This window comes from Myxococcus sp. CA033, assembly GCF_013336625.1.
GTDB classification, from domain to species: Bacteria; Myxococcota; Myxococcia; order Myxococcales; family Myxococcaceae; genus Myxococcus; species Myxococcus llanfairpwllgwyngyllgogerychwyrndrobwllllantysiliogogogochensis.
This window is the reverse complement of record NZ_JABUMU010000025.1, coordinates 56,316-113,755: the sequence shown is the minus strand read 5'-3', so window position 1 is coordinate 113,755 and position 57,440 is coordinate 56,316. Positions and strand designations below refer to the sequence as shown.

The window sequence follows — 57,440 nt, the reverse complement described above, 5'->3', positions numbered from 1 at the left end:
ATGCCGCTCCTGCTCGACCTGGGGCGCAAGGACCGCTTCCTCCATGACAGCTCCGTGGTGGGGCTGTCGTCGCTGTTGGACCCGGCACGCGGAGACAAGGCGCCCCACGCCGTCTACGTCCCGGACGCGGCGCAGCGCGCGGAGCTGGTGGAGTTCCTGAAGAGCCTGTAGGCGCCAGGGAGCGGCCGGACGCCCCGCCACGTTTCTCCGACGGGGCCTCAGTCCTCTTCCATGTCCCGCTTCATCCTCGCCAGCAGGCTCACTGCCTCCATCGCATAGGGGGAGATCCACCGGTCGTGGATCTCCTTGAAGGGCGCGGCGTTGAGGTAGTTCCACCGCGTGCGGCCCTCCCGCACGGCGATGACCAGGCCCGCCCGCTCGAGCACTCCAAGGTGCTGCATCACCGTGCACCGGTCCAGGGACGCCGCGAAGTGCTCACACAGGTCACCCGTGGTCCGGGGCGCGGCCTTCAACAGGTCCAACATCGCCCGCCGCCGCGCGTCCGCCAGCGCCTTGAAAATTTGGTCGTCCCTGGCTTCGCTCGACATGTTATAGAAATATAACATGTATTGAAGTGGAACCCCAACGGGAGAATCCTCATGGAGCCGAAGTTCCAGGTGCAGTTGAAGATCCAGAAGCCGGTGGCCGAGGTCTTCGACGGTGTCGTCAACCCCAAGAAGTTGAGCGGGTACTTCGTGCAGGCGGCCAGTGCGCCCCTGGTGGAAGGCACGACGGTGAAGTGGCGGTTCGCGGAGGCCCCCGGCGAGAACGACGTCATCGTCCGCACGGTGGCCAGGGACGAGCGCATCGTCTTCGAATGGGAAGCGGCGGGCGGTGGCTACAACACCCGCGTGGAGATGCTCTTCAAGCCCATCGATGCGCGGAGCACGTTGGTGCAGATCCGCGAGTCAGGCTGGAAGGAGGACGCCCGGGGAGTCGACGCGTCCTACGACAACTGTGGCGGCTGGATGCACATGATGACGTGTCTCAAGGCGTACCTCGAGTTCGGCATCAACCTGCGCGCGGGTGGCGCCTACTGAGGGAGCCCCCCGAGCTGCCCTCGACCCGGGCTAAAGCGAGGGCAGCACCGGCGCGTCCTTGAGTCGGGGCGCGCGCAAGTCCTTGGGTGACAGCAACGGCTCGGGCACCGGCCAGGGGATGGCGAGGTCCGGGTCGTTCCAGGCGATGCAGCGCTCCGTCTCCGGCGCGTAGAGCGTGGTGCACTTGTAATGGAAGTCGGCGGTGGCGCTCGTCACGCAGAAGCCGTGGGCGAAGCCCGGCGGAATCCAGAGCTGGCGCCGGTTCTCCGCGGACAGCTCCACCGCCACCCACTGGCCGAACGTCGGCGAGCCGCGCCGGACGTCGACGGCGACGTCGTACACGCTGCCCGCGAACACCTGCACCAGCTTCCCCTGCCCTTGCGGCTCCTGGAAGTGCAGCCCGCGCAGCGTGCCCCGCGCCGAGCGCGAGTAGTTGTCCTGGACGAAGGGCCCGGGGATGCCGACGTCCGCGTAGCGCTTCTCGTGGAACAGCTCCATGAAGAAGCCCCGGTCGTCACCGAAGACCTTCGGCTCCACCAGCAACAGCTCCGGAATCTCCAGCGGCGTCACCTTCATGACACCGCGCCCCGGTTCTCCGCGACGGACATCAGATATTGCCCGTACTCGTTCTTGAGCATCGGCTCCGCCAGCGTCACCAATTGCTTCGCGTCGATGTAGCCCATCCGGTACGCAATCTCCTCCGGGCACGACACCTTGAGGCCCTGGCGCCGCTCGATAATCTCGATGAAGTTGGACGCCTCCATGAGCGAGCTGTGCGTCCCCGTGTCCAGCCATGCGTACCCGCGCCCCATCAGCTCCACGTCGAGCTGACCGCGACGCAGGTACTCCGCGTTCACGTCGGTGATCTCCAGCTCGCCTCGCTTGCTCGGTTTGAGCGCGGCGGCGATGTCGAGCACCTGGTTGTCGTAGAAGTAGAGCCCGGTGACGGCGTAGTTCGACTTCGGCTTGAGCGGCTTCTCTTCCAGGCTCACCGCGCGGTTGCTCGCGTCCAACTCCACCACGCCGTAGCGCTCCGGGTCCTTCACGTAATAGCCGAACACGGTGGCGCCCGCCGCGCGCCGCGCCGCTCCGCGCACCAGGCTGCTCAGCCCGTGCCCGTAGAAGATGTTGTCGCCCAGGATGAGTGACACGGGGTCCTTGCCCACGAAGTCACGGCCGATGATGAAGGCCTGCGCCAGGCCCTCCGGGCGGGGCTGCTCCGCGTACTCGAAACGCATCCCCCACTGCGTGCCGTCCGACAGCAGCTCCCGGAAGCGCGGCAGGTCCTGCGGCGTGGAGATGATGAGCACGTCGCGGATGCCCGCCAGCATCAGCGTGCTGAGCGGGTAGTAGATCATCGGCTTGTCGTGCACCGGCAACAGCTGCTTGCTGACCACCCGGGTCAGTGGGTACAGCCGCGTGCCCGAGCCGCCGGCGAGGATGATGCCCTTCATGTCCACCTCTCGAAGTCAGTGCCCGCGCGCGGCCTTCCACGTCGCGTGGAAGCGCGCCAGCGATTCGGCCAGTTCCAGGGGTTTCGCCGCCAGCTCGCCACGGACCTTGTCCGTCTTGAGCCCGCCCTTCAGCGGACGGGGACTGGGCAGCTTCAGCTCCGCCATGCGCGTGGGGACGATGAGCTTCGCGTCGAACCCGAACACCTCGCACAGCGCCCGGCCGTAGGCCACGCGGTCCACGACGGTGCCGCCGCAGGTGTTCCACACGCCACCGAGCTTGCGCTCGCCCAGCTCCACCAGCATCGCCGCCACGTTGTCCGCCAGGCTGGGCGAGACGACCTGGTCCTCGAACAGCCGCGCGGGCTGCCCCTTCTCCAGGGTCATCACCAGCCACGCGCCGAAGTTGAGCCGCCCCTCCACCGGAGGCCAGCCATACACCACCGCCGTCCGGGCAATGGCGCAGCCGGGCGCGAGCACCCGAGCCGCCTGTTCGCCCATGTGCTTCGTCACCGCGTAGACGCCGCGCGGGTTGGGGATGGAGGCTTCGTCGTAGGGGCCCGCGTCACCGTCGAAGACGTAGTCGGTGGACACGTGCACCAGGTGCGCCCCGGCCTTGCGTGCCCCGCGAGCCACCGCCGCCGTCGCGTTCACGTTGCCCGCGTAGGCCGCCTCCGGGTCCTTCTCGCAGGCGTCCACTTCCGTCATGGAGGCGCAGTGGATGACCACTTCGGGCGCGGCGGCTTCCATCGCCGCGGCGACCTCCGCCTCGCGCGTCAGGTCCACCGACACGTAGCCGTACTCGCCGCCCGTGCGCCGGGGGCCTCGGCCGAAGCCCACCACCGTGTGTCCCCGCTGCTCCAGCAGCACACAGGCGCGGCTTCCCACCAGTCCGTTGGAGCCCGTGACGAGCACGCGCATGTCACGCCCTCCCTTGGAGACGACCGCGGTACTGCGTCTCGAAGTACTGCCGATAGGCGCCGCTCATCACCCGCTCCCACCACGCGGGGTGGTCCACGTACCAGCGCACCGTCTCCGCCAGGCCCTGCTCGAAGGTGTGCGCGGGCGTCCAGCCCAGCTCCGCGCGAATCTTCGACGGGTCGATGGCGTAGCGCCGGTCATGCCCCGGCCGGTCCTTCACGTACTGGATGAGCGACTCCGGCTTGCCCACCAGCCCGAGGATGGCCTTCACGATGTCGATGTTGCGCCGCTCCGCCCCACCGCCGATGTTGTACACCTCGCCCGCGCGGCCCTGCTCCAGCGCGCGCAGCAAGGCCTGGCAGTGGTCCTCCACGTGCAGCCAGTCGCGCACGTTCGCGCCGTCGCCGTACACGGGCAGCGGCTTGTCGTGCAGCGCGTTGACCACCATGAGCGGAATCAACTTCTCCGGGAACTGGTAGCGCCCATAGTTGTTCGAGCACCGCGTCACGACGACGTCCATTCCGAACGTGTGGTGGTACGCGAGCGCCACCAGGTCCGAGCTCGTCTTGCTGGCCGAGTACGGGCTGGAGGGCTGGAGCGGCGAGGACTCGGTGAAGGCGCCCGTGGGCCCCAGCGAGCCGTAGACCTCGTCGGTGGAGACCATGAGGAAGCGCTTCACGCCCCGCGCGCGGCAGGCCTCCAGCAACCGCTGGGTGCCCAGCACGTTGGTGGTGATGAACACCTCCGGCCCCAGGATGGAGCGGTCCACGTGGCTCTCCGCGGCCAGGTGCAGCACGGCGTCGATGGCGTGCGTGGAGAGCAGCTCCTCCATCTGCGCGCGGTCGCCGATGTCGCCGCGGACGAAGACATGGCGGGGGTCGCCCTCGAGGTCCGACAGATTCTCCAGGTTGCCCGCGTACGTGAGCAGGTCGAGGTTGACCACCGTCCACTCGGGTCGCTCGCGTCGCAGGTACCTCACGAGGTTGGAGCCGATGAAGCCACACCCTCCTGTCACCAATACGTTCATGTGCCGCGGGCCTCGAGTGCTCAGAGAGGGTGCCTGCGTATCGGAGGGGTCGTCGACGGTCAAGGCGCCAGGGGCCTCGGGCTTGTGTGCTCCCCCTCGCGGCGCTAAGGGAGCCGGGCGTGAACGCATCCAGACGCAGCTCCCCCACGTCGGGTCCCCGGGAAGTCCACCAGCTCCTGCCACGACTCGCGTGGGGAGACGCGGTGGGCAACCAGGTGCGTTACCTCCAGGGCCTCTTGCGCAGCTGGGGCTTCGCCTCGGAAATCTACGCCGAGGACTGGGATGACGCCTGCAAGGACCAGGTCCGGCACGTCCGCGAGTACGCGAAGCACGCCCGCCCGGACTCCGTGCTGCTGGTGCATCACAGCTTCCAGTCGCGGCTCGTGCCGCTCATCGTCCGAGCGCCTGGTCGCAAGGTGCTCGTGTACCACAACGTGACGCCTGCCCGGCTGTTCGAGGGGTTCGAGCGCAAGGTGGCCGCCGCATGTGACGCGGCCCGGGACGAGCTGCTCGAGCTGCGCCCCCATATCGAGCGGGCGTTCGCCTACTCGCGCTTCAGCGCCGAGGAGCTGGTGGCGGCGGGTTACGCGTCGGTGTCGACGCTGCCGTTCGCCATCGACTGGAGTGCGTTCGACGCGGAGCCGGACCCCGCGCTGCTCGCGGAGCTGAGCGACGGTTTCGCCAACGTCCTCTTCGTCGGGCGGGCGGTGCCCAGCAAGAAGGTGGATGACGTGCTGCGCGTCTTCACCGCGTACCAGCGGCTGTACCAGCCGCGCAGCCGGCTCGTCGTCGCTGGGTATCTGCATCGGGATGGCGCCTATGGCGCGTACCTGCACGGGCTCAAGGAAGTGCTCGGCGCGGAGCGTGTCCTCTTCCTGGGCCGGGTGAGCGCGGCGCAGCTCTCCGCGTGTTTCGCCACCGCGTCGGCGTATCTCTCCATGAGCCGGCACGAGGGCTTCGGAGTGCCCTTGCTGGAGGCGATGTACCGGAACGTGCCCGTCGTCGCCTATGGCGCGGCGGCTGTCCCGGAGACCCTGGGGGGAGCGGGGCTCGCGACGCTGTCGGATGACCCGGCGGAGGTGGCGGAGCTGCTCGCGGTGCTGGACCGGAGCCCCGGGCTGCGAGCGCAGGTGCTCGAAGCGCAGCGAGCACGGCTCCAGGTCCTCTCGCAAGCGCGCGTGGCCGAGCAGGTGCGTGAGGCCTTCGATGCGATGCTGACGTCGAGCGTGACGGAGGCGCCCTCCTCCGTGGCGGTTCACGCGTCGGCGACCGTGGAGCTGGTGTGCCCTGGGTACACCGTGCGACCCGACGACGCAGCGTCGCGCGTGGCGCGTCACCTGGCGAAGAGGCTGCCCGGGGCGAGAGTCCTCGCGCTCCGACCTCGTGGTGCCGAGGCCTCGCTGGAGGTCGATTCCGAGCAGGTGGAGGGCGTGTCCGTGCGGTTCTTCACGCCGGACCAGCCCGTGGGACGAGGGCCTGGAGCGTTGCCCGGCTCGTCGTCGCTGGAGACCGCGGTGCGTGTGTCCTCGGAGGCGGTCATCTTGCTGGGAGTGGATTCGCTCTCGGCCCAGGCGCTCATGACTCATGTGGGAGCGAGGGCCCTGGGAACGTATACGGCCGAGCATCCGTCGACGGTGGTGGAGCTCGCGCGCCGCCACCTGGGTGACCGGCTGGTGATGCTGGAGCCATCGCGCCTCGAGGAGACAGTCATGACGCTGTTGGAAGGATTCAACTCCGTTCGAGGTGATACGCGTGCGCGCTGAGGACCTGTTGACCCGTATCCCCTCGCCCGAAGCCGTGGCGAAGGAGACCGAGAAGCTGCCGGAGCCCTCCGCCGAAGCGCGCGCGTCACTGCGCCAGACGCTGGAAGCATCCGCGCGTCCCGCCACTCCCACGCCCTGGCCCGCGCTGCTCCAGGAGGCACGCGGGAAGATGGACAGCCGCTATGCCGGTCCGGTGACGTCACACCGGGGTGGCCTGTCGGGCCCGGCGCTCGTGCTCGCGAAGAAAGCCTTCCGGCTCGTCTTCCAGCCATTCATCAACGAGGCGCTCCGCAAGCAGGTGGAGTTCAACGAGTCCATCCTCGATGCGCTCGCGACCATCCATGATGTCCAGCGTGAGCACGCGCGCACGCATGCGACCTGGCGGCAAGACGTGGAGCGGCGACTCGCGCGCATCGAGGATGTGGCACGGAGCCGCGCCTCCCATGAGGCCGCTGGCGGGGTGACTCCCGAGCCGTCGACCACGGAGCGCGCGGAGCAGCAGCCGTCCGCACCGACGACGGACGGCAAGGCCGCATCCCCTCTTCACGCCTCGCGGGAGACGGCGAGCGCAGAGACAAAATCGTCTCCGCCTAGGACGGACGGCGAGGCCGCATCCCCTCCTCGCGCCTCACGGGAGACGGCGAGCGCAGCAACAAAGTCGTCTCCACCTAAGACGGACGGCGAGGCCGCATCCCCTCCGCACGCCTCGCGGGAGACGGTGAGCGCAGAGACCAGGTCGTCCTCGCCGACGACGTATGGCGAGGCCGCATCCCCTCCTCGCGCCTCACGGGAGACGGACAGCACGGACTCATCGTCACGGGCCCCGCGACGACAAGGCGCCAGCAACGAGTCTCCCGAGTCCCCCCCTCGGCCGTCGGGTGGTTCCTCTCGTCGCCGCTCTGGTCGGCGCTAGCCTTTCCCCTCGAGGTCTTCGTGCGCATCTGCCTGGTCTCCAGAGAACTCTCTCCCTTTCTCGGGGGCGATATCGGCACGTATGCGTCGCTGATGAGCCGCGCGTTTGTCGAGGCGGGCCATGAGGTGCACGTCCTCACCGCGCCTCATGCGGGCCTCGAACGCGCCGACACGCTGTTGCCCGGCGTCCACGTGCACGCCGTTCGCTCGGAGATGGACTCGGCCTTCGCGGGCGCATTCCCCTTCGCTCCGATGCGCCACGCCATGGATGTCTATTCATCCCTGCGCGAGCTGCATGCACGCCACGCCTTCGACTTCATCGAGTTCCCCGAGCGTGACTTCGAGGGCTACTTCGCGCTGAGGGCACGGCGCACGCTGGGACACTTCGCCTCCGCCGTGCTCGCCGTGCGCCTGCACACGCCCACCCGCGAGCTTCGGGCACTCAACGGCATCTCCCCGTTGGACCTGGACCTGGCCCGGTGGGAGTACATGGAGGACACCTCCATCCGCGAGGCGGACCTGGTCCTGTCTCCCACGCACGCCCTGCTCGACAAGGTGCGTTCGCGGCTGAAGCTGGAGACCCGAGGCGTCGTCGTTCCCCATCCCTTCCCTCACGACGCCGCGAAGCGTTCCGCCCACGCGGAGCAAGGCCGACCACAGGTTCTGTACTTCGGCCCGCTGGAGCACCGGAAGGGCGTCCATCTCCTCGTCGACGCGATGCAGGCGCTCTTCGAGCGAGGCGTCAACGCGACGCTCCTCCTCATCGGTGAGGACACTCCGACGGGGCCGGCCGGGCGTTCCATGCGCGCCTCGATGGAGCGCCGGATTGCTCCCGCGTGGCACGAGCGCATCCAGTTCGAACTCGCGCGCTCCACTCCCGGGCTTGCCGTCGCCCTCGCTGACGCCTCCGTGTGTTGCTTCCCCTCGCTGTGGGAGAACTTCCCCCACCGCTGCCTGGAGGCCATGGCCGCCGGCGCGCTCGTCGTGGGCAGCGACGCGGGAGGCATGGCGGAGCTCATCGAGGACGAGCGCAGTGGGCTGCTCTTCCGCACGGGGGATGTGGCTCACCTGGCGGCCACGCTGGAGAAGGCGCTGACCCTCCCCGCCCTGCGCGAGACGGTGCGCCGCGAGGCCCCTGCCCGTGTCGCCAATTACTGCGCCCCCGCGAGCATCGTGAAGCAGGTGGAAGCCGCCGTGGAGTCCGTGGCGGACGTGCGCCACCGCGTGCTCCCCAAGCGTCGCACGCCGAGGTCGGACACCCCGCTCGTGTCGGTGCTGGTGCCCTACTTCAACATGGGGCACTACCTGCCGGAGACCCTGCGCTCCATTCGCGCGCAGACCTTCACCGACTACGAGATTGTCCTCGTGGACGACGGCTCCACCGAAGCGGAGAGCATCGAACTGCTCGAGCGGGTCCAGGCTCCGGACCTGCGCATCGTCCGCCAGCGCAATGGCGGGCTGAGCGCGGCACGCAACACCGGGCTGAAGCATGCCCGAGGGCACTACATCCTCCCGCTGGACCCAGACGACCTCATCGCCCCGACGTTCCTGGAGAAGACCGTCGCGGTGATGGAGGGCACGCCAGGGCTGGGCTACGCCACGTCCCTGGTGAACTACTTCGTCGACGATGCCACCCGCGTGACGGGCGGCTGGGTGCCGTGGGGCATGGAGCGCGACGCGCTCTGGGTGGCCAACGTGGCCTCCACGTGTACCGCGCTGATGGAGCGCCGACGCGTCGAGGAAGTCGGCGGCTACGACGAGTGGTTCACCGGGTTCGAGGACTGGGACGTCTTCTGCTCGCTCGCGGAGCGCGGGCTCGAAGGCTCCGTCATCCCCGAGAGCCTGTTCTCCTACCGCGTGCGGATGGACTCGATGACGCGGACCTCGCTCGTCTCCGAGCGAGACGGGCTGCTGGCCCACCTGAACCAGAAGCATCCGGGACTCGCGCTTCATCCCGAGCGCGCGCTTCGCATCCTCCGAGGCGAGGCTCGCAAGCAAGAGGCCCGGCTCCTCGCCCAGGCCGCGGCGGCCATTCCCCGGCCCTTGCTCACCCGGGTCGTCGACCGGCTCAATGGCACGCTCAAGCGCATGGACTTCGTCCACCACACGCTGCGCGGTGCCGTCTCATGGGTGGTGGGCGCGGAGGGCGACTCGCGGCCCCTGCGTCACCAGCTCGCGGACCGACTCAGCGGCAAGTCACGACCCGACCGCTGAGCCCGTGGCACCGCCGTGATGCCCGACTCACGAGGCAGGCACCAGGACGTCTTCCTTCACGCGAGCAACGCGCGGTGGCTCAGCGCCGCCCCATGCCCAGCTTGCTGGTGGTCTTCATCACCTGCTTCATCGTCGGGTGGACCACCGGCATCGCCTTGAGCGTCCGGTTGAGCAGGTCCACCAGCGCGTAGCGCGTGGGGCGTGCCTCCGCGCCTTCCGGCGTCAGCCCACTGGCCGCGAGCTTGAGGAGCCGGTGCATCATCGGAAGGCGCTTCAGCGTGGAGTTGAGGGTGTCCACCACGCCATAGCGCAGCGGAACCTCCCCACCCGCCGCCACGGACGTGGGCTCCGTGGGCGCCGTACGGGCCCCGTTGGGAGGCGTGGCCAGGAGCAGGAAGGCCGCCAGCTGGACTCCAGCGGGAAGCGGGCGAGAGAGGTTCTGGTGGAGCTGGAAGAGCAGCTCCTGATGCCGGCGCGGATTGACGCCGGAGATCATCGACCCCTTGCGCCGCCGGTAGTGGAAGTGGAGCGCGTTGGTGACGAGGAAGCGGTGCCCCGCATGCGCCAGGCGCAGGTAGAGGTCCCAGTCCTCGTAGCTCGTCATCTCCTCGTTGTAGCGAAGGGTCTCGAATAGCGAGCGGCGCATGAGCGACGTGGCACAGGACAGCCGATTGGCCACCATGCCCAGCGATGGACAGTCGCCAATGAAGAGGGCGTAGTCGATGAAGCGCCGCTGCGCCCGCCCCTCGTCGGAGTCGAAGTAGCCCGTGGACGGCACCACCACGTCGAACTCCCGGTGGCGCTCCAGCGCCTCCACCGCCAGGCGGATGAAGGTGGGGCTGATGCAGTCGTCCGCATCCAGCGGGAGGATGTAGTCCCCCGTCGCCGCGCGCAGGCCGATGTTGCGCGAGGCAGGCAGGCCCCTGTTGACGGGATTGCGGATGAGCTTCACGCCGCTGGAGCCAGATTGGGTGGCCTCCTCGATGCGGCCAAGCACTTCGTGGTCGAACGCGCCCGTCGAGGCGTCATCCACGATGATGACTTCAATCTCCGGGTAGTTGCTGTCCGCGATGCTCGCCAACGTCTCCGGGAGGAAGCGTCCCAGGTTGTGGTTGGTGATGAGCACGCTGACACGAGGAAGGTCGGCGTCCGGGTCCGGCCGGGACAGGGCGGGCTCCGCCCTGGGGGTCTCCCAGTACGGAGGTACCGCCGTCCACTCCACCGGCAGCAGGGCCGGGGCACGCCACGCCCGCTCCAGGGCCTCCACGAGCCCATCCACCGAGCCGCCGTACGTGTAGCAATTCACCCCATCGATGAAGGGGCTTCCTGGCGCGAATGCGACACACGCACCATTGAGCACCAGCGTGGCGCCCGCGCTGGAGGCCTCGTAAGCGGTGAGGTTGAGCGACTCGTAGTCCGAAGAAATGACGACGATGCCGTGCCGCATCAGGGCGTCGCGGTCCTTGCTCGGCCCGGTGAACAGGAAGCGGGAGCGCAGGTCCTCCGGAATCAGCGCCTGGACATAGGCGAGATACGCCGAGTTGGCCGTATGACAGGCCAGGACGGCCTTCCCCCGGTACTCCGGGAAGCGACGCATGAACCCGGCCGCGCCCCGGACGAACACATCGGTGCGCTTGATGTTCTGAATCTTGGTGACGAAGAGCAGGTCCGGCTCGCCCTCTCCTCGCGGCGGCACCGGGTCCGCCTTTGGAGCCACGGGCGGAAACTCCCGCACGACCTTGTCCAGCCACGAGTCAGGGAAGCCGTAGTACGAGCAGTTGAGCTCGGCGACGCCAGGGATGTGGGCGATGACAAGGTCCGCGTCGAGCAGCGCCTTGCGCTCCAGCTCGAACTGACCCATGTGCTCCCAGCCCAGCAACTGGCGTTCGAAAGGCGCCAGCATCCCGCCCGTCGAGTGCAGTCGCACCACCACCTGCGCGCCCTCCAGGCCACAGCCGAGCAGCTTCTCCTGGATGGCACAGAAGGCCCAGCCTCGGTAGTCCGGGAACTCGATGACGTCGAAGCGAGTTCCTTCCTCCTCCAGCCTGCGCAGCTCGAGCAGCAGCTCCATCGACTGGGCGTGGCAAACAGTGTCGGTGAACGCCCCGGGCGGAGGATAGACACCCCCCTCGTCGAAGCTCGTGTCCCACTCGCTGCGGGCCGGAGCGACGTGCGCCTTCACCTTGCCCAGGAAGTGGCGCTCCACCTCGCGCGGATTCACCGTCGTGCGCGCCGGGAACAGCAGGTGGAGCTCCAAGTCCAGTTCACGACGAAGCGAGTCCTCGACGAGGTTGTGAAGGACACGGCCGATGCCGCCCGCGGTGAACGGATACATCTCGTCCGTGACGAGGCAAACGCGACGCAGACTCATGACTGAACGAACTCCTCCAGGACCTTGACCGCTTCGACCGTGAGGGCCCGCTCGTAGTCCACCATCATCTGCGTGAGTTCCTCGGGCGAGCGCTCGCGCAGGGCCAGCATCCGCTCGATGGCCGCGGCCACGACCTCCACGGAGTCCACGCCGGAAATCTGCGCGAGCCGCTGGTAGGGGTGAGCATCCAGCGCGCCCAGGCTGAGCGCCCCATACACACACGGAACGCGCAACGCGAGCGCCTCCAGTCCCGTCATGGGCTGGCACTCCGACAGGGAGGCATTGAGGACGATGTCGCAGCGGCGGACCAACTCGAACAGCTCGGTGCGGCTGGGGCGCGCGACGTGATGGATGCGCCGCGTGCTCTTCATGACGTCCGGCAGCCGGTAGCTCGCCGTGACGTAGATGTCGTCGATACGAGAGGACGACTGGCAGGCGAAGAGGTTGGTGAAGAAGTTCTTCCGCCAGTCGTTGGGCGTCGGGATGAGCGCGGCGCGCGTGAGGCGACGAGTCGCTGGGCTGCGTTCGGCCTCCGGCAACGTGGGCGGAAGGTTGAGCACCGTCTTCGGGAAGACCTCCGGGGCCAGCAGGTGCATCCCCGGCTTGACGGTCGCCAGCGCGTTGATGACGCCCCGGCGCCGCAGGTCGATGAGCTGCGCGAAGCAGTCGAGTTCGAACGAGTAGTGGAACTGCGCCGACGAGCCATGCCACAGCGCGAGGATTCGCACCGACGAGCCCAGCGCCCGGCGCAGCAGCACCACGAGGTCGCGGGCGTTGGAGGAGTAGCCATGGAGGATGATCTGGCTGCACCCGCTGCGCTCGACAAGTTCGATGGCGGCACGCAGCTCGCGCTCGTCCAACACGCGGTCGGATGCGATGGCCAGCTTCTGTCCCGGCAGGTATCCGGCGGCGGCGCGGATGCCGTGCCAGTCCTGATGAAAGACATGCATCAACTTCCCGAACTGGGGCAGGTCGGCGGACCAGCGGGTGTCCAGCGCGGCGTTGAGGATGAAGCCAGGGACCGACGAGGTCGCCGGCACGTGCGGGGCCGGTGCGTCCGGAAACGGCGCACGTGAGGCGCGCAGGCGTGCCAGGTCATCCGACAGCGCCTGAAGCCGCTGGCGGCGCTCGAAGCGCTCGGACTCCACCGCCAGGCGCTCGGTCAGCTCCGCCACCCGCGCCTCGCTGTTCGCGGCGGGCGTCGACAGGGACTTGCTGGCCCTGCCCGCCCACTCCAGCAACCGGGGCATGGCGCGCGCGTGCAGCGCTTCCAACGTCAGCGGCTGGGACTCATCGCGCGGGGCCTCGGGGCCCACGAGCTGGAAGTAGCGCCGGCCATGGCCCGGCTGGCGCTTGAGGACATAGACGTCCTGGTGGTCCACGAGACCCGGCCCGTGGTGCAAATCCCACCCTTCCGGGAGCAGGTCCGCGAAGGCGTGGTGCCAGGAGCCCGGATGACACGAGGGGTCCCACACGCTGGTGGGCATCAGCGGGTTCTCCACCAGCACCAGCATGCCGCCGGGCAGCACCATCTGCCCCATGGTCTCCAGCAGCGCGGGGATGCGCTCGCTCGGGTTGTGCACGAGCGTGGAGACGGAGAAGACGAGGTCGAACCGCCGTCCCCCCACCGCGATGAGCGGGTCGTCCCCGCAGAAGATGCGCTCCTCGACGGGGCGCAGCGAGGCGGGCGGCTCCAGACGCAGCGGCTCCGTCATGGACTCCGAGATGTCGTACCCGTGGTAGCGCACCTGGGAGAGCTGGGAGAGGGAGGTCGCGTGCCGGCCGAAGCCACAGCCAAACTCCAACACGGACAGTGCGCGGTCCAGCCGGCGCTGTTCGGAGCGGATGAGCGCGGTCAGCACACGTTCCTGCTGGCCGTACGCGAGGTGCCCCTGCCCTTCGCGGACCCTCACCAGTTCCCGATAGGAGTGGCCGTTGGTCGTCTTCCAGAAATGGAGACTGTCGCGCATCTGGGCCACGTCCCCATTCGGGCCCTCGCTCTTGATGTCTTTGTACATGTGCCGATGTGGAGTTACGCCGCCTGCATGAACCGAAGGAGGGTTGCCAGCGGAGTTCCCGCAGCAGCGCAACCATTCCCATGCCTGGCGGCAGTCAGGCAAGAGACGCGCTGAAAGTGAAGGGTAAAAGCGACCGGGGAGGACCCCGGACGCATTGGAGTTTTCTTCATTCTCGGCTATCCGCCCGGCCTCTCACCAGCCAGGCGGGCCCAGAGTGACCTCTTTCACTCGGCGGCCGAGCGGGCTGGGGCGACTTCCAGCCCCAGCAGGTGCTCCATCATCTGGTCCACCTGCTGCTCCCACGTCGTGCGCCGCACGCGCTCGGCGGCGCGACTCCCGAGCCGGACGCGCAGGTCCGCGTCCAGCACCGCCGTCCGCAGGCGCGCCAGCACCGAGCCCGGCGTCGGAGCGGCCAGCAGGCAGTTGCTCCCGTCCTCCAGCAGCCAGTGGTTGGCGCGGTTGTCGTTCGTCACCACCGTCATCCCGCACGCCATCATCTCCAGCGGCAGGTAGGACGGGTGCCGGGTGAACATGAAGCACAGCCCCACGTCACACTCTCGGTAGAGCGCCGCCGTACGCTCCGCGGGGAGCACGCCCAGATTTGTCACCAGGCCACGAACGCCATACGACTCCGGGTGCCACTCAGCTCCAGCTGTAACAATCTCAACCGCCGGGCCCAGCTCGCGCTTGAGTCGTGTCAGCGCCGCGAGCCCCAGCTCGAAGCCGTTTCGCTCGTTGCCCGGACGTCCGTAGAAGAAGACACGCACGGGCCCCCGACGCGCGGGGCGCCGGTCATGGAAGAGCGCGCCATCCACCGCGGGCTCGAAGGCGAAGCCGTCCATGCCGTGTAGCGCCCGCACCGTGTCGCGCAGGCCCGGGGTGTTGAAGATGCCCTGGAAGCCCAGCTGGTACGTCTGCTCCGCCAGCGCGGACTGGGTGCCCGCCGCGAAGAACATGGGCTCGTAGTCCTGGACGAAGTACGTGCGCACACCCGCGCGTGGGTGACGCAGCACCTGGTAAACGGACGTCCAGTAGGTCGCGATGGCCATATCGCACGCGGGGAGCTGGTCCAGGTCCGCCGCGCCGGAGAGGACGCGGAAGGCGCCCGCCGCCTCCGGGAACACGGTGGCCGCGCGCGCCTCGAAGTCACCGGGGCTGGCCCCGGGCTTGTCGTACACGATGAAGTCGCTGCGCACACCGTGGCGGCGGTGCATCAGTTCCGCGAAGCGGAACAACGTGTGGATGCCCGCGTAGACGTGGCCGAAGGCGGGGATGAACCAGGACGCCGTGCGCACCTTGCCGCGTGAGCGCAGTGCGGCCAGCGCCGCCGGGGCCGTCGCGCGCGACTCCTCCGCCTGCTCCGGCGTGAAGTCCAGCTCGCCCAGGTGCTCCACGAGGTGGCGCTGCGCGAGGGCCCGCGCCTCCATCGCCGCGTCCTGGGCGCTGGGCACGTCATGGGTCAGCGTGCGCAGGGCCAGCGTTTCACCCGTCTCCGCGTGCTGGCGCAGCGTGCAGTCGGTGCCGAGCAGCGAGAGGTTGGGGTTGTAGAAGGGGTCGCCCTTCTCGCCCAGCCAGGGGCGATAGGAGACATAGGAGCGCCAGTAGTCGGACTCCGGGACGGCATCCGCGCGACGACTGGCGGACTCGTGGTGGATGAGCCGCGCGTGCGGCGTGTACACCACCCGGAGCCCGCGCTGGTTCAGCCGCAGGCCGATGTCCACGTCGCTGCCACACACCTGGAAGCGCTCGTCGAAGCCCCCCAGTCCCTTGAAGACGTCTCGCCGGAAGATGACGCAGGCGCTGGTGACGGACAGCCAGTTGCGCGTCCAGTCGGTGTGGCCAAAGGGCGTGGAGATGGGGCCGTCCGGCAGGCGCCAGAAGGGATGCCCCGCCATGCCGGTGATGCCCACCACCGCCCCCGCGTGTTGCACCGTCCCCTCGGGGAAGAGCAGCTTGCACCCCACCGCGCCCACCTCCGGCCGCTGGGCCTGCGACACCAGCTCCTCCAGCCAGCCGGGGTCCACCACCTCCATGTCGTTGTTGAGGAAGAGGAGCAGCTCGCCGGTGGCCTGTTTCGCCGCCCAGTTGTTGATGGCGGGATAGTTGAAGGGGAAGTCCCACGTCAGCTTCACCAGCCGGGGGTCCGTGAGCCGCTCCAGCAACGCGAAGGTCTCCGGCTTCGTGCTGTTGTTGGAGACCAGCAGCACCTCGAAGTGGGGATACGTGGTGCGCGAGAGCAGCCCCGGCACCAGCAGCTCCAGCAGGTCCGGCCGGTCCTTGAATGGGACGATGATGGAGACCTTGGGCGTGCCCCTCACCGGGTAGCGCACGCGGTACTGGGCGGGCGCGGGGCTCGTCACCTCGGCCGACTCCGAGCGGCGCTCCAGGTGCTCCCGCAGCGCCCGCTCCCCCGCGTCCGTCGCCTGGGCCAGCCCCACCGCTTCGCCGGAGGAGGACAGCGGCCTGGAGCGACCGTGGTAGAGCACCTTCGCCACGTGGCCGATACCGCTCGTGGCCTCGCTCAACCGCAGCATCAGGTCGAAGTCCCACGAGTCGTCGAACCCCTCGCGCACGCCCCCCACCGCCTCCAGCAGGCGCTTGCGCGCGACGAGGAAGTGGCGGACGTAGTTCACCGAGCGCAGCAGGTCGGGAGACCAGTCCGGCTTGAAGAAGGGAGCGGTGCGCCGCCCTTCCGTGTCCAGTCGGTCCTCGTCGCTGTAGACGACGCCGAGCGAGGGCTCCACCGAGGTGGCCAACACCACCTCCGCCAACGCGTGCGGCGCCAACGTGGCGTCGGGGTCCAGGAAGCCCACCCACTCGCCCGTCGCCACGGCCAGTCCCGCGTTCGTCGCCCGGGCCGAGCTCCCGTCGCGCTCCAGCGAGACAACCTGGATGCGCGCGTCCTGGGCCGCCGCCTCGCGCAACATCGCCGCGACATGAGGGGCCGTGCTGGCGTCATCCACCAGCACCCATTCCCAGTCGGGATACACCTGCGCCCGCACGGAGTCCGCGCACTCGCGGAAGACGGACTCGGGCGTGTCGGATACGGGCGTGATGAGCGACACCCGAGGCCGCGCCGTCAGTGACGAGAGGGCCTCGCGCGCCGCGCCGATATCCGCCGGCTCCCGGCGAGCACACCAGCCCTCGTAGTCTCCGAGTTCCGGTGGCCGGGGAGGAGGCGTGCGCGTCCCCAGCACCCCCGCCAGCGCCAGCACCGCCTGCTCGTTGAAGCGCGTCTGGCGGCGAAACAGCTCGGTCCACAGGGGCGCTCCGGCGCGCAGCGTCCGGGACATCGCCTCCGGCCGCAGCGGGTCATTGCGCTCGCACAGGTCCGCCACCCACTTCGCGCCCATGGCCTCGTCCGGAGCCCTGGGCCCGGATGCGGCGACGACGGCCTCCACCATGGCCGCGTTCCATTCCGCCTGGCCTCGCAGCAACCCCTCCAACAGGGAGCCCGCAGCGGAGAGATAGGAGCGCTTGGCGGCCTGCACCAGAGAGCCTAGCGCGCCGGCCCGGTGTGAGCGCTGCACCTTCCAGCGCGTCGGGTCCGCCTTGGGCTCGAGCTGCGCGCGCGCCCACGCCGACAGGTCCTCGCCGAGCCCCAGGGCGCGGTGCACCGTCAGGTACTCCAGCACCCGCACCACGGCCTTGTTGAAGTCCGCTTGAGGGCGGAGCGACTCGACGTGGAAGGGCTGCAGTCCCTCGATGAAGGCGCGCTTGGTGGCCGTCACCACCTTGCCCAGGCGGGCGGCGCGGTGCGACTCCGGCACCGCGAACTCGTGGGGCACCGCCCACCGCGCGGCCTCCTGGAGCGGCGACAGCGCATGCGCGCCCTCTGGACGCGCGCGATGGAGGTGCTCGGTGAGCAGCCGCAGCGCGCCCTCCAGCGCCGTCACTTCCTCACAGGCCTCGGGCAGGCAGGGGCGGCGCGCGTCCAGCAGCGCGCGCACCACCGCGACCATCCGAGCCAGGTCCCCCGCACCGGGCGCCGCATCGGGCGCCCCCGTGTCACCGGCGAGCTTCTCCAGCACTGTCTTCACCGCCGTACCTTCTCTCTCGTTCGCGTGCCGGCCTTACGGATACGCCCCCTCGCGACGCGAGCCCACCCGCCCCACTCAGGGATGACCCACGCCCGCGAGCGCGGGTACCACTGGCACCGGGACGGACTCCACCACCCAGTGATGCACGGGGCGGAACACCCCGCGCTCCGCCACGGAGGAGTTCACCACGAAGGTGCAGGTCTCCCGGGACACGCCCCCGGCCGTGCGCGCCGTCACCTCGCACACGTAGGTTCCCGCCAGGAGCCCCAGGCGCTCCAGCACGAAGCGCACCCGCCCCGAGGCTGGCAGCTCCTTGGGCAACGACACCGACTCCACCCGGGTGCTCGTCTCATAGAGCGGGCGGCCCTCCAGTGTCTGGAGCGCCACCTCGAACACCAGGTCCTCGTACGAACCCTGCGTCGTGAAGTCCACGCAGACCTCCACGGCGGCCTCGGGCGACAGCTGCGGGGCCACCTCCCCCGAGGGGCTCAACAATCGCAGGCCGGAGAGGCGCACGGGCGCATCGGCGCCGGGCACGTTCACCTGGGGCAGCGCGCCGCCGCCCTCGGTCAGCGCCGGGGGCGTGAAGACCACCGACTGGGCCTCGGCCAGGGCGATGGCCTGCTTGTACTCGGCGACGACCTCCGAGGGACGACCCACGCGGCGGATGTAGCCGCCGTCAATCCACGCGGCCTCGTCACACCAGCGCTCCACGGTGCTCAAGTCGTGGGTGACCAGGACGATGGTCTTCCCGCGCTTCTTGAACTCCGTCATCTTCGCCATGCTCTTCTTGCTGAAGTGCTCGTCGCCCACGGCGAGAATCTCGTCGACGATGAGGATGTCCGGGTCCACGTGCGTGGCCACCGCGAACGCCAGCCGCATGTACATGCCGCTGGAGTACGTCCGCACCGGCTCGTCGATGAACTCACCCAGCTCGCTGAAGGCGATGATGTCATCCATCCGCTCGCGCACTTCCGCGCGCGACATGCCGAGGATGATGCCGTTGATGAGGATGTTCTCCCGGCCGGAGAAGTCCGGGTGGAACCCCGCGCCCAGGTCCAGCAGCGCGGAGATGCGGCCGTTGATCTCCATGACCCCGGAGGTCGGCGTGTAGATGCCGGTGATGAGCTTGAGCAGGGTGCTCTTGCCGGAGCCGTTACGGCCGATGATGGCGACCGTCTTGCCGCGAGGGATGCTCAGGTTGATGCCGCGCAGGGCGGTGATGAGACCACCCTCCCGGGGCTGGCGCTGGCCGCGCAACCAGCGCAGCAGCTCGGACTTGAAGGTCGTGTACTCGCCCCGGATGGTCCTCTTCCGGAAGCTCTTCACGACATCGCGCAAGACAATGGCGTCGAGGGGTTCCTGCATGGCGACGGCTCAGATGGACTCCGCGAACTCCTCGCGGCGGGATTCGAAGAGGATCGAGGCGCCCCAGAGCAGCGCCAGCGAGAAGAGGGCCAGTGCCGCCAGGGGCAAGGGGTCCGGCAACCGGTGCTCGTAGAAGATGGCCTGGTAGGAGAGCATCAGGCTGGACATCGGGTTCACCACCAGCACCGCCGTGCGGACCCTCTCGTCGAGGATGGTGGAGGCCTGGTAGAGCACCGGCGTGGTGAAGAACCACATCGTCAGGATGTTGCCGACGATGTGCTGCAAATCCCGGAACGTGACGTTGATGGCGGCCAGGATGTACGTCATCGCCAGCGTGAAGATGAGCTGGATGAGGACCACCACCGGGAAGGCGATGACGTGCCAGGTGGGGACCTGGCCGTGGAACAAGCCCAGCCCCACCATCAGCGGCAGCGACAGCAGGTAGTTGCTGAGGTTCGTCAGCACCACCGTCGTGGGCAGCACCTGCGCCGGGAAGCGCACCTTCGTCATCAGGTCGCGCCGGTCACTGATGGCGCTCGCCCCCGCGCCCAGCGACGAGGAGAACCAGATCCACGGCAGGAGCCCCACGAACATGAAGTACGAGTAGTTCGGGGTGCTCGCCCGCATCACCACGGTGAACAGCAGCGCGTACACCAGCATGTGCAGCGTGGGATTCAGGAACGTCCAGAGGAAGCCCAGAAACGAGCCGCGATAACGCGCCTTGAGCTCCCGCTGGACGAGGCTGAGCAGCAGGCCCCGGTATTGGTACAGTTCTCGGACGAGGCGAATCATGAGGGGGCCCTTCTATAGCAGGGCCCGGGTGGGAGCGAGGCCGGCAGATGGCCCCGCACGCATCACCACCATGACGCAACAGGGCCGTCCGCCCACCGCTCGGGCAGGCCCGCCACGCGCGCCAGCACGCCCATCCCCCAGGGCAAGGAAGCGTTGTCCCAGACGCGCCGCCATGCGGGGTCGCCGAGGACAAGACAGTCATGCGTGTGATTGAGCCAAAACAAAAAGGCCCCCTGGTTTCCCAGGGGGCCTTCGTACTGGAGCGGGAAAAGGGATTTGAACCCTCGACCCTCGCCTTGGCAAGGCGATGCTCTACCGCTGAGCTATTCCCGCATCAGGTACTGCGACTTCCCTCTCGTCCGCGCCCCGCGTCGGCGCCGCGTCCGAAGTGAGGTGGGGTATACAGAGGCCCTCCGAACACGTCAAACACTTTTCGCAGCCGACGTTTCATCCCCTCGCTTCGCAAGCATGGCGAGGAACGCGCGGAAGTAGACGACGGCGCTCCAGACCGAGAACGCGCCAGACAAGTAGACGAGCACCTTGCCCACGAGGTTGTAGTCCACCGGCGTGCTGAACGAGCCGAGCGTCAGCGGGTGCACGTAGTGAACGCAGAGTGAAATGATGCCCACGAGCTGGAGGGACGTCTTCCACTTCCCCTCCTGGCCGGCGGCGATGACCATGCCCTCGCTCGCGGCGATGGTGCGCAGACCGCTGACGATGAGCTCGCGCGCGAGCAGGACGATGACGACCCACGCGGCGATGCGCCCCAGCCGCACCATCATCACCAGCGCGGCCATGGCGATGAGCTTGTCGGCCAGCGGGTCCATGAACTTGCCGACGACGGTGATGAGGTTCCACTTGCGCGCCAGGTAGCCGTCCACCACGTCGGTGATGGAGGCGACGGCGAAGACCAGGCCCGCGAAGAGGGAGTTGAGCGGGTCCGCGTCGTAGAGGAACCAGACGAACGGAGGGATGAGGAGGATGCGTCCCAACGTGAGCATGTTGGGGAGGTTCCAGAACTCCTGCACCAGCACGCTGGGCTTGCGCTCCGCGCGCCGGCGCGCCCGCTCCTCCCGCTTGCGCTGCTTCCGGGTCGCTCGGTCCGTGGCCATGGCGCGCTCTTCTAGCGAACCCCGAGGGCGATGAGGGCAAAACCTTCGCCCCCCAGTTCCACCGCGGTGCGCAGCGACTCGCCGGCGGGGGACTTGAGCAGGGGCACGACCCGGGGCGTCAGGTTGCCCTGCCAGCCCACCAGGTGCGTCAGGGGCACCGTCACCGGCGCATCCGGGCGCACCTGCACCGAGCGCAGCGGCCCCGGCAGGCTGAGCAGCACCTGTCCCTGCCCGCGCAGGTGGACCAGGTCCAGGTCCGGGGCGATGTCCGACGGCACCCGGCCATTCTCGAACATCACCGGCTCCTCGAAGGCGAAGACGTTCTCGTCCCGGAAGTAGGCCGAGTCCTCGCCCAGGTCCACCACGAGGAAGGTGCGGCGCTCGGCGGGCTCCAGGTGGAGCACCCCGTGCCCCTTCGCCCGGACCATCCGCGACGGCCCTTCGCCAAAGGGCTTGTCCGTTGCCCGTCCCCGGAAGCGCTTCATCTCCGGCTGGAACGCCAGCTGTCCCCGCAGCGCCACCACGCCATCCAACCGGGTCAGCAGCTCTCCATCGACCGCCACGCTGAAGCGCCCCTCGCCCAACACGAAGGGACGCCCTCCCCGCTCGTCATCCAGGGACAGCGAGGGCGCCAGCTCCGACAGCAGCGGCGCGGTGGACACCGGGGTCCCCGTCGCCCCCGGGGCGCTCGCGCCGGACACGCCCCGACGAGGCGCGGCGGCGGCCTTCTCCGTCAGAGCGGCATCCGCGCCGCGCGCGGCGACCTTGGTGAGCTGCAGCTTCGTGAGCGGCACCGGCGTCGGCACGGTGGCCGCATCCCGGGGCGCCTCGTCGGTGCTCGGAGTCGGAGCGGTGGCGGCGGGAGTCTCCTCCTCCAGGTCCACCGTCTCCTCGGGCGCGGCCGTGAGCACCGGGCCGCCCTCGCCGTCACTGTCGCTCAGCGCGCTGGGGCCCTCGTCCTCCGCGAAGCGGATCTCCTCATCCCTCGGCGCGGCGTCCACCGCGGGAGGCGGCGGAGCCACCTCGCGAGCGGGTGGAGGCACGGGGACCGGCGGAGGCATCTCCGGACGCGCGGGGGGCGACACGGGCGCGGGCGTGGGCCGGGAGTAGTTCTCCCCGGCGATGGCGCGCGACATCTTGTCCGCCATCTGGTCGCTGCCCGCGAGCAGGAAGTGCTCACGCGCGCGGCCGTACTCGCCCATCTGCGCCAGGGCGAGGCCCAGGTAGTTCTGGGCCTTCTGGTGCTCGGGCGAAAGGTCCGTGGCCGTCTCGAACTCGCGCACGGCGCGCTGGAGCGCGTTCGTCTTGAGATACACCAGGCCCAGGTTGACCCGCAGCGTCGGGTCCACCGGGTTGTCGCGCACCAGCATCTCGTAGAGCTCGGCCGCCCTGTCGAACAGGCCGAGCTTGAAGTAGCAGAGCCCCAGGAGGTTCTGTGCCTTCTCGTTGCGGGGTTGGAGCTGGTGGGCTCGCTCCAGGAACTCCTTCGCCTCGATGACCTTGTTGGCGGCCAGCAGCTCGCCACCGCGCTGGAGCTGCTGGAGGAACTCGTCGTCAGCGGGGCTCGTCTCCGCCCGCCCCTTCACGCGCGTCGTCATTCTGGGATGTGGGCTCGCGGGGACCGCTCTCGGCGGGCCGCTCGCGCTCCTTGTAGTGGTAGTAGAGCTGGAGCACCTTGCGGACGTACCCCTGCGTCTCCTCGTAGGGGGGCACCTTGCCACCGTAGCGCTTCACCGCGTCTGGCCCCGCGTTGTAGGCGGCAATCATCTTCACCATGTCGCCGTCGAACATGTTGGCGAGCACGCGAAGGTAGCGCACGCCGCCCTCGATGTTGTCGCGCTCGTCGAAGATGTCCTTCACGTACATGTCCGACGCCGTCGCCGGCATCAGCTGCATCAGTCCGCTGGCGCCCTTGTGGCTGAGGGCATTCTTATTGAAGTTGCTCTCCGCGTGCATGATGGCGCGAACGAGCGCGGTGGGGATGCGGTAGCGCAGCGCCGCCGCGGCGATGTGCGGGTCCAGGTCCGGCGGCGTGTTCTTGCGTCCCACCGCCGGCGAGTTCGTCGCGGGCGCCTGGGCAAAGGAGCCCTTCATCTTCTTCGCCGCCTTGGAGCCGGAGGGCGGGACGTTCGTGTAGACGATGGTCCCGTCCTTCTCCACGTAACGGTAGATGGACTCGGACGCTCCCGCCCACGACGGGAAGGCCAGCACGGCGAAGAGGCTGAGCGCGGGAATGGCACGCATATCGGCCCCCGAACCTTAGACACACGCAGGAAAGTCCTCAAGAAAACGCCTTGTTTCCGGCACTTACAGTCGTTAAGGCTGTCGGCCATGCCCCATCGGTTCGATTTTCTCGTCCTGGGAGGCGGCGTTGCGGGCCTCTCATTCGCCCTCCAGGCGGCCAGGCACGGCACGGTGGCCGTGCTGACCAAGCGCGAGCGAACGGAGAGCAACACCGCTTATGCCCAGGGGGGCATCGCCAGTGTGCTCGCCCCCACTGACAGCTTCGACGCCCACATCGAGGACACCCTCGTGGCCGGCGCGGGCCTGTGCCACCGGGACGCGGTGGAGGTGACGGTGCGCGAGGGGCCCGAGCGCGTGCAGGGGCTGGTGACGCTCGGCGCGGAGTTCAACCGGCAGACCTCCGGCGAGTTCGACCTGACGCGCGAGGGAGGCCACTCCGCGCGCCGCATCATCCACTCGGGCGACATCACCGGACGCGAGGTGCAGCGCGCCCTGCTGGCCGAGTGTGACGCGACACCCAACATCACCTTCTTCGCCAACACCGCCGCCATCGACCTCATCCTGGACCGGCGTCAGCCCAGGCCGGGGACAAGCCGGTGCGTGGGGGCGTATGCGCTGCAGGAGAACGGAAGCATCGAGCGCTTCCTGGCGAAGGTGACGGTGCTGGCGACCGGCGGCGCGGGCAAGGTGTACCTGTACACGTCCAACCCGGATGTGGCGACGGGTGACGGCGTGGCCATGGCGTACCGGGCGGGCGCGCAGGTGGCGAACATGGAGTTCTACCAGTTCCACCCCACCTGCCTCTATCACCCGGAGGCCAAGAGCTTCCTCATCAGCGAGGCACTGCGCGGCGAGGGCGGCAAGCTCAAGCTCAAGGGCGGGCAGACCTTCATGGAGCGCTATCACCCGCTGGGCGCGCTCGCCCCGCGCGACGTGGTGGCGCGCGCCATCGACGCGGAGATGAAGCGCACCGGCGACGAGTGCGTGTACCTGGACATGACGCACATGGGCCGGGCCTTCCTCACCGAACGCTTCCCCAACATCTACGCCACCTGCAAGGCGTTCAACATCGACATGGCGGTGCAGCCCATCCCCGTCGTCCCCGCGGCCCACTACCAGTGCGGCGGCGTGGTGACGGACCTGCACGGGCGCACCTCGGTGCCCGGCCTGTACGCCATCGGCGAGGTGTCCTGCACGGGCCTGCACGGCGCCAACCGGCTCGCCTCCAACTCACTGCTGGAGGGCCTGGTGTTCGGCCAGCGCGCCGTCAAGGTCGCCCAGGAGGAGCTGGCCTCCCTGTCCACGCCGGGCGAGGACCCACCAGCGTGGGACGCGGGCAGCGCGGTGGAGTCCGACGAGAGCGTCGTCGTCAGCCACAACTGGGACGAGATTCGCCGGCTCATGTGGAACTACGTGGGCATCGTCCGCACGGACAAGCGGCTGATGCGCGCGCGGCGCCGGCTGGAGCTGCTGCGCGAGGAGATTCGCGACTACTACTGGCGCTTCAAGGTGACTCGCGACGTCATCGAGCTGCGCAACATCGCCGACGTCGCGCTGCTCATCGTCGACTGCGCCAGCCGCCGCAAGGAGAGCCGCGGCCTGCACTTCACGCTCGACTACCCGCACCCCGACGACCACCACTGGCTGCGTGACACCACCCTTTCCCGGGAGCTGTGAGCGACATGTCCTCCGGACCGCGACACATCCTCGACGCACCGGGCTCCGGCCCTGAGCAGCGGGGAGGAGGCCATCCGTTCGGCACCCCGCCGCCGCCCCAGGCGCCTCAGCCCAGGCCGTGGGTCTGCTACGCCATCATCGGCATCTGCGTCGTGGTGTTCGGCCTGGAGGAGGCCGGTCAGCTCCCGTCGTTCAACTCGCGGGAGCTTCCGCTGGGCGCCCTGTATGGCCCCGCGGTGCAGGCCGGGCAGTACTGGCGACTGCTCGGAGCGGCACTCGAGCACGGCGGCATCCTCCACCTCGTGTTCAACATGTCCGTGGTGGTGACGCTGGGCTTCACGCTGGAGCGCGGCATCGGCAGCCTGCGCTTCCTCGGGCTGTCCCTCGTCACTGCGCTGGGTGCGTCCACCTTCTCGCTGCTCTTCAACTTCGACACACCCATGGTGGGTGCGTCGGGGATGATTCTGGGGTGGGCGGGCGCCATGCTGCCCATCGCCACGCGACAGGGACGCCGGGAGCTGGGCATCTGGCTGGTGCAGGTGGCGGTGCTCAGCCTGCTGCCCTTCGTGAGCTGGTCCGGGCACCTGGGAGGGTTCCTCTTCGGCCTGCCCTGTGGCGTGGCCCTGCGGCAGGGCCGGCAGGTGTACGCGCTCGCGCTGCCCATCATCCTGTTCCTCACGGCGCTGGTGGCCCTCTACGCGGCCCACCCCGAGCGGCACGGAGCGTTCTGACATGGACGTGCGCAGCATCTGCGTCTTCTGCGGCTCGCGGCCGGGCGCACGGCCCGAGTACGCCGAGGCGGCGACGGCCCTGGGCACCGAGCTGGGACGGCGCGGCATGACGCTCGTCTACGGCGGGGCGAGCGTGGGCCTCATGGGCACCGTGGCCGCCGCCACCCTGGCCGCGGGAGGCAAGGTGGTGGGCGTGCTGCCGCACTTCATGGGCGCGCGGGAGATTGCCCACCTGGGCCTCACGGAGCTCATCCGCGTGGACTCCATGCACGAGCGCAAGGCGCTGATGGCCTCACGCTCGGACGCGTTCCTCGCGCTGCCCGGCGGCTTCGGCACGCTGGACGAGCTCTTCGAAATCATCACCTGGGCACAGCTGGGCCTGCACCAGAAGCCCATGGGCCTGCTCGACACGCTCGGCTTCTTCCAACCCCTGGTGACGCTCGCACGACACCTGGCCAACGAGGGCTTCGCGTCGCCGGAGCAGGCCCTGCCGTTCGCGGTGAGCGCGTCACCCCAGGAACTGGTGGACCGGATGCTCGACGGGCCCACGCTCACGGTGACGGAGAAGTGGCTGAAGCGCCCCGAGCAGACTTAAGCGACACGGGGCCGCGTGCTACTGCGCGGCCACCTTCATCTCCGCCTGCCCCAGCGACGAGGCGAGGCGGAACATCACCTGCTCCGTACCAGGGGGAATGACGAGCTGCCCGGTGGACATCACCGTGGGGAACTGCACCTCGTAGCCGACCCAGAAGACGCTGGTGTACGGGTAGTAGGCGCGCATCTCCAGGTCCGCGCGGCCCAGCCGGCGGATGCGCACCGGCGTCACCTCGCCCGCGGGCGTCACCAGCGCCATGCGCCAGATGGTCTTCTTGAAGTCGAAGTCGAGGTACCGGTAGTCGTTGACGTGCACGCCCAGGAAGAACTCGTGCACCTGCCCTGCCTCGGTGCGCTCCTCGGAGAGCAGTTGCTCCACCTTGGGAGGCGGCAGCACCTGGAAGGCCGCCTGCCGCTTCACCCGCGCCTCGCGGAACGCCATCGACTGGAGCGTCACCCCGGCGAAGAGGCGGGTGTCGAAGCCGTCGTAGATTTGCTGCTGGCCCGAGTACTTGTCGAGCAGGGCCCGGTAGGCCGCTTCCGCGTTCTCGTCGTGCAGCGTGGGGGCCTGCTCGCCGATGGTGGGAGGCGTGGTGGAGCAGCCGGACAACAGGCCCAGCAGCGCTCCCGTCGCGAGAAGCTTCTTCACGGAATGAAGTCCTTGCGGGTGAACAGCGTGGTGAGCCGGTGGCCCGCGGCCTCCACCGCTTCGCGTCCCCCCTCCAGTCGGTCCACCAGGGCGAACGCCCCCAGCACCGTCAGTCCCTCGGATTTGGCCCGCTCAATCGCCTTGAGCGTGGAGCCACCCGTCGTCACCACGTCCTCGACGATGGCCACCTTCGCGCCCGCGCCCAGCCCGCTCAGGCCTTCAATCCACTGGCCGGTGCCGTGGCCCTTGGGCTCCTTGCGGACGATGAACGCGGCCAGCGGATAGCCGGACAGGTAGCCGGTGAGGCTCACCGCGGACGCGAGCGGATCCGCGCCCAGCGTCAGTCCGCCCGCGCCCACCGCCTCGGGCGCCTCGCGGCGGATGGCCTCCAGGAAGAGCCGGCCGATGAGGAAGTGCCCTTCGGCCAGGAGCGCGGTGCGCTTGCAGTCGATGTAGAAGTCCGACTCCTTGCCGGACGAGAGCACCACGCGACGGCGCTCGAAGGAGCGCTCGGTGAGCAGCTCCAGCAGCCGGGCCCTGTCACGGGCGAACAAGTCGGACATCACTTCAACCCCTCCAGGTACGCCACCAGCTCGGAGGAGTACCGCAGTTGCATCAGCAGCTCCGCTCGGCGCGACTCATCCAGCGAGGTGAACACGTCCGCCAGCAGCGAGAGTTCCTGGTTGATGGTCCCCAACCGCTGCGACACGTCCGCCGCCAGCTCGTCGGCGTCGACCTCTTCTTCCACACCCTCGGGTGCCAGCTCGTCATCGGTGGCAAGCGCCTTGGCGAGCATGTCGGCCACGGCGGCGCTCAGCCGGCCCTGGGCTTCCAGCTGGTCGCGCTTGGCCTCCAGCACCTCGGGGCCCACCGGCGTGGCGTGGATGGCCTCCGCCAGCGACATGAGGAGCGCGTCCTCGTCCGACAGGTCCGTGTGCACGCGCGCTTGCACCGCGTCCCGCTTGAGGAAGCGCAGCGCGGCAACGCGCCGGAAGCCGCACACCAGCTGGTAGCTCTCTCCGCCCCGGGGACGCACGTCCACCGGGAACAACTGCCCCAGCCGGGCGATGTCCGTGGCCAGCCCGGACACGTCACCCTCCGGACGCAGCCGGTACGCCGACTCGTCCTCGAGCCGCTCCAGCGGCATCAGCACCGTCACCACCCGGCCGGCAAGACGCTCCTCCGGCGCGGCCAGCAGTTCGGGTCCCGACTCTTCCTCGTCGGCGGCACCGGACTCCTGCCCCGCGGAAGCCGCTGTCTCGGCGACACCGGACTCCACCCCGGCGGAAGCTTCCGTCCCGGACCGAGCCTCGGGGGAGGCAGTCCCCTCGGGGGCGGATGGCTCCTGCCCGGGCGCGTCATCGAGCCGCGACTCCGGCGGACGCTCCCCTTCGGACACTCCCGACTCCGATGTGGACTTCACCTGCGACTCTTCCAACACACCCACCGACGACTCCATGGCCCGCTCCGGTTCACCCGAGACGGGTGCTCCTTCCGCGGCGACACCCTGAGACTCCACCGAGCCTCCTTCCGGGGACACAGCCCCCGCATCCGTCGCGGTGACGGGGGCGGACTCCCCTTCCCCACCTTCGACGCGCGTCAGCTCCCGCGGCGCGGGCTCGCCCGGCGCGGAGTCCTGGGACCCACCGTCGCTCCGCGCCGAAACAGCCTCGGGCGTGGACGTCGAGCCACCTTCCGGAGAACCCGGCATCCCATCCTCTCCGTCAACCCTGTGCTCGGCGTCCATGGTGGCACCCCTGGTCTACCCACTCCCGCGCCACCGACTCCGGCGGCGCGGGAAGCGAGCTCTAGCGGGTCTTCTTCTTCACCACGACCTTCTTCTTGGCGCCAGCACCCAACGCGAAGGGCGTTGGCGGCTCGGCAGAAGCAGGCTGCTCCACGGGCGGGGCTACCGGACGCGTCTCGGCCCGGGGGGGCGGAGGCGGCGGCAGCGGCTTGCTCGCGGGACGGGCGGGCGCGGTGGGCGCCGGCGCCGGGCGCGCGGTCGCCGCGGGGGGCATGGGGCGCGCGGGAGGCGCGCTCGGACGCGCGGGAGGAGCGCTCGGGCGGGCAGGCGTCGCGGTGGGCCGCGTCACCGGAGCGGCGGGACGCGCCACCACGGGGCGCTCCGACGGCAGACGGCCGGGCTCCACGTCACCCATGTCCACGCGGCCACGGAAGCTGGCGCCGTCCACGATGATGACGCGCGGTGCGTGGATGTCACCCACCATGCGTCCTTCGCGGGTCAGCTCCACGCTCTCGGTGGCGTTGATGTTGCCCACCACCACGCCACTGACGATGGCGTTGCGCACCGCCACGTTGGCCTTCACCACGCCCGACGGCTCCACGATGAGGGTGCGGCTGAGCGTCAGCTCGCCCTCGACGCGGCCCCGGACGGTGAGGTCCTCATCGCCCGTCAACCGACCGCTGATGAGGATGGAAGGCCCCACCACGGTGTTGTTGACGTCGTTGTTACCGCTCAACTCCTTCGGGGTGGCCACGAATCAGCGCTCCTTCATGTCCATGTCGACGTTGCCCTTGAAGGAGGCACCATCGGCGATGAGGATGCGGGGCGCCTTGATGTCGCCCACGACACGGCAGTCCGTCTTCAGCTCGACCTTGTCGCTGGCGACGATGTTGCCCGTCACCCGGCCGGCGATCTCCACGTTCTGCGTTTCGATGTCCGCCTCGACGACGCCACTGCCCTCGACGTAGAGGCTCTCCTTGAGGGAGATCTTCCCCTTCACGGTGCCCTGGATGACCAGGTCCTCGTCTCCGGAAATCTCTCCGTCGATGACGATGCTCGAACCAATGACCGTATTCGCCATGAGTGTTGTCCGCCCTCTAGAAAGGTGTGTGCCGCGCCGTCAGCGCCGCGGCGTGAGCTTCAGATGTCGTCTGGCAGCCGGACGTCCATCTCGATGGAGCCGTTGAACACGGCGCCATCCTCGATGACGATGCGAGGCGCCTTGATGTCGCCGGCCACCTTGGCCGAAGCGTTGATGGCCACGCGAGTCGAGGCGTCGATGTTGCCGCTCGCCTCGCCGTTGATGGTCAACTCCTCGGCGCGGATGTCCGCCTGCACCTTGCCGGTGCTCTCGATGGTGAGGTGGTTCTTCAGGGCAATCTGCCCCTCCACCCGTCCCTCGATGACAAGGTCCCCACCGCCCGTGAGGTTCCCCTTGATGACGATGCCCTTACCGATGATGCCCGTTTCACCCGTTGCCATGCGGTGACCTCACCCAGAGCCCGCTCCTTCGAGGAGCCGAGCGCTTTGATTATGTCAGAGATGCGCGGAGATCCAGCCGGAGATATCCCGGAACACCTCGGCGCGCCCCACCTCGTTGAGCGGCTCGTGCCTCATGCCGGGGTACTCCTTGAACTTCTTGTCCGCCGAGCCCGCCGTCTCGAAGAACACCCGCGCCGCCGCCGGCGCCGCCACCCCGTCCTCGGCTCCGCAGAGCACGAACAGCGGGACTTGAATCTTCGGCGCCAACAGCATCGCCTCCGCCTGGGCCTTCGTGGACTCGATGAACCAGCGAGGCGTGGCGATGGACAGGTACAGCGGGTCCTCCCGGGTGGCGCGCTGCACCTCCGGGTCCTTGGTGAGGGCTTCGATCTTCAGTCCGGAGGCCAGGCCCAGCCACGGCACCAGCGAGCCCACCGCGCGCGCCGCCATCACCTTCACGGCGGGCGGAGTCAACGCCAGCTTGAAGTACGGGCCCGACATGACCAGCCCGGACAGGCCCTCCACCTTGCGGCCACCGGCCCAGTGCGCCGCCATCAGCCCGCCATGGCTGTGGCCGAGCGCGAACGTCTTCTTGCCACCGGCCGCGCCGCGCACCCGCTCCCAGAAGACCTCCAGGTCGTCCACGAAGTACTGCCACTTCTCGCTGTAGGCGCGGCGGCCCTCCGCGCGGCCATGGCCCCGGTAGTCGAAGCCGTGCACCGCGAAGCCGTCCGCCAGCAGCGCGTCCGTCACGTACTGATAGCGGCCGAAGTGGTCGCCATAGCCGTGCACCACCGCGACATGCGCTCGCGGTTCGGCGTCGGGAAGATGCGTCTTCCAAAAGAGCCGCGTCCCATCCCGGCCAGTGAAATAGCCCTCGTCGTGGCGAGCCATAGGCCCAGCAACTTAGCGGCCCGCCGCACCCATGGATAGCGCCTTGAGCTTGCGCTCCAGCGCCTCCCGCTGCCCCGGGGGCTCGGCGGACTCGGGGTCCAACGACAGCACCTCCAGCGCCCGGCGCCACGCACCCGCCGCATCCGCACTCCGAGCCGCGCGCTGGTAGGCATCCCCCAGATGCTCGAGGATGACCGGCTCGTCGGGCGACAGCGACGACGCGCGCTCCAGCGCCTCCACTGCGCGCGGGTAGTCCCCCCGCCGGAAGTACACCCAGCCCAGGGAATCCAGGAAGGCGCCGGTGTCTGGGCGCAGCTCCAGCGCGCGGAGCACCAGCCGCTCCGCCTCGTCCAGGTCCCGGCCCGTCTGAGCCAGCAGGTAGCCCAGGAAGTTGAGGGCCGCGGCATGGTCCGGCTCCACCTCCAGCACGGCCCGCATGCGCGCCTGCGCGCCTGCCACGTCCCCCTGGCGCTCGAAGGCGGCGCCCTGCACGTACAGCAGGGCCTGGTCCTTCGGTGCGCGCGCCACCGCCTCGCGCAGCAGGGACAGGGCCTCCGCGCCCCGCTTCTGGCGCTGCAGCGTTCCGGCGAGCGCGTCGTAGAGCGAGGCGGAAGGCCCCTGTGCCAGCCCTTCCTTCAGCACGGACTCGGCTCGCGCGGGTGCCCCGCCCCGCTCCAGCGCGCGGGCGTATTGCGCGCGAATCTCCAGGTCCGACGGGGCTTGCTGAAGCGCGGCGCGCAGCAGCGCGAGGGCCCGGGGATGCTGCCCCGCGAGCGACAGGCACCGGGCACGGCGCACGCGGGCATCCGCGAAGACGTCCGCGCTCTCGGGCACTCCCGCGAAGGCCTCCGCGGCGTCGGCGAAGCGCCGCATCCGCTCGTGCACCAGCCCCGCGTAATAGGCGAGCCGGGGCTCATCGCCGCTGGCCGCGCGAGCAGACTCCAGCACCTCCACGGCGGCGGTGTGCTCACGCTCGGCCAGGTAGCTGAAGGCCACCCGCACCGCGGTCTCCGGCTCTCCGGAGAGGGACAGGAGCCGGTCGAAGTACGCCCGGGCCCGCACCACGGAGCCCGCCTTCAGCGCCGAGCGGCCCGCGGCCAGCAGCACTTCCTGGCTGTCCGGCTCGTGCTCCAGGGCCCGGGCCAGCGTCTCCTCGGAGCGCGCGGGCCGCCCCGTCTCCTCGTACAGCTTCGCCAGCGTGCCCAGCACCTCCACGTCACCGGGGTCCCTGGAGGCGGCCTCCGTCAGCAGCCGCTCGGCCCGGTGGGTGTCTCCGCGCTCGGCCAGGGCCAGCCCCAGGCGCCGGTATCCAGAGGCCTCGCCCGGCAATGCTCGCGCGAGGGACTCCACCACCTTCACCGCCTCGGCGGGGGAGCCCGACTCCAGGTAGAGCTGCGCGAGGACGAGGTAGGCCTCGGGCTCGCGAGGCTTGAGCGACATGGCCCGGCGCAGGTGCAGGCGGGCGCGGGTGAAGCGGCCCGACTCCAGCAGCACGCGCCCGAGCAGGACGTGGGCCGGGTAGTACGCGGGAGCACGCTCCACGGCGCGGCGCAGCTCCCTCTCCGCCTTGTCCAGGTCTCCAAGCCGGGCGTACTCCTCCGCCAGGCGGGTGAGCAGCAGCGGGTGTCCGTCATCCGTGGCCAGGGCCAGGCGCAGCGCGTCCACCGAGCCGCGGTGGTCCCCCGCATGGTGCAACAGCCGCGAGCGCAGGTAGTGGGAGTAGCTGGCCGACGAGGAGAAGGCCCCTTCGTCCGTGGCCGCCGCATCCATGGCCTCTTTCATCGCCTCCCGGTCCACGCGCGGGCGGCGGGACGGGGGCGCCGCCGCGAGGGCACCAGGCCCCCACAGGGCGGCGAGCAGGACGACGGCGAGGAGGCGAGAGGGGCTCACGCAAGACGAAGTCTAGCGCGGCCCCGAGCGCCGTGCAGGTGCCTCAGCCCTCCGCGGGAGGTGGGGCCCCCAGCTTCTCCAGCAGCTTCTCCACCGGGTCGCTGTCCTGGCTCACGTCCGCCACCGCCGAGCGGTACTCGGTGTCCGTCGCCTTCTCCACATCCGGCATCAGCCGGCCGATGACGGTGCGAGCGGCCTCCGCGTTGCACTCGGGCAGGACGACGACGAAGACGCCCCCGCCCAGGTGGGAGATGGCATCCGGGTGACGCACCCGCTTGCGCATGACGTCCGCGATGTTGCCGGGAACGGGCTCCACCGGACGTTCCGGCCGCAGCACCGCCAGGCTCAGGGCCCGGTGGTAGCGACGGCTGCGCGCCAGCTCCTGCTCCAGTCGCAGCAGCAGGCCTCGCCGGTCATGCAGCCCCGTCGTCGGGTCGCTCCCGGTGCGACGCTGCAGCGGCGACCCCGAGCGCTCCTGCTGCTCGCGCTCGCCCTGCCGTAGCTTGAGCGCGCGGTCCGTGCGGTTGAGCAACTCCACCGCGTTGAACGGCTTGCTCATGTAGTCCACCGCGCCCAGGTTGAGCGCGCGGACCTTCTCCGCGACCCCCTGGTGCGCGGACAGCAGGATGACGGGGATGTGCGCCGTGTCGGACGACGACTTCAGCGCCATGGCCGCATCCAGCCCGTCCAGCTTGGGCAGGAAGACGTCCATCACCACCAGGTCCGGCCGCTGCGCGCGCGCCCGGGCCAGTCCCTCCGCTCCATCTCTCGCCACCTCCACGCGGTACTTCGAGCGCAGCACCTCCGACAACACGGCGGCGATCTCCGGCTCGTCCTCCACCACGAGGACGCGCGGCTGCTCGTGCACGCTGGTCGCCGCGACGGGCGGACGCGGATTGCGCGGCGCCTCCTGCGCGAGCGGCAGGGTGAAGACGAACAGACAGCCATGCTCCGGCGGGCTCTCCGCCCAGATTTCCCCGCCGTGCAGCTCCACGAACTCCTTGCAGATGGCGAGCCCCAGCCCGGTGCCCTTGCCACCGTGGCGGTAGCGGTCGAACACCAGGTGCAGCTCGTCCTGCGGAATGCCGACGCCGTCGTCCTGCACGCACACCTTCGCCGCGTCACCGTCGGGACGTCCCAGGCGCCGGGTGGACACGACGACTTCGCCCGCGTCCCGCGCATGGTGGATGGCGTTGGTGATGAGGTTCTGCAGCACCTCGTGCAGCTTCACCTCGTCGCCGATGAGCATCAGGCTGTCGGGGCAGTCCGCCCGCAGCGACACGCCGCGCTCGGCGGCGAGAATCTCCAGCTCGTTGACGGCGTCGCGGCACAGCTGCGCCACGTCCAGCACGCGAGGCTCGATGGACAGCCGCGCCGCCTCGCCCTTGCCCTTCTCCAGCAGCGATTCGACGAGGCCGAGGATCTTCTTGCCCTGGCGAATCATCGCCTCGGCGGACTGCTTCTGCTGGGACTCCAGCGGACCTTCCAGCAACAGCCGGCCGTGCCCCAGCAGCACCTGGAGCGGGGCGCGCAGGTCATGGCTCACCACCGCGATGATCTCATCCTTGAGGCGGTTGAGTTCCTTGAGCCGGCGGTTGGCCTCGAGCAGCTCGTGGTAGCGCTCCACGTAGGCCATCTCCAGGTCTTCGCGCTTCTTCTTCACCGCGGTGTGCAGCCTGGCGTTGCGGATGGAGTTGGCCAGCACACCGGCCACGGCCTGGGTGAACTCCTGCTCGTCGCGACCGAAGGACGCGTCCATGCGCGAGACGCGCAGGAACAGCGCGCCCAGCAGGTCGTCCTGACAGATGAGCGGCTGCACGAGGATGGACTTCACGCCCAGCGGGACGAGGGACGTGCGCACCTCCGCCATGAGCGGATCTCGCTGCGCCTCCTCGATGAGCACCGGCTCTCGCGTCTCCAGCGCGCGGCGCAGCTCCGGATAGCGCGCCACTTCGATATCCAGTTGCACGAGGCTCGGGTCCTCCTGCGTGGCCACCACCCGGCCCGTGCGGGCATGGCTGCCCTCCACCAGCACCACCGAGCACCGGTCCGTCCCGGTGACACGCCCCACCTTGTCCACCGCGATGCGGAGGATCTCCTCCAGCTCCAGCGAGCTGGTGGCCGCCTGGGTGATTTCCAGCAGCATCCCCATGCGCAGGCGGACGCGCTCCTCGCGGTCCCTCAACCGGCCGGCCCGCAGCGCGGCCTCCAGGCGGGGCACCACCTCGTCGGCGCCGCGAATCCAGTCGTCCACGGCCAGGCGCTTGAAGGCCTCCGCGGACCGGCTGCGCCCCAGGTCCACCAGCACCGGCAACCGCTGAAGGCGCTCCACCCGACGCAGGGACTCCAGCAGCTCCGCCGCGCGCTTCGCCGTCACCGACAGCAGGACGACCTCCGGCTGCAGCGAATCCGCCACCTCCGCGAGCCCGCTCTCCCGTTCGGCCGACGCGCAGTGGTAGCCGCTCGCGGTCAGCCGCTCCATCAAGGCGTCGCCGGACTCCTTCCCGGCCACCACCAGCACGCGTCCCCGCTGATCCGCCTGCATCTCGACTCTCACAGTGAACCTCTCGCCAACCGGGCCCGGACCAGGACTCGATGGGGAGGCTGCAAAAACCCGTTGAGTGCGTAAGGGTTCATGGTTCGGATCCCGATCATGCCGCTGATCACGTCCGTGGGCCAGAGCGGCGCACATCCGGAGACGGCGGTAACTGTGAGTGGAGACGCGGATGCGCCACGCCCATCGTGGCTTTCCCGCACGAACGTCGAAGGTGCTCCTCGCGGGCTCCCGCGCCGCGCCCACCGGGTGCTCCGAGTGGAATGGGCGCGCGGAACAGCGCCGGGCGAAGAACCTTCCCAGGTCCTTGACGCGCCAGCGCCGGTCGCCCGGTCGGGCGCCGTCCATTCAAGCATCCATCCGGCCCTCATCGCTTGCTCCCACCCGTTTCCGTATCACCCTGGCTTCGCGGATTTACCGGCCTCCACGTACGGAGTATCGGCGGCTATCACGTCACGGGCCTGTCAAGGGCCGCAATCGACGCCTGCCCCGGCCTGCGGAAGCGTTTCGGGAGGGGGGATGATGCCGGGAATGGTGCGAGCGAGGTAGAGTGCGGTGCCATGCTCCACCCTCCCGTGACTCGGCGTGCATGGCGCACCGCCCTCGTTCTCGTCTCCAGCCTGGCCACCGCTTGCGGCGATGATCCGCCGCCGCCCACGCCGGATCCCCCCCAGGTCGCCTTGACTGTCCTCGAAGGGAACTCCGCGGGGACGTCCCTCAAGCTCAGCGTCACCGTGTCCGGCTGCGAGAAGGTCGCCACGCTGAACATGTACGACCGCACCACCTTCCTCAAGGCGTTCCCCTATGGGAGCGGTGCCACCCCCGTGGAGCTGCTGGCGTCGGACATCCCCTACGCCAACCCGCTGGTCGGCATCGCCGCCAGCCTGTCGCTCACCGCGGAGGTGGTGTGCGACGACGGGCGGAAGAACACGTCCCTTCCCCAGCCCGCCACGTTCTTCCCGGTGGCCCGGGTGGTGGAGGATCCCCAGGGCGCCCAGGTCTACTCCACCCCGCTCGCCATCGACGGCACGGGCGCCGGGATGACCTTCCTGAGCTGCGCCAAGACGACCACGGGCGGCCTGGAGACGATGTACCGCCACAACTCCGCGGGCAGCGGCGCCTCCATCCTCCAGGTCCCAACCCTCTGCAACGCGTCCACGGTCATCACCCCGCGCCACGCCGTCACGCGCAAGCGCTGGGTCTGGACGCCGGGCTACGGCGCCTTCGCCGTCGGCGACGACTTCAAGATTTCGTCGCGCACGCCCATCGACCTCAAGGTCGAGGATTTGACCGTCATGCCCAACGGCGACGCCGTCATCCGCTCCGAGCCTGGGCCGATCTACCGCATCACCCACGACACCACGGACGGCCTAGGCATCGGCGTCACGCGGTGGAAGTACACGCGGGAGATTTCGGTCGGCGACCCCATTGGTGACCTCGTGGTGCGCAGCGACGGCCGGGTGCTCGCCGCCAGCCACATCGCCTACAGCGAGAACCGCTCGGACGTCATCGTCGAGGAGCTGGACGGCGGCACGGACTCCGCGGGCGGAACGCTGCAGGCCACGCGCATCATCCGTCAGCTCTTCACGTCCAACACCTCCACGCCGCTTCCGGTGGGCTCGTTCAGCCCGGATGGCAGCATCCTGTACCTGGGCTTCGCCCTGCCCGAGGACAAGTCGCAGGTCCTCGCGTGCGTCGCGACCCTGGATGGCTGCGAGGGCGCCGCGTCGAAGTGGGCCACGGGCGTGCTCACCGGTCAGGTGAAGCAGATCGCCACATACGCCAACGGCAACCGCGTGGCCGCCGCGACGACGCAGCGCGTGTGGCTGCTGGATGCGACCACGGGCGTCATCCGCAACCGGGAGAGCCGCTCGGTGGACGCCAACGGCGCGCTCCACGTGAAGTTCCTGCTCCCGGCGAACCCCTCTTCGGACCTGTTCTTCCTCAACGGGCCGGCCGCGCAGGGGCAGACGGTGACGTTGCCGGTGGAGCTGGTGGGCGTGGATCAATCTTCGGGCAGCGTGGCCGAAGGTCGCGAGCTCTTCCGCTACCAGGTGCCCGTCTCCATGGGCGCCGCCTTCGACGACACGGGCCGGCTCTGGATGCGCACCGGACTCAAGCTGCTCCAGCTCCAGCCCTCTTCGCAGTACCGCAGCGCCCGGCCGTAAGGACCTTCGGGAAGGGCGCGGCGCACACGCTCCGCCCTTCCCATCCGAGCACTCACGGGCGGACTCAGGGCCGCTCGGCGACCAGGAGGGCTTCCACGTTGCCGGCGGGCCCTGGCACAGGGGAGTCCATCAGTCCCCGCACGGTGAGGCCCTGCTCGCGCACGAAGGCCGTCACGGTGTCGATGGCGTCCTGGCGCGCGGCGGCGTCTCGCACCACGCCGCCCTTGCCCACCCGGTCCGGCCCCACCTCGAACTGGGGCTTCACCAGCGCGGCCAGCAGGCCGCCTGGCTCCAGGAAGCGCAGCACCGAGGGCAACACCTGGGTGAGCGAGATGAAGCTGACGTCGATGACGATGACGCCCACCTTCTCCGGCAGGTCCTCGTCCGTCAGGTAGCGCGCGTTGACGCGCTCACGCGAGCGCACCCGGTCATCCTTCCGGAGCTTCTCGTGGAGCTGGCCGTAGCCCACGTCGATGGCGTGGACCCGCACCGCGCCGTGCTGGAGCAGGCAGTCGGTGAAGCCTCCCGTGCTCGCGCCGATGTCGGCGGCCACCTTCCCGCGCACGTCGAGCCCGAAGCGGTCGATGGCCCCCTTCAGCTTCAACCCTCCGCGAGAGACATAGGGAAGCACCTCGCCCTTGAGGCGCAGCTCGGCCTCCACGGGGATGAGGGAACCGGGCTTGTCCACGCGCTGGTCATCCACCACCACCAGCCCGGCGAGGATGAGCGCCTGGGCCTTGGTGCGCGACTCGGCCAGGCCGCGCTCCACCACCAGCACGTCCACCCGCTCCTTGCGAGGCTTCACGGTTCGCTCCTCTCCAGCAGCGACAGGCCTGCCCGCCGAAGTCCCGCCGCGTCCAGCCCGAGCTCCGCGCGCTGCACCCGCGCGTCCCCGTGGGGCATGAAGGTGTCTGGCATGCCCAGCACCCGCACCCGCGCGTGGACACCGCGCTCCGCGTAGAGCTCCAGCACGGCGCTCCCCAGGCCCCCGCGCACCGTCCCCTCCTCCGCCACGACGACAGGTCCGTGGGAGGCGGCTTCCAGCAGCGCGGCCTCGTCCAGCGGCGACAGGGCCCGAGCGTCGAGCACGCTCCACCCAGGCTCATTCCGAGCGGCTTCCAGCGCCGCCAGGCCCAGCGGGCCCAGGGTCACCAGCGTCAGCTCCGGGCGCTCGGCGCGAACGAGCCAGCGCGCTCCCCGCACGGGCGCTTCTTCCACCCGCACTTCGGGAGGCAGCGCGGGCAGTGTGCCCCGAGGAAAGCGGAGGACGGAGGGCCGCGACGATTGGAGCGCGGTGGCGAGCATGGGCGCGAAGTCCTCGCCCACCACGGGCGCCCACAACGCGAGGCCCGGGAGCGGACGGAGCGAGGCCACGTCGTAGGTGCCCTGGTGCGTGGCGCCGTCCGCGCCCACCAGTCCCGCGCGGTCCACCGCGAAGACGACGGGCAGGCCCGGCAGGCACACGTCGTGGATGATCTGGTCATACGCGCGCTGCAGGAACGTGGAGTAGATGCAGCACACGGGGCGAGCCCCCGCGGCGGCGAGTCCCGCGCAGAAGGTGACGGCGTGCTGCTCGGCGATGCCCACGTCGTGTACGCGGTCCGGGAAGCGCGCCTTGAGGGCATTGAGCGCGGAGCCCTCCAACATCGCGGGCGTCACCGCCACGACGCGCGAGTCGCGCGCCATCGCCTCTTCCAGTGCCCACGCGAGCGCCTCGCTGTACGTGCGGTGGCCGCCGCGCGAGCGCACCAGCTTGCCATCGCGCCACTCGTACGGGCCCATGGCGTGGCCCCGCGTCTGCGCGTCCGCCTCCGCGGGAGGGAACCCCTTGCCCTTGAGCGTCAGCGCATGCACGACCACGGGCCGGGACGAAGCACGGGCCTCGCGCAGCGCGTGCACCAGCGCGCCCAGGTCATGGCCATCCACGGGCCCCAGGTACGTGAAGCCCAGGCCCTGGAAGAAGTCGCGCGCGCCCCGGGTGCGCAGCAGCGAGGGAATCGCGCCCACGTTGGCGCTGATGGACATCTGGTTGTCGTTGAGCACGACGACGAGCGGCAGGTGACTGCCTCCCGCGTTGTTGAGGCCCTCGAAAGTCAGCCCTCCGGTCAGGCCCCCATCCCCGAGCACCGCCACCACGTGGCCCCGGTGGCCCAGCATCCTGCGGCCCTCCAGCAGCCCCAGCGCCGCCGACACGGCCGTGCAGGAGTGGCCCGCCAGCAGCGCGTCATGCGGACTCTCGCGAGGGTCCAGGAAGGGCGCCACGCCACCGGCCTGCCGCAGCGTGTGCATGCGCTCGCGCCGCCCGGTGAGCAGCTTGTGCGCGTACGTCTGGTGACCCACGTCGAAGAGAATCGCGTCGGTGGGCGAGTGGAAGACGCGATGGAGCGCGACGATGAGCTCCACGGCGCCCAGGGAGGCCCCCAGGTGGCCGCCCACCTTCCCGCAGATGGAGATGATGTCTTCCCGGAGCTCCTCGCACAGCTGGGGCAGGTCCGCTTCGGGAAGCGCCCGCACATCCGTCGGAGAGGCGATGCGTGCCAGCAACTGCTGCGCCATCAGGACTTCCGCTCCACCACGTAGCGCGCGAGCGCCGCCAGCGGTCCATCCTCGCCTTCGAGCGGACGCACCGCTTCCACCGCCAGGGCCACCTGCTCCTCGGCCATCCGACGAGAGGCGTCCAGCCCCACCACGGCGGGGAACGTGTGGCGCCCCGCCTCCGCGTCAGCGCCCGCCGGCTTGCCGAGCTGCTCGCGCGTGGCCGTCACGTCCAGGACATCGTCGGCGATCTGGAAGGCCAGCCCCACGGCGTCACCATAGAGCTGCGCGCGGACCAGCGCCTCCGCGTCTCCACCGCCCGCCAGCGCGCCCATGCGACACGCCGCGCGGATGAGGGCCCCCGTCTTCAGCCGGTGCATCCGCACCAGGTAGTCCAGGACGGCGGGACGGTCCTCCGCGGTGTCCAGCACCTGTCCACCCACCATGCCCGCAGCGCCCGAGGCCACCGCCAGCTCCCGGCACAGCGCGCCCCGCACGGGCTCCGGCCCGTCGCCGAGCAACACGAAGGCCTCCGTCAAGAGCGCGTCGCCCGCGAGGATGGCCATCGCCTCGCCGTACACCTTGTGGTTGGTGGGCCGGCCGCGGCGAAAGTCGTCGTCATCCATCGCCGGCAGGTCGTCATGCACCAGCGAGTACGTGTGGACGTACTCCAGCGCGCAGGCCGCGTCACCGGACACGGGAGACACCAGGGAAGCGCGCGCCACCGTGTCCGCGAAGGTGAGGCACAGCACGGGCCGCAGCCGCTTGCCGCCCGCGAGCAGCGAGTAGCGCATGGCCTCCACCAGCCGGGGAGGCGCACCAGATGGCGCGAGCCGGTCCGCGCGCTCGAGCAACAGCGATTCCACCCGCGCCTGCTGGGTGCGCAGGAAGGTGTCCAGGTCGAAGTGGGCCAAGCGTCGGTGCTCCTTGCGCTGCTGGAATACTAGGGAGCCGGTGGAGTCACCAGCTCCCGAATGCGCCGGACGAGCTTCTCCGTATCCAGGGGCTTGACGAAGTAGTCCGCGGCGCCGACCTCGCGACCTCGCCGCTTGTCGTCGGAGTCTCCCCGCCCGCTGATGAAGATGATGGGGATGTCCCGGAAGTGCTCGTTCTTCTTCACCGCCTTGCACAGCTCGAAGCCGTCAATCCAGGACATGTTCACGTCCAGGAGGATGGCTTGCGGGCGGTGGAGCTGCAGCGAGGCGATGAGCCGCAGGCCGTTGGCCGCGAGCGTGACCTCGAAGCCCTCGTCCTCGAGGGCCGCCGCGAGCAATTCCCGCGTGTCGCGGTCATCGTCGACGATGGTGATCTTCGGCTTCGACATGCCGGTGTGCGCGTCCCGCACGAACTAGAACGGGACGTCATCCTCGGGGGGAGGTCGGGGGGCAGGCGCCCGGGGGGCCGCCTGGGCGGCGGGACGGGCAGCCACGGACAGCGGCGCCACCACGTCGTTGCCGTCCTCATCCTGGAGCAACTGTTCGATGCGCTGCTCCGCCTCGGTCAGCAGCTTCTCACCCCGGCGTACCAGCCGGATGCCTTCCTCGAACGCCTTGAGAGAGTCCTCCAACGACAGATTGCCGCTCTCCAGCCGGCCCACCGTCTCCTCGAGCCGGGACACGACGTCCCCGTACTGCCCGGGAACCTCGCCCTCCGCCGCCTTGTCCGCCTTGGACGCCTTGTCCGCCTTCGCCACAGCCTTCCACCTCCCCGTTCGGGGCGCGGGACTCTAGAGGGTGGCCCGTTAGCAGTCCACCGGCCCTTTTACCGACGTGACAGTGGCTTCGACTTCTTCACATCCGCCCAGCGTCTTCGCCCCATTCGCCGCGAGTTTTATGCCCAGGCGCTCTCCCACCTCGACATCCGCGGCGGAGCGCACCACCCCGCCGTCTCGCTGACGGAACACCACCGAGTAGCCACGCGACATCACCTTCAGCGGGCTCATCGCGTCCAGTCGCCCTTCCAGACGCTGGAAACGCCTCTGCGCTTCCGCCAGCGTCCCCTGCTGAAGCGCCCGCAGGCGTGCCTGGTGCGCCGCCAGCCGGGCATGCTCTCGCGAGATGAGCGCCGTCGGCGAGGCCCGCTCCAACCCGAGTCGCGCCGTCGCCAGCGTCGCCTGCCGCGTCGCCATGCCCGCGCGCGCCGCCTCCGACAGTCGCATGGCCAGCTTCAGCAGATGTGCCCGCTGCTCGCTCAGCCGGGCCTGGGGCCGCGAGCGCTGCAGGCGCTCCGTCAGCGCGCGCAGCGACTCACGGCGCTCGCGCACGGCGGGCCGCAGCACGCGCATCATCGCTTCCACCTGTTCGGACAGGTGCAGCCGCTGATGGTTGAGCGCCCGCCGCGGATCATCCAGCCGGGAGGCGAGCTGACCCTGTCGCTCGCGCAGCTCCAGCACCCGGCGTTCCATGGCCCGGCGCAGCCGCCCCGCCTGGGTGGCCAGCGACAGCTCCAGGTCCGCGAGCACCGGCGCCAGTCGCTCCGCCGCCGCGCTGGGGGTCGCCGCCCGCCAGTCCGCCACGAAGTCGGAGATGGTGAAGTCAATCTCGTGGCCGATGGCCGACACCACCGGTACCGGCGAGGCGAAGATGGCGCGCGCCACCTCCTCCTCGTTGAAGGTCCAGAGGTCCTCCACCGAGCCACCGCCGCGCGTCACCACGATGACGTCCACGTCGGTGCGAGCCAGTCGGGCAATCGCCCGGGCCACCTCCGGCGCGGAGCCCTCGCCCTGCACGCGCGCGTCCGCCAGGAGCACGCTCAGCCGGGGGTTGCGCGAGTGCAGCACGCGCAAGAAGTCCTGGAGCGCCGCGCCCGTGCGGCTCGTCACCACGCCGATGCGCTGGGGCAGGAACGGCAACGGACGCGGGGGCCTCACGCGGCGGTCGCCGATGAGCCCCTCGGCCGCCAGTCGCGCCTTGAGCTGTTCGAAGGCGAGCGCCAGCGCGCCCTCCCCCACCGGCTCCAGCCGCGAGACGATGAGGCTGTAGCGTCCCTGCGGCTCGTACAGGTCGACGCTGCCCTCGGCCAGCACCTCCATGCCGTCGCGCAGCGCGAAGCGCATCCTCCCCGCCATCGAGGCCCACACCTTGGCGTCGATGGAGGCGACGGAGTCCTTCAGCGAGAAGTACCAATGACCTCGCGCGTTGGCGCCGCGAAAGCCCGTCACCTCACCGCGAACCAGCACACGCGCGAAGCGGGACTCCAACGTCTGTTTGAGCTGACGCGTGAGCTCGGCCACCGAAAGCACCGAGCGCTCGGGCTTGGGCGGCGCGGCGGGCACACCCTCCAACGGCCCCAAGAGCCCCGTGCCGTCCGCGTCCACCGGAGGAGGCGGTGGAGGCGCCTTCCTCGGCAGGGCCACCACGCGCGGCTCCGACGGTGGCGCGGCGGTGGAGGACGCGGGAGTGGCTCCGAACAAGTCCCACTGAGAACCCGACGTGACGGGCGGCGGTGACTCGCCGCCCGCGCCCTTGCGCTTCTTCATCGCGAGAGCTTCTCGACCCAGGACTTCGCCTTGTCGTGGTACTCGTCATCCGGAGGCGTCATGGCCACCACGTCCTTGAACTTGGGCAGCGCGTCCTCGGGGCTGCCGTCCTTCAGGGAGTAGGCCAGGAGGTAGAGCTCCCGCCCCTTCGTCTTCAACTCGCTGATGATGTTCGCCGCGCCCGCGTGGCCCGGGTCGGCCTGCAACGTGCGCCGCGCGAACTCCATGGCGCGGGCCCACTGGCCGGAGGCCTTCGCGGAGCTGGCGCTCTTGTAGAAGATGGTCGCCGCGCGAGTGCCCGCGTTGCGCGCCATCTTGCTGGTGCGCCCATCGGTGATGTCCTTGTCGAGCGACAGCAGCTTCTGCAGCCCCTTCGCCTCCAGGTCCTCCAGGCGCTTGTAGAGCGTGCTGAACTCCGACATCTGCGCGAGCAGCTTCTTGCACTGCGGGTTCTTCGACATGCACGCGTTGAGGATGGCCACGGCGCCGGACATATCGCCGTCGCGGAAGCGCTCGACGGCGGGCTCCCAGGGCTTGGGGGCGGGGCCGGTGGGAATCACCCGGGGCGTGTCGCGAACGGTGATGGCCTGCGCCGCCTGCTCGTTGATGATCTTGGCGTCGCGGTGCTCCGGGAAGGCCTTGAGGACGTCGTCGGTGATGGCCTTGGAGGAGTCCAGCTGGTTGCCATCCAGCGCGGCCCTCGCCTCGCGCGTGCGCTTGTCGGCCAACTCCGACAGCTCCCGCTTCGCCGCGCTGACCTGCTCGTAGAGGAACTGGCTCTCACCGGCCTTGCCCAGCGCCGCGGAGGCCTTGCCCAGCTCGTTCCTGGCGAGCGCGGTGCGCGCCTCCGTGAGGCGCTCCTGGACAGGAATCTCGCGCTCGGCGTGCTGGAGATAGTCCTTCACGCCAGGGTAGTCGGGAGCGGAGGCGGCCAGCTCCTCCAGCTTCGCCTTGGCCTCCACCCACTTGCCTTCGCGCACCAGGTTCTTCGCGTCCTGGAAGATGGTGCTCAGCTCCTTGCGGACGGCGTCCTGCTCGCCCTTGCGGACGAGAATCGCCTCCTGCTCCTTCACCACGCGCATGCGCGCGATGCCCAGGCCGGCGAAGAGCACCACCACCACGCCGCCTGCGAGCAGCTTCAGCCGCATCTTCTTGCGCTGGACCTCGGGGTCGGGCGGCGCCATCGCCGAAGAGCGCGCGCTGCGCACGCGACCGCCCTCCACCCGCGGAGGCGGCCGGGCCGGCGATGATCCCCGGCTCCCGGAACCGGCGGAGGAGGCACTCGACGTCCGCCCCCGCGACGGGGTGGCGACCATCATCGTGGAGTTGACCACGTCCTCGAAGCGCAGCTCCGTGTCGCCCAGGGTGATGACATCGCCGTTGGCCAGGGGCGTCTCCTCGCCAATGGCCTCGCCATTGACGAGCGTCCCGTTGCCGGAGCCCAGGTCGCTCACCATCCAGCCCGCACCCGCCTTGCGCACCATGACGTGCTTGCGCGACACGGAGGTGTCGGGGATGCAGATGGGGTTGTCCGCGGCGCGACCGATGACGTACTCGCCATCCTCCAGCGAGAACTCCTCACCTGACTTGGGCCCCGCGACGCAGATGAGTCGAGGGGTGGCCGCCCCGGGGGCGCGGGCAGCGGAAACAGGAGACGTCCTGCGAGCAGCGGGGCGAGCTCCTGTCCCGCCCGAGGGCGTCCCGGAAGGAGGCCTGCGACGAGCAGGAGGGGAACCGTTCGACATGGCGAATCACCGACTTCCTGAAAAAAGAGCACCAGCTCAGAGCTCGTGCTCGAACGCCTTTTCCTGGGCAAGATTGTGGCAGCGATGCTCGGTGGTAGGGAAGCGTCTGCTCACTTCTTGCAGCGCCGCCCGGGCCTTCCTCGCGCTCCGGAACTGCACACTCCGTTGGAATTCCAGCATGAGCTGAGCGCATTGGTGGTCCAGCTCGGCGGAGACCTGGGACAGCTGGTAGCGGACGTCCTGGTAGAGGTCCGGCTTGGTGTCCAGGGCCTCCAGGGTGAGCCAGGCGAAGCGGAACTGCTGCCAGGCCCGGAAGAGGTTCTCCGCGCCCACGCCCTTGGTGTCGAAGAACCGCCGGCCCGTGGAGGCATACTCCCGCGCCTGTGAGAGCAGCTGCTCGGGGGGAAGCTCCGGCACGGGGATGACCTCCAGCCGCAGGTTCCAGACCCGCCACGTCTCATTTCCGGGAGGGTTGCGAACGTTGTCGAAGACGAAGCTGTTGAGCGCCCCGCGCTTGAGCGTATTGGCGGGGAGGATGTGCTCCAGCTCGCGCTCGGCGGTGGTGGTGGTATCCGGAGGGACCCAGCCGAGGTTCACCCCGTTGAGCGCCAGGGACACCTCCTCCTTGGAGATTCCGCTGGCCTGGTAGTGCAGCAGGGCCACGGCGCGGGTGGGCGCGACGAACTGGAAGTCGAAGGACTTCTGGTCTGTGCGCTCCCAGCGCACGCCCTCGCCCAGGCCGAACGAGTCGGGGACGTTCTCGACGCCCAGGCTCAGGGGCTCCGAACCGGGTCCACCCGCCGCCAGGCCGCCCGGCAGGAAGACGAAGGCCAGCGCACTGCCCGCCAGCCCCAGCACGAAGAGCGTCACCGTGCTCGTCAGGAGCTTGCGGGCCAGCGGCAGCCCTCGCCACCAGAGCAGGAGCCGTCCGCCGCGAGAGCTCGCGAGTTCCCGCCGCTGACGGGCCCGGTCCGCGGCGCTCGGCCCCGTGGGAGCGGGTGCGGGCGAGACCTTCGTCGTGGACTCCGCGGCGAGCGGCGACGTCCCGGGGGCTGGCGCGACGGCCAGGGCCGAGAGGGCGAAGGCCGGGGCTCCTGGAGCGCGGGTCCGAATCGGCCGGGTGGCATCATCCAGGGTCGGCTCGTCCAGGAGGCCCAGGTCGGGGAGCGTGGGTAGCGCCAGCTCCGTGCGCTCTTCTCGCTCCTCGGTCGGAAGCTCGATGAGCCCCGGAGGCATGGCGGTGGCGATGGGTGGCACCCGGAGGGGCAGGGCCACCTCGGTGCGCTCCTCCGGCTGCGAGTCCATGAGCGGAAGGAGGGTCGGAACCACCACGGGGCGCTCGCCGGTGAAGGCCACCTCGGTGCGCTCCTCCGCCAGGGCCTCCATGAACGGAAGGCTGGGGGGCGCCACGGGTGCGACGAGGGGGCGCTTGCCGCTGGGCGGTGGCAGCGCTGGGAACTCATCCGCCAGCACCGGTGGCGGCGGGCGTGGCGCCACGGGCGCGACGAGGGGCCGCTTGCCGCTGGGCGGAGACACCGCTGGCGCGTCCTCGACCAGCACCGGGGCCTGGCGCGGGGCGACGGGCGCGATGAGGGGAACCTCGCCGGTGGGGAGGTACTGCTGATCCAGGCCACCGGGAGGCGGTGGCGCGGGCGCGTTGCGGCGGATGGGACGCGTGGCGTCCTCGTCCCCGTCCGGAGGCACCCAAAGGAAGGTGAACTCCACCGGGCCCACGCCGATGCGGTCTCCGTCACGCAGGAGCTGCTCGCCCAGCAGCCGGCTGCCGTTGAGCGCCGTGCCGTTGGAGCTGCCCATGTCCTGCGTGAAGTACTGCCCGCCGCGCATGACGATGCGGGCGTGCAGCCGGGAGACGCCATGGTCGTGCAGCACCAGGTCGTTCTCCGGCGTGCGACCGATGTTCACCTCGGCCTGCTCGAAGACGAGCTCCCTTCCCTGCTGGAGCCCCTTGGTGATGGAGAGGAGAATCGGCAGAGGACTATCCCCCCGCGAGCTCACCGAAGAAGAACTGGAACACGATGGGCCCGAAGAGCACCATGAACACCGTCGGGAAGATGCAGGCGATGAGCGGGAAGAGCATCTTCACCGGGGCCTCGCCAGCCAGCTTCTCCGCGCGCTGCGTGCGGTCGATGCGCATCTGCGTGGACTGGATGCGCAGCACCTTGCCCAGGCTCGTTCCCATCTTGTCCGCCTGGATGAGCGCCGTGACGAACGTCGTCAGCGACGGCAGGTCCACGCGCACAATCATGCTCTTGAGGCCTTCTTCGCGCGTCTTGCCCATCTTGAGCTGCTTGAGCACCAGCTGCAGCTCCTCGCGAAGCGGACCCGCCTTGCCCTTCTCCACCACCTTGGCCAGCGCGGCGGTGAAGTCCAGACCCGCCTCCACCGACAGCGTCAGGAGGTCCAGGTTGTACGGCAGCGCGCGGCTGATGAGCAGGTGGCGCTTCTTCACCTGGTCGTTCAGCCAGAGCATCGGGTAGTACATCCCGAAGAGCAGGAACAGGAGGGACCAGACCAGGTTCTGCCCGGTGCCGTTCAGGATGAACAGGCCCATCAGCAGGCCCACCACGGCGCTCACCTCCTGCAGCGCCATCATGTCCTCGGGCTTGTAGCCCTGGGGCTCACCGGCCTTGATGAGGTTGCGGCGCGACTTCGCCTCGTAGCTCGGCCAGATGAAGCGGCGGTTCATGGCACCCAGGCGGCGGATGGCCACCGAGCCGAAGCCCTTCATGCCGCCCTGGGACTCGTCGCGCACTTCCGACAGGAAGCGCTCGAAGAGCACCTGGTACAGGCCGATTCCGAGGAAGCCGATGGCTCCCGCGAAGAGCAGCGCGGAGCTGCCGACCAACACTTGCGTCAGGATGTCCACGGAGCACCCCTCAGATATCGATGTTGACGATGCGGCGGATGATGAGGATGCCGAGCACTTCCATGATCGCGATGATCACCACGAGGATCCACCCGAAGAAGTGGTTCATCATGGGCTCCATCAAGTCCGGCCGCATGTAGTTGAGCACCATGCCCAGCACGCCGGGCATGGCCGCCACGATCCACCCCTGCAGCTTGCCCTGCGAGGTGAGGGCGTCGATCTTGCCTTCCAGGCGGAAGCGCTCGCGAATCACGGTGGAGATGGTCTCGAACATCTCCGCCATGTTGCCGCCCAGCTGACGCGCGATGTTGGTGGACACCACGACCAGCTCCAGGTCGTCGCTGCCCACGCGGCGGCCCATGTTGATGAGCGCCTCCTCCAACGGCACACCCAGCTTCACTTCCTTCACGAACAGGCCGAACTCCTGCGACAGCGGCGCCATCGCCTCGCGCGCCACGTGTTCGATGGCCTGCGGGAAGGTGAGACCTGCCTTGAACGCGTTGGCCATCGCCTGCAGCGCGTCCACCAGCTGGACGTTGAACTTCTTGATGCGCCGCTTGCGGTAGTGCTTGACCATCAGCATCGGCAGGAAGAAGCCGAACACCGTGGCCACGACGGCCAGGATGGGGTTGAAGATGATGTAGGTCAGGATGCCCAGCAAGCACATGCACGCGATGTTGAGCACCAACATCTGGCGCGCATCGATGAAGAGGAACATGTCGCTCAAGTCGTTCATCGACTTGGCGACATAGCGCTCCTGGTACTGCTCGTACGCCTTCGAGAGGACGCTGAAGATCACCAGGCTGAAGAAGAAGACAGAGCCTGTGACGAGGAGGAGGACGATTCCGGCAAGCATGGGCGCGCTTCCCTGGGGGTGAGGGCGGCGTGGCGCCGACTACTGGGCGCCAGCGGCGGCGGCTTTCTCGCTGCCGCCCTTGATGATCTGGATGATCTCCCGGCGCTTGGCTTCCAGCACGCGGGTACGCTCACCGGACAGCAGGGTGCTGATGGTGGCGCGGCCGCGCTCCTCGATGAGGTCCACGTCGTCCTCGTTGCGCAAGCTGAGCGTCAGAGCGCCCAGTTCCGCGGCCAGCACGAGGATTTCCGCCTCTTCCGGCAGCACCATCAGCGACACGTTGTTGTAGTCGCGCTGGCCTTCCGGGATGAGGTTGACGTTGGTGGTACCGGTGATCTTTCCGGTCGCCACCACGATGATGTTCTGCAGCAGCGTCACGCCGACGTTCTCGTCGGTCTGCGGGTCGCGGAACGTGCCGATGATGTCCACGTGGTCGTTGGGGCGAATCCAGCCGCCGACGGCGGTGGTGTTCTTCGCCTCGATGGTCATCGCGCGCATCTTCTTCTGCACCTTCGAGGACAGGCGCTCGGCGGCCTTGGTCGTCTCGAACTGGCTCCACAGCAGCGGGTCACCCGCCTGCAGCGCCACGAGGACCTTCTGGTTCACGACGTAGGAGGCCGAGTCCGGACGAACCACCGACGAGGTGACGAACTGCTCCGGCACCGAACGTTGAGAGATCATCTCGAAGGAGATGACGGTGCCTTCGGGGACGTCCTGGGCCGCAACCACCACGGGTACCAGGTTCCAGCCGCGGCGCACGTCCGCTTCCTTCTTCTTGATGGCGGAGTACGCGATGACGCCGGCCAGAAGGCCGAGTACGAGCGCGACGACGAGCGGGGTCTTGCCCTTCAGCATGATTCAGGAACCTCCAAAACGGGGGGGCGCCGTTCGGCGGCGAAGGCGTTCGAGGGTGTAGAAATCTAGAAAGGCGCACCTTGGCGCCGATGGCGCGGGATGTTAGCCGTGCGATACAGCAGGTGTCAAAACCACCTCCCGCGACAGCACCGAATCCCGCGCCATCCCTGTCGAATTCAGCGGTTGCGTCAGAGGCCCGCGAGCGCCTTGCGGTCCTCGTCGGTCAACCCGTTGTATTCGGTGATGCTGTAAATGGCGTCCTGGACGACGTTGGCTTCGTCCTCGTTGTCGATGGTCTTCCCTCTCAGCAGCCGCAGCAGCTCCTGGATGTCCGGGTCCGTGGAGACGGGGCCGAACGCGAAGGTGCCATCCTGCTCGGAGGGGGCCCGCTCCTGGTTGAGGCAGTAGAGGTGGAAGGGCACCACGTAGACCTCTTCCTCGGTGCCACCGTCCGTGCCCGCGTCGATGCCGCCCGGCCCGATGCCCGTGGGAGGGAGGTTGATGAGCACGCGGTCCATCAACATGCCGTTCTGGATTCGGCTGGGCGCCGTGTTCATCATGACGAGGCCCGGCTCGAAGGTCATCAGCACGGGGGCGCCGGTGTTGTTTCGCAGCGGCACGCAGACCAGCACCGCGGGACCCGTGCCCACCGGCGCCACGCCGTTGCCACAGTCCTTGGTGGAGTCATTCGCGCCGTACAGCTCTCCGGCGATCTCCACGCCCGGAGGGAATGCGAAGGTGGTGCCCACGGGAGACCCCGGGTCCTCACCGAAGCCGGGCCGCTGCTTGTTCACCCCCGCATCGAAGGTGATGGGGCCGCCGTCCGTCCCGCCTCCGCCGCCGTCATCGTCGTCACTGCAAGCCAGCACCCCTGCCCCTACCGCCGCCGCGACGACCACCCACTTCCAGGCCGCATGCGCCATTGCGCGCTCCTTGTCCTCGTCGTTGATGCGAAAGCGACCCCTCCGGCCCTGGGCCACCGCGTCATGAGGTGGACCGAGACTGGCTGAGTCCCGGGTCGTCGGCAACACCGGCGTGCACCCGACGTGTCAGGGAGTTGGCGAAGGAGACAGCTGCTCGATGGGCGACGCGGCGGGCTCCCGCATCGGAGGCAGGTCCGGGTTGTAGAGGCCGCGCAGCACCAATTCCCGCGCGCGGTCGTCTTGAAGCAGCGCGGGCTCACCCGCTCGGAGCCCCACCGGGCGGAGGCTGAAGCCGATTCCGTCCGGCGTCACGTGCACCCACAGCGTGTTGGGAATGAGTGGCGAGGGACGCGACTCCTCCGACTCGAGCCACACAATCTGGACGGGCACGGCGCGGAACTCGCGCGTGCGCAGTTGCTCGTTGTTGGGACCGGCCACCACGAGCGCCTTGCGCCAGGATTCCTCATCGGTGGGCGTCTCGCCGTGGGCCTGGAGTTCCTGCACCATCGACAGATGGACCCGCCGAGCCACCCGCAGGAGGGACAGGTTCGTCGCCTCTTCCGAGCGCGTCTCCTTGAGCGAGCGTCCATCCCCCGCCCCGACCGCGCCGACCACGGACAGCAACGCGACGGCCGAGGCCCAGAGCGGCGCGGACGTCCCCCGCACCAGCCCCCAGACGAGGCGCAGTCCGCTCACCACCGCCAACACGGAACCCGCGAGCAGCGTCCAGCGCGGCAGCGGGCCCGAATGGAACGACTGGCCCAGCACCTGGGCGATGTGCCGCCACTCGGGGACCGCGACGTACACGACGCCCCCCGCCATGGCGAGGAACACGGCCGCGTGCAGCAGCCGCAACCCCAGGGGCGACGGCGCCCCCACTTCGCTCCGGGTCGTCACGGGAACGGCAGGTTCAGGACGAAATAAAAGGAGTCGTAGTAGATCTGGTACGAGCGCATGAACAGGTCGATGACGTTCGACTGGACGTCATCCGTCCAGCGGACCTTGACCGACGCGCCGATGACGAGCGCGACGACCAGCACCCAGTTCAGGATGGAGTATTCGACCATCGCCTGCCCACGTCGGGAGGCGCGCAGGCGCTGCGTCTTGGGGAAGCTCATGGGGCGTTCTCCGAATCGGCGGGTTCCTTGGGGGCGTCCATCCCTGGCAGGTCCGGGAAGATGCGGTCAGCGTACTCCAGGCGGACCTTGGGCGCGGAGGGGGGCGGTAGCACCATCCGCGGCTTGGCGTCGATACCGTACTCCGCCACCTCCATCGAATGGGCGATGCCCGGAATCTCCATCTTCGCCAACTGCATCAACGGAATCTCGCGGCTGATCCACATCCGCTTGACGACGGTCTTCTTCATCACCAGCTCCACCGGAACAACTGTCACGGTCCCCGCGAGCGTCATCACCCGCGTCTCCTTGCCGGTGCGCAACACGGGCTTGACCCCCGCCGGCAGGACGACCTTTGCGTCCTCGGGGTCTGGCACCTTGTTGTCCTTCTCCTCCTGGTCCATCGTCTTCAGGACGTGGTCCAGCGCCTCTTGCGAGTACTCCTGGGGACGGTCCGTGGGCCCACCGACGAAGAGCCGGGAGATGGCGTCATAGCGAATCTGCTCGCCCTCGCGAGCAACCAGCATGCGCATCTGCATGAGCGGCGACTTCATGGACGGATGCATGCCCGCCTCCATCTCCACCCACACCGCGTCCCGGCCCTCCTTGTCCTTCTCCTCCCCCACCACCGCCATGCGCCAGTAGTAGATGCGCATCCCGCCCGCGCCGCCGTCGAAGCGGTACGTCACCCAGTCGCCCACGCGCGCGCTGCGAGCGCCCCGGGCCATATGGGACATGACCTCACGCGCCGCGGGGTTCTCCTCCGCGCGCGCGGGCGCGGCCATGAGCATCACCGCGATGACCGCCCACGACGCCCTCATTTCCCCGCTCCCTTCGCCGGCTTCGCCTTCTGCTCCCGCTCCCACGCTTCGCGGCTCTTGCGCACCGCCTCGTCGTTGGGCACCCCGTCCGGACGGTCCGTGCCCACCCACGTCTGCATGACGGACGACATGCCCTCGTCCACCTGGGAGATGGTCGTCATCACCTGCTCGCCCTTGCGCGCGTGCTCCATCGTCAGTTGCGTGCCGCCCCCCAGCTTCGTCACCGTGCTGCGCACCGGCTCGAAGCCCTGGCGCGTCAGCTCCGTGCCCACCCGCTGCTGCACGTCCGACAGGTCCCCCGCAACCAATGAAGTGCGGTTCTGCGAACCACCCGGGTCGTCCCGCGTCGCCAGGTCCTGGCTGTAGAGCGTGCCCTCCAACTTCAGCAGGCCGGACGGAGGAGACTTCGGCGGACGGGTCCACATGTCCCTCAGCGCCGTGAAGCCCACCGTCTTGCCCAGGTGCGTGCGCAACACCACACCTCGCTGCAGGCCCTCGCGGGTGAAGAGGGCGGAGACCACGGCCTCTTCCTCCAGGTCTCCCTCCACCACGGTGGGGTAGCCCTCGTCGCGCCACTTCTGCGCGAAGTACGCGACCACCTTCTTCATGGGGTCGGTCGTCGTGAAGTAGGCGAGCCGGTAGTACTCGCCTCCGATGATGAGGTCGTTGCCGATGCGCGTGTGGATGGTGCCCGGATACACGGGCACCTCCTGCTCGGCGAGCGCGGGCCACACGGCCAGGAGCGCGAAACCGAGCAGGAGCCGGCGGGCCACCTTATTGCTCACAGCGAATCTTGTTGTCCTGCTCATCCTTGTTCGTCGCCTCTTGGGTGGCGTCCGGATCCGACGGGTCGTCGGCCATGGCCTTCTTGCACCCCATGAAGTGCGGGCCACGCGCCAGGAACAGCTTGATGTAGTTGCTGTCGCCGTAGGTCATCTCGTCGCGGAACGGAGCCGTGTCGAAACAGTCCGGGCGGTCGTGGTCGAGCAGGCCCCGCATCGCATGCAGGCCGCTGCTGGCCGGGCCGTCATAGCCTGTCAGACCGTTGCAGTCCCCCTTCTGCTGGGGATCGATACCGTAGTTTCGCGCGACGACATAGGTGCCGAAGAAGTTCGGCAGGATGCTCCCCAGGAAGTCGAGCACGCCGCCGACGGCTCCATCCAGGGCCTTCGTCAGGCCGAGGAACACCATCCGCTCCACCTGGGCATGCATGCCGTGAGGGTCGCTTCCCCCTCGGTGGTTGCCTGCCCGCCGGTCCCGGACGATGGCGTCGCCGCCGTCCGGCATGTGCCAGCCGTTGGCGTACATCGAGAACTTCGAGCGCATGGGGAGACTCGACAGGTCATGGCCTCCGGTGGTGTCCGACTTGAAGAAGCCTCCAGGACCGGAGTTCTCGTCGAGGTAGCTGCGGGGGATGATGACGTTGTCGAAGTTCATCGTGACTTCGGACTCCACCCATCCCTTGTTGTTGAAGCCCCAGCCGTTCAGCACCGCGCCAGCGCCGCGGTTGAGCATGTTGATCACCCCGCTGCCCAGGCTGCCGCCCTCGCCCGTGCTGCCGGGATTGCCCAGCATCCCGGACTCGAGGAAGGGAATCTCCTTGTTGGTGATGGTTCCCTGCACCGAGCTGTAGCGCGCGATGAACGATCCCGCGGGCCCGTTGGGCTCCACCGAGTCCATGTCCTTGAAGCGCTCGATGAGCTCCTTGTGCGCCTCCTGCCGCGCATCCTCGAACGCGGCATCGTGGTCGGCCTTGGCGAAGTCGGAGAGCGTGTAGCTGGTCATCTCCCAGACGGCGTAGTGGGCCATCTCCTGGAGCTTCAGCTTCGCCCGGACCAACTCCGTCAGGTACATGCTGAACATCAGGATCATGACGAGGAGCGGCACGGAGAGAGCGAACTCCACCGTGGCGGCTCCGCGTCGGAAACTCTTTCGAGACATGAGAGTTTTCATCGCGGTCCTCAGTGCGTCATGACCTTCGGGGCAAAGCCCTGGAGCGCGCCAGGCAGCGCGTCCAGCATGGACCCGACCACCGGGAGCTGATTGCGGCCCTGGTACACGGACGCCAGGCGCGGGCGCCAGTACGGGTTGAAGAAGTTGGGCTGCTCGGTCCAGTTGCCCGGCCGGTGGTAGTAGCTCTGGCCACGGGAGATGACGTTGAGGCCCTCGGTGAGGCTGAGGAACTTCTTGCGGTTGTTCAGCATCTCCAGGCCCTCTGAGTCCGGCGTGAAGGTGAACTTCACCTTGCCCTCGTCGTTCAACAGCGCGGGAGCGTTCGTACCCGTGCCATCCGTGTTGGCCTTGTTCACGACGTCTTCTGGCGACTTGTTCAGCGCCACCCACGCGGAGGGCTGGTTGAAGTCCATCGTGCGCTTGGCCAGCTCGCCCTTGTCTGACTTCGCCATCGGATTGCAGGTTTTTCCAGCGTACTGACCGGGCTCGAAGTGCATGAACGGCGTGACGCCACCCCAGGGGTGATTGCCGTCCTGGGCCGGACGCACGTTCGCGGTGTAGACGTCCACATTGAACCAGCAGACCACCAGCTTGAGGACGCAGACCTTCTCGGTGTGGATGCCCACGTCCCGCTCGACGCCTCTCGGTGGCGTGTGGTTGCGCCACTGCTCCGTGTTCCGCGGGTAGTGTACGCGCCAGTGGACGCCGCCCTTGACGCTGCCGGTGTCCTTGTCGTTCAGCGCCCAGACGCTGGGCTTCGTCATTTCCTTGAAGGGGAGCTTGGTGCGCGAGTTGTCGCCCTTCCCCTTCCGGTTGTCGCCAAAGCAGCGCGTATACGGGTCCGAGTTGTTGCACGACAGGGGGTTGTCCGCCTTGCCCACGCCCACGTCGACCTCCGCGGGCCCCAGCTTCAGCCAGTACAGGTCGTCGGCGCCCATGTTGTCGCCCTGCGCCGTCATGCCCCAGGGGTTCAGGTTGTCGTTCCAATCCCGGATGTAGTTGCGCGAGTTGATGGTGTTCCGCGCGGTGGGGAACGTCGCGGACAACATGCGCGTCTGCCCCATCTTCTGGAACTCCATGATGCCCGGAGCATTCACACCGTTGTTCAACATGTCGCGCAGGAAGCCGAGCGCATTCGGCAGCGGCAGGACGTCGCCGATCCGGCGCGAAGTGATGAAGCGCTCGGGGCAGGAGCCGCCCTCGCGGTCACACGAGTAACGGGTCGCATTGGTGATGCCGCCCATGGACCGCTTGGCGCGGGCGATTTCGTCATTGCGCGCGTACTTCGTCACGTCCAGCGCGCCGAAGGGGTTCTTCCACGTGCCCGGGTTCAGCGGCTTGCCGCCGGAGTGCTCGTTGTGCGCCTGACTGAAGAGGCACTCACTGTAGAAGCCCGTCGCCAGCTGGCTGGCCATCGAGTTGAGGTTCTTGTCGTTCGAGTCCAGCACGCCCTGCGCGGTCTGCACCACGTGCGTGGAGGCGGACATCATCACCGCCTGGGACATGAAATACATGGCCCCGTTGAGCACCCGATGCGCCGGAATCATGTACTTCCCCAACCATCTATCGGGGTTGGCCGCCTTCAGGACTTGCTGGAACGGCTTGAGGAAGATGTTCTTGTACGCCGTGATGATCTTGTTGATCGCCTTGATGACCTGCCCCACGTACGGGACCACCTCGAGGATGGGACAGAGGACGATCCAAAGTTTCTTCCGCTTGCCGGCACATGGGTTGAGCGTCTTCATGAACCCGAAGAGGTCCGTGAAGAACGCCTCGGCCGAGTAGATGAGCGAGATGAGCGAGTGCCACATCATCGCCGACACGTATTGTGAGACCTGCGTGCGGTTGGCGTACGCGTAGAAGTTGAACGCGCGCGCCTCCATGGCGGCCATGGAGTAGGCGGCGGCGTCGGCGGTGTTCTGCAGGCGCACGCGCTCATGCACGGTGTGGCCGATGTTCACGGTGGTCAGCACCGCGATGGACATCACCAACACCATCAATGCGGCCAGGACGAGGGCCTGGCCCTCCTGGCGCTGGAAGCTCTTTCGGAGGATTCGAGTGAACATGGTGCGTGAGTCCTCTTACATGCCCCAGTCGGGGTTGAGGTGCATGATCCACTTGCGGTGGAAGTTGGACTGCATGCGCATGGTGTACGTCGCCGACAGGGGCATGAAGTAGCGCTTGCCCACGAGGCTGGAGACGAGCGGGATGCTGCCGGTGGCCAGCCCCCAGAGCACCCACATCTCGGCGGGGTACAGGGAGTTGTAGCCCTGCTCATGGTCAATCCCCTTGGCCATCGCGGCCAGCGGCGTGAGGTTGCCGCCATCCGACATCATGTTGGACTTGGGAACGAGGGTGGCCCGGTCAATGGCTCCTCGCAGCGCCACCTGCGCGTTGGACGCGTACCATGCGGTGAAGATGATCCAGTTCGCGAACGGGATCTTCATCTCGTAGAAGTAGCGCAGGCGGATGGTGAGCCGCGTCGCCTTGCGGTACACGAGCTCGGAGTCATCCGGCTCCGGCAGGTTGAAGAACTTGCGGATGTTGTTCTCCAGCGACGGCACCTCCGGGAAGCTGTCCGAGCCGTCGAAGTCGAGCTCCTGCCAGTTGAAG

Annotated in this window: 50 protein-coding genes and 1 tRNA gene (2 of these 51 cut by a window edge); 9 read left to right on the top strand and 42 right to left on the bottom strand. The window is 69.0% G+C overall.

The features are described 5' to 3' along the window. A protein-coding gene (locus HUA78_RS37675) for a hypothetical protein (RefSeq protein WP_217442741.1) crosses the window boundary here: on the top strand, positions 1–171 show its 3' end. The gene continues 1,512 nt to the left of window position 1, outside the view; 171 of the gene's 1,683 nt are visible here — the last part of the coding sequence; its start codon lies off the left edge, out of view; its stop codon occupies positions 169–171. 47 nt (positions 172–218) lie between these two features. Here the strand turns inward: HUA78_RS37675 and HUA78_RS37670 are convergent, their stop codons facing one another. Further along, positions 219–548, bottom strand: coding sequence for a helix-turn-helix transcriptional regulator (locus tag HUA78_RS37670; RefSeq protein WP_141646883.1), 330 nt, complete (start codon positions 546–548; stop codon positions 219–221). A 51-nt stretch (positions 549–599) separates the two neighbouring features. Between HUA78_RS37670 and HUA78_RS37665 the strand changes: the two genes are divergently transcribed. Next, a complete protein-coding gene (locus tag HUA78_RS37665) occupies positions 600–1,040 on the top strand; it encodes an SRPBCC domain-containing protein (protein WP_174478372.1) in 441 nt (146 codons plus the stop codon). Positions 1,041–1,070: 30 nt separating this feature from the next. On the opposite strand, the gene rfbC is transcribed toward HUA78_RS37665, so the two are convergent. Genes rfbC through rfbB form a run of 4 tightly spaced genes read right to left on the bottom strand, consistent with a single transcriptional unit; the run spans position 1,071 to position 4,439 of the window. Next, on the bottom strand, positions 1,071–1,616 hold the full coding sequence (gene rfbC, locus HUA78_RS37660; protein WP_174455822.1) for a dTDP-4-dehydrorhamnose 3,5-epimerase: 546 nt from the start codon (positions 1,614–1,616) through the stop codon (positions 1,071–1,073). Next, positions 1,613–2,494, bottom strand: coding sequence for a glucose-1-phosphate thymidylyltransferase RfbA (gene rfbA, locus HUA78_RS37655; protein WP_174478371.1), 882 nt, complete (start codon positions 2,492–2,494; stop codon positions 1,613–1,615). Before rfbA ends, rfbC begins: the two co-directional genes overlap by 4 nt. A gap of 15 nt (positions 2,495–2,509) precedes the next feature. Next, on the bottom strand, positions 2,510–3,412 hold the full coding sequence (locus tag HUA78_RS37650; protein ID WP_141646887.1) for an SDR family oxidoreductase: 903 nt from the start codon (positions 3,410–3,412) through the stop codon (positions 2,510–2,512). Between the two features lies 1 nt (position 3,413). Next, positions 3,414–4,439 (bottom strand): dTDP-glucose 4,6-dehydratase, encoded by a 1,026-nt coding sequence (rfbB, locus tag HUA78_RS37645; protein WP_174455825.1) that lies wholly within the window; start codon positions 4,437–4,439, stop codon positions 3,414–3,416. A gap of 119 nt (positions 4,440–4,558) precedes the next feature. Between rfbB and HUA78_RS37640 the strand changes: the two genes are divergently transcribed. Genes HUA78_RS37640 through HUA78_RS37630 form a run of 3 tightly spaced genes read left to right on the top strand, consistent with a single transcriptional unit; the run spans position 4,559 to position 9,328 of the window. Next, on the top strand, positions 4,559–6,202 hold the full coding sequence (locus HUA78_RS37640; protein ID WP_371745754.1) for a glycosyltransferase: 1,644 nt from the start codon (positions 4,559–4,561) through the stop codon (positions 6,200–6,202). Next, complete coding sequence (locus HUA78_RS46890; RefSeq protein WP_254624110.1) at positions 6,192–7,115, top strand: hypothetical protein; 924 nt, start codon at positions 6,192–6,194, stop codon at positions 7,113–7,115. Before HUA78_RS37640 ends, HUA78_RS46890 begins: the two co-directional genes overlap by 11 nt. A 20-nt stretch (positions 7,116–7,135) precedes the next feature. Further along, positions 7,136–9,328 (top strand): glycosyltransferase, encoded by a 2,193-nt coding sequence (locus tag HUA78_RS37630; RefSeq protein WP_174478370.1) that lies wholly within the window; start codon positions 7,136–7,138, stop codon positions 9,326–9,328. A gap of 79 nt (positions 9,329–9,407) precedes the next feature. Here HUA78_RS37630 and HUA78_RS37625 read toward each other — a convergent pair whose 3' ends face one another. The 9 genes from HUA78_RS37625 to HUA78_RS37585 form a co-directional block, all read right to left on the bottom strand. Further along, the gene (locus HUA78_RS37625; protein WP_174478369.1) at positions 9,408–11,699 is read right to left on the bottom strand and encodes a glycosyltransferase; all 2,292 of its coding nucleotides are present in this window, start codon (positions 11,697–11,699) and stop codon (positions 9,408–9,410) included. Then, positions 11,696–13,717, bottom strand: coding sequence for a methyltransferase domain-containing protein (locus HUA78_RS37620; protein ID WP_174478368.1), 2,022 nt, complete (start codon positions 13,715–13,717; stop codon positions 11,696–11,698). Before HUA78_RS37620 ends, HUA78_RS37625 begins: the two co-directional genes overlap by 4 nt. Positions 13,718–13,941: 224 nt before the next feature. After that, positions 13,942–17,757, bottom strand: a complete 3,816-nt coding sequence (locus tag HUA78_RS37615; protein ID WP_371745753.1) for a glycosyltransferase — start codon at positions 17,755–17,757, stop codon at positions 13,942–13,944. A gap of 75 nt (positions 17,758–17,832) precedes the next feature. Then, entirely contained in the window at positions 17,833–19,125 is a 1,293-nt protein-coding gene (locus HUA78_RS37610) for an ABC transporter ATP-binding protein (protein WP_174478367.1), read from the bottom strand. A gap of 9 nt (positions 19,126–19,134) precedes the next feature. Next, complete coding sequence (locus HUA78_RS37605; RefSeq protein ID WP_141648699.1) at positions 19,135–19,917, bottom strand: ABC transporter permease; 783 nt, start codon at positions 19,915–19,917, stop codon at positions 19,135–19,137. 258 nt (positions 19,918–20,175) lie between these two features. Next, positions 20,176–20,250 (bottom strand) — tRNA-Gly (locus tag HUA78_RS37600). 89 nt (positions 20,251–20,339) lie between these two features. Next, positions 20,340–21,029, bottom strand: a complete 690-nt coding sequence (gene pgsA, locus HUA78_RS37595) for a CDP-diacylglycerol--glycerol-3-phosphate 3-phosphatidyltransferase (RefSeq protein WP_141648698.1) — start codon at positions 21,027–21,029, stop codon at positions 20,340–20,342. Between the two features lie 11 nt (positions 21,030–21,040). Further along, on the bottom strand, positions 21,041–22,627 hold the full coding sequence (locus tag HUA78_RS37590) for a tetratricopeptide repeat protein (RefSeq protein WP_174478366.1): 1,587 nt from the start codon (positions 22,625–22,627) through the stop codon (positions 21,041–21,043). After that, the gene (locus HUA78_RS37585) at positions 22,584–23,273 is read right to left on the bottom strand and encodes a lytic transglycosylase domain-containing protein (protein WP_174478365.1); all 690 of its coding nucleotides are present in this window, start codon (positions 23,271–23,273) and stop codon (positions 22,584–22,586) included. Before HUA78_RS37585 ends, HUA78_RS37590 begins: the two co-directional genes overlap by 44 nt. An 87-nt stretch (positions 23,274–23,360) precedes the next feature. Here HUA78_RS37585 and nadB point away from each other — a divergent pair, with 87 nt between their 5' ends. Genes nadB through HUA78_RS37570 form a run of 3 tightly spaced genes read left to right on the top strand, consistent with a single transcriptional unit; the run spans position 23,361 to position 26,276 of the window. Beyond that, entirely contained in the window at positions 23,361–24,950 is a 1,590-nt protein-coding gene (gene nadB, locus HUA78_RS37580) for an L-aspartate oxidase (RefSeq protein ID WP_174455831.1), read from the top strand. A 5-nt stretch (positions 24,951–24,955) separates the two neighbouring features. Continuing rightward, on the top strand, positions 24,956–25,681 hold the full coding sequence (locus tag HUA78_RS37575) for a rhomboid family intramembrane serine protease (protein WP_174478364.1): 726 nt from the start codon (positions 24,956–24,958) through the stop codon (positions 25,679–25,681). A 1-nt stretch (position 25,682) separates the two neighbouring features. Further along, entirely contained in the window at positions 25,683–26,276 is a 594-nt protein-coding gene (locus HUA78_RS37570) for a TIGR00730 family Rossman fold protein (protein ID WP_174478363.1), read from the top strand. 18 nt (positions 26,277–26,294) lie between these two features. On the opposite strand, the gene HUA78_RS37565 is transcribed toward HUA78_RS37570, so the two are convergent. From HUA78_RS37565 to HUA78_RS37525, 9 genes are all read right to left on the bottom strand, one after another. Then, complete coding sequence (locus HUA78_RS37565; protein ID WP_174455834.1) at positions 26,295–26,924, bottom strand: hypothetical protein; 630 nt, start codon at positions 26,922–26,924, stop codon at positions 26,295–26,297. Continuing rightward, positions 26,921–27,487, bottom strand: a complete 567-nt coding sequence (pyrE, locus tag HUA78_RS37560; protein ID WP_141648692.1) for an orotate phosphoribosyltransferase — start codon at positions 27,485–27,487, stop codon at positions 26,921–26,923. The genes HUA78_RS37565 and pyrE overlap by 4 nt, the downstream gene beginning before the upstream one ends. Next, complete coding sequence (locus HUA78_RS37555; RefSeq protein WP_254624109.1) at positions 27,487–28,635, bottom strand: ParB N-terminal domain-containing protein; 1,149 nt, start codon at positions 28,633–28,635, stop codon at positions 27,487–27,489. Before HUA78_RS37555 ends, pyrE begins: the two co-directional genes overlap by 1 nt. A gap of 97 nt (positions 28,636–28,732) precedes the next feature. Next, entirely contained in the window at positions 28,733–29,425 is a 693-nt protein-coding gene (bacP, locus tag HUA78_RS37550; RefSeq protein ID WP_174455836.1) for a bactofilin BacP, read from the bottom strand. Positions 29,426–29,428: 3 nt separating this feature from the next. Continuing rightward, positions 29,429–29,752 carry a polymer-forming cytoskeletal protein gene (locus HUA78_RS37545; protein WP_002636698.1) on the bottom strand — a complete coding sequence of 108 codons (324 nt, stop codon included), beginning with the start codon at positions 29,750–29,752 and terminating at the stop codon, positions 29,429–29,431. 59 nt (positions 29,753–29,811) lie between these two features. Continuing rightward, positions 29,812–30,153, bottom strand: coding sequence for a bactofilin BacN (gene bacN / locus HUA78_RS37540; protein WP_141648417.1), 342 nt, complete (start codon positions 30,151–30,153; stop codon positions 29,812–29,814). A 54-nt stretch (positions 30,154–30,207) separates the two neighbouring features. After that, positions 30,208–31,047 carry an alpha/beta hydrolase gene (locus HUA78_RS37535; protein ID WP_141648418.1) on the bottom strand — a complete coding sequence of 280 codons (840 nt, stop codon included), beginning with the start codon at positions 31,045–31,047 and terminating at the stop codon, positions 30,208–30,210. 12 nt (positions 31,048–31,059) lie between these two features. Next, positions 31,060–32,937: a tetratricopeptide repeat protein gene (locus HUA78_RS37530; RefSeq protein ID WP_174478361.1), complete on the bottom strand. Its 1,878-nt coding sequence runs from the start codon at positions 32,935–32,937 to the stop codon at positions 31,060–31,062. A 43-nt stretch (positions 32,938–32,980) separates the two neighbouring features. Continuing rightward, a complete protein-coding gene (locus tag HUA78_RS37525; RefSeq protein WP_141648420.1) occupies positions 32,981–35,482 on the bottom strand; it encodes an ATP-binding protein in 2,502 nt (833 codons plus the stop codon). Between the two features lie 569 nt (positions 35,483–36,051). Here HUA78_RS37525 and HUA78_RS37520 point away from each other — a divergent pair. Continuing rightward, positions 36,052–37,659, top strand: a complete 1,608-nt coding sequence (locus tag HUA78_RS37520) for a hypothetical protein (RefSeq protein WP_174468090.1) — start codon at positions 36,052–36,054, stop codon at positions 37,657–37,659. A gap of 64 nt (positions 37,660–37,723) precedes the next feature. Here the strand turns inward: HUA78_RS37520 and HUA78_RS37515 are convergent, their stop codons facing one another. The 19 genes from HUA78_RS37515 to HUA78_RS37425 form a co-directional block, all read right to left on the bottom strand. Next, positions 37,724–38,464, bottom strand: a complete 741-nt coding sequence (locus HUA78_RS37515) for a TlyA family RNA methyltransferase (protein ID WP_141648422.1) — start codon at positions 38,462–38,464, stop codon at positions 37,724–37,726. Then, the gene (locus HUA78_RS37510; protein WP_174478360.1) at positions 38,461–40,215 is read right to left on the bottom strand and encodes a 1-deoxy-D-xylulose-5-phosphate synthase; all 1,755 of its coding nucleotides are present in this window, start codon (positions 40,213–40,215) and stop codon (positions 38,461–38,463) included. The genes HUA78_RS37515 and HUA78_RS37510 overlap by 4 nt, the downstream gene beginning before the upstream one ends. Further along, a complete protein-coding gene (locus tag HUA78_RS37505) occupies positions 40,215–41,108 on the bottom strand; it encodes a polyprenyl synthetase family protein (protein WP_174478359.1) in 894 nt (297 codons plus the stop codon). The genes HUA78_RS37510 and HUA78_RS37505 overlap by 1 nt, the downstream gene beginning before the upstream one ends. A 29-nt stretch (positions 41,109–41,137) precedes the next feature. After that, a complete protein-coding gene (locus HUA78_RS37500; RefSeq protein WP_141648425.1) occupies positions 41,138–41,518 on the bottom strand; it encodes a PleD family two-component system response regulator in 381 nt (126 codons plus the stop codon). Positions 41,519–41,542: 24 nt separating this feature from the next. Then, on the bottom strand, positions 41,543–41,887 hold the full coding sequence (xseB, locus tag HUA78_RS37495; protein WP_174455842.1) for an exodeoxyribonuclease VII small subunit: 345 nt from the start codon (positions 41,885–41,887) through the stop codon (positions 41,543–41,545). Between the two features lie 48 nt (positions 41,888–41,935). Next, positions 41,936–43,672, bottom strand: a complete 1,737-nt coding sequence (xseA, locus tag HUA78_RS37490) for an exodeoxyribonuclease VII large subunit (protein WP_174478358.1) — start codon at positions 43,670–43,672, stop codon at positions 41,936–41,938. Continuing rightward, positions 43,669–45,417, bottom strand: a complete 1,749-nt coding sequence (locus HUA78_RS37485; RefSeq protein WP_174478357.1) for an FHA domain-containing protein — start codon at positions 45,415–45,417, stop codon at positions 43,669–43,671. The genes xseA and HUA78_RS37485 overlap by 4 nt, the downstream gene beginning before the upstream one ends. Before the next feature lie 36 nt (positions 45,418–45,453). Then, positions 45,454–47,433 (bottom strand): FHA domain-containing protein, encoded by a 1,980-nt coding sequence (locus HUA78_RS46885; RefSeq protein WP_371745752.1) that lies wholly within the window; start codon positions 47,431–47,433, stop codon positions 45,454–45,456. Continuing rightward, on the bottom strand, positions 47,414–48,304 hold the full coding sequence (locus HUA78_RS37475) for a type II secretion system F family protein (RefSeq protein WP_141647164.1): 891 nt from the start codon (positions 48,302–48,304) through the stop codon (positions 47,414–47,416). The genes HUA78_RS46885 and HUA78_RS37475 overlap by 20 nt, the downstream gene beginning before the upstream one ends. A gap of 10 nt (positions 48,305–48,314) precedes the next feature. Beyond that, entirely contained in the window at positions 48,315–49,160 is an 846-nt protein-coding gene (locus HUA78_RS37470; RefSeq protein ID WP_141647165.1) for a type II secretion system F family protein, read from the bottom strand. Positions 49,161–49,199: 39 nt separating this feature from the next. Then, positions 49,200–50,015, bottom strand: coding sequence for a Flp pilus assembly protein CpaB (gene cpaB / locus HUA78_RS37465; RefSeq protein ID WP_141647166.1), 816 nt, complete (start codon positions 50,013–50,015; stop codon positions 49,200–49,202). 188 nt (positions 50,016–50,203) lie between these two features. Next, on the bottom strand, positions 50,204–50,938 hold the full coding sequence (locus tag HUA78_RS37460) for a hypothetical protein (protein ID WP_174467616.1): 735 nt from the start codon (positions 50,936–50,938) through the stop codon (positions 50,204–50,206). A gap of 126 nt (positions 50,939–51,064) precedes the next feature. Further along, entirely contained in the window at positions 51,065–51,835 is a 771-nt protein-coding gene (locus HUA78_RS37455; protein ID WP_174478356.1) for a hypothetical protein, read from the bottom strand. Beyond that, positions 51,832–52,056, bottom strand: coding sequence for a hypothetical protein (locus tag HUA78_RS37450; protein ID WP_141647169.1), 225 nt, complete (start codon positions 52,054–52,056; stop codon positions 51,832–51,834). The genes HUA78_RS37455 and HUA78_RS37450 overlap by 4 nt, the downstream gene beginning before the upstream one ends. Next, positions 52,053–52,874 carry a hypothetical protein gene (locus HUA78_RS37445; RefSeq protein WP_174455846.1) on the bottom strand — a complete coding sequence of 274 codons (822 nt, stop codon included), beginning with the start codon at positions 52,872–52,874 and terminating at the stop codon, positions 52,053–52,055. The genes HUA78_RS37450 and HUA78_RS37445 overlap by 4 nt, the downstream gene beginning before the upstream one ends. Beyond that, the gene (locus HUA78_RS37440) at positions 52,871–53,659 is read right to left on the bottom strand and encodes a hypothetical protein (protein WP_246137630.1); all 789 of its coding nucleotides are present in this window, start codon (positions 53,657–53,659) and stop codon (positions 52,871–52,873) included. The genes HUA78_RS37445 and HUA78_RS37440 overlap by 4 nt, the downstream gene beginning before the upstream one ends. Continuing rightward, positions 53,649–54,815 carry a TadE/TadG family type IV pilus assembly protein gene (locus tag HUA78_RS37435; RefSeq protein ID WP_246137631.1) on the bottom strand — a complete coding sequence of 389 codons (1,167 nt, stop codon included), beginning with the start codon at positions 54,813–54,815 and terminating at the stop codon, positions 53,649–53,651. The genes HUA78_RS37440 and HUA78_RS37435 overlap by 11 nt, the downstream gene beginning before the upstream one ends. Before the next feature lie 20 nt (positions 54,816–54,835). Beyond that, positions 54,836–56,893: a TadE/TadG family type IV pilus assembly protein gene (locus HUA78_RS37430; RefSeq protein ID WP_174467614.1), complete on the bottom strand. Its 2,058-nt coding sequence runs from the start codon at positions 56,891–56,893 to the stop codon at positions 54,836–54,838. A gap of 15 nt (positions 56,894–56,908) precedes the next feature. Beyond that, a protein-coding gene (locus HUA78_RS37425; RefSeq protein ID WP_141647173.1) for a TadE/TadG family type IV pilus assembly protein crosses the window boundary here: on the bottom strand, positions 56,909–57,440 show its 3' portion. The gene runs 455 nt beyond the window's last position; 532 of the gene's 987 nt are visible here — the last part of the coding sequence; the start codon falls outside the window, past its right edge; its stop codon occupies positions 56,909–56,911.

Excerpts from the sequence above, each read along its gene's own strand:
- HUA78_RS37670 (WP_141646883.1), bottom strand. The coding sequence starts at position 548 with ATGTCGAGCGAAGCCAGGGACGACCAAATTTTCAAGGCGCTGGCGGAC.
- HUA78_RS37665 (WP_174478372.1), top strand. The coding sequence starts at position 600 with ATGGAGCCGAAGTTCCAGGTGCAGTTGAAGATCCAGAAGCCGGTGGCC.
- rfbC (WP_174455822.1), bottom strand. The coding sequence starts at position 1,616 with ATGAAGGTGACGCCGCTGGAGATTCCGGAGCTGTTGCTGGTGGAGCCG.
- rfbA (WP_174478371.1), bottom strand. The coding sequence starts at position 2,494 with ATGAAGGGCATCATCCTCGCCGGCGGCTCGGGCACGCGGCTGTACCCA.
- HUA78_RS37650 (WP_141646887.1), bottom strand. The coding sequence starts at position 3,412 with ATGCGCGTGCTCGTCACGGGCTCCAACGGACTGGTGGGAAGCCGCGCC.
- rfbB (WP_174455825.1), bottom strand. The coding sequence starts at position 4,439 with ATGAACGTATTGGTGACAGGAGGGTGTGGCTTCATCGGCTCCAACCTC.
- HUA78_RS37625 (WP_174478369.1), bottom strand. The coding sequence starts at position 11,699 with ATGAGTCTGCGTCGCGTTTGCCTCGTCACGGACGAGATGTATCCGTTC.
- HUA78_RS37620 (WP_174478368.1), bottom strand. The coding sequence starts at position 13,717 with ATGTACAAAGACATCAAGAGCGAGGGCCCGAATGGGGACGTGGCCCAG.
- HUA78_RS37610 (WP_174478367.1), bottom strand. The coding sequence starts at position 19,125 with ATGCAGGAACCCCTCGACGCCATTGTCTTGCGCGATGTCGTGAAGAGC.
- HUA78_RS37605 (WP_141648699.1), bottom strand. The coding sequence starts at position 19,917 with ATGATTCGCCTCGTCCGAGAACTGTACCAATACCGGGGCCTGCTGCTC.
- pgsA (WP_141648698.1), bottom strand. The coding sequence starts at position 21,029 with ATGGCCACGGACCGAGCGACCCGGAAGCAGCGCAAGCGGGAGGAGCGG.
- HUA78_RS37590 (WP_174478366.1), bottom strand. The coding sequence starts at position 22,627 with ATGACGACGCGCGTGAAGGGGCGGGCGGAGACGAGCCCCGCTGACGAC.
- HUA78_RS37585 (WP_174478365.1), bottom strand. The coding sequence starts at position 23,273 with ATGCGTGCCATTCCCGCGCTCAGCCTCTTCGCCGTGCTGGCCTTCCCG.
- nadB (WP_174455831.1), top strand. The coding sequence starts at position 23,361 with ATGCCCCATCGGTTCGATTTTCTCGTCCTGGGAGGCGGCGTTGCGGGC.
- HUA78_RS37575 (WP_174478364.1), top strand. The coding sequence starts at position 24,956 with ATGTCCTCCGGACCGCGACACATCCTCGACGCACCGGGCTCCGGCCCT.
- HUA78_RS37570 (WP_174478363.1), top strand. The coding sequence starts at position 25,683 with ATGGACGTGCGCAGCATCTGCGTCTTCTGCGGCTCGCGGCCGGGCGCA.
- pyrE (WP_141648692.1), bottom strand. The coding sequence starts at position 27,487 with ATGTCCGACTTGTTCGCCCGTGACAGGGCCCGGCTGCTGGAGCTGCTC.
- HUA78_RS37555 (WP_254624109.1), bottom strand. The coding sequence starts at position 28,635 with ATGCCGGGTTCTCCGGAAGGTGGCTCGACGTCCACGCCCGAGGCTGTT.
- HUA78_RS37545 (WP_002636698.1), bottom strand. The coding sequence starts at position 29,752 with ATGGCGAATACGGTCATTGGTTCGAGCATCGTCATCGACGGAGAGATT.
- bacN (WP_141648417.1), bottom strand. The coding sequence starts at position 30,153 with ATGGCAACGGGTGAAACGGGCATCATCGGTAAGGGCATCGTCATCAAG.
- HUA78_RS37535 (WP_141648418.1), bottom strand. The coding sequence starts at position 31,047 with ATGGCTCGCCACGACGAGGGCTATTTCACTGGCCGGGATGGGACGCGG.
- HUA78_RS37525 (WP_141648420.1), bottom strand. The coding sequence starts at position 35,482 with ATGCAGGCGGATCAGCGGGGACGCGTGCTGGTGGTGGCCGGGAAGGAG.
- HUA78_RS37520 (WP_174468090.1), top strand. The coding sequence starts at position 36,052 with ATGCTCCACCCTCCCGTGACTCGGCGTGCATGGCGCACCGCCCTCGTT.
- HUA78_RS37510 (WP_174478360.1), bottom strand. The coding sequence starts at position 40,215 with ATGGCGCAGCAGTTGCTGGCACGCATCGCCTCTCCGACGGATGTGCGG.
- HUA78_RS37500 (WP_141648425.1), bottom strand. The coding sequence starts at position 41,518 with ATGTCGAAGCCGAAGATCACCATCGTCGACGATGACCGCGACACGCGG.
- xseA (WP_174478358.1), bottom strand. The coding sequence starts at position 43,672 with ATGAAGAAGCGCAAGGGCGCGGGCGGCGAGTCACCGCCGCCCGTCACG.
- HUA78_RS37485 (WP_174478357.1), bottom strand. The coding sequence starts at position 45,417 with ATGTCGAACGGTTCCCCTCCTGCTCGTCGCAGGCCTCCTTCCGGGACG.
- HUA78_RS37470 (WP_141647165.1), bottom strand. The coding sequence starts at position 49,160 with ATGCTTGCCGGAATCGTCCTCCTCCTCGTCACAGGCTCTGTCTTCTTC.
- cpaB (WP_141647166.1), bottom strand. The coding sequence starts at position 50,015 with ATGCTGAAGGGCAAGACCCCGCTCGTCGTCGCGCTCGTACTCGGCCTT.
- HUA78_RS37460 (WP_174467616.1), bottom strand. The coding sequence starts at position 50,938 with ATGGCGCATGCGGCCTGGAAGTGGGTGGTCGTCGCGGCGGCGGTAGGG.
- HUA78_RS37450 (WP_141647169.1), bottom strand. The coding sequence starts at position 52,056 with ATGAGCTTCCCCAAGACGCAGCGCCTGCGCGCCTCCCGACGTGGGCAG.
- HUA78_RS37445 (WP_174455846.1), bottom strand. The coding sequence starts at position 52,874 with ATGAGGGCGTCGTGGGCGGTCATCGCGGTGATGCTCATGGCCGCGCCC.
- HUA78_RS37435 (WP_246137631.1), bottom strand. The coding sequence starts at position 54,815 with ATGTCTCGAAAGAGTTTCCGACGCGGAGCCGCCACGGTGGAGTTCGCT.
- HUA78_RS37430 (WP_174467614.1), bottom strand. The coding sequence starts at position 56,893 with ATGTTCACTCGAATCCTCCGAAAGAGCTTCCAGCGCCAGGAGGGCCAG.